Origin of the sequence: Flavobacterium sp. AJR (assembly GCF_002156885.1) — a bacterium.
Taxonomy (GTDB): Bacteria; Bacteroidota; Bacteroidia; order Flavobacteriales; family Flavobacteriaceae; genus Flavobacterium.
Genome location: NZ_NCWQ01000013.1, coordinates 1 through 54,172 on the forward strand (window position 1 = coordinate 1; position 54,172 = coordinate 54,172).

At 32.4% G+C, this 54,172-nt stretch carries 51 protein-coding genes; 20 read left to right on the plus strand and 31 right to left on the minus strand.

Translation table 11 applies throughout. From position 1 onward, the window contains the following. From B8T70_RS04835 to B8T70_RS04845, 3 genes are all read right to left on the minus strand, one after another. Positions 1-448, minus strand: a 448-nt coding sequence (locus tag B8T70_RS04835; protein ID WP_133059413.1) for a hypothetical protein, incomplete at its 3' end; no start/stop codon positions are given. Beyond that, on the minus strand, positions 435-1,817 hold the full coding sequence (locus tag B8T70_RS04840; RefSeq protein WP_039114976.1) for a hypothetical protein: 1,383 nt from the start codon (positions 1,815-1,817) through the stop codon (positions 435-437). The genes B8T70_RS04840 and B8T70_RS04835, both read right to left, overlap by 14 nt. A 9-nt stretch (positions 1,818-1,826) precedes the next feature. After that, positions 1,827-2,246, minus strand: a complete 420-nt coding sequence (locus B8T70_RS04845; protein WP_039114978.1) for a hypothetical protein — start codon at positions 2,244-2,246, stop codon at positions 1,827-1,829. Between the two features lie 533 nt (positions 2,247-2,779). On the opposite strand from B8T70_RS04845, the gene B8T70_RS04850 reads away from it, so the two are divergent. Then, on the plus strand, positions 2,780-2,938 hold the full coding sequence (locus B8T70_RS04850) for a hypothetical protein (RefSeq protein WP_039114980.1): 159 nt from the start codon (positions 2,780-2,782) through the stop codon (positions 2,936-2,938). A gap of 120 nt (positions 2,939-3,058) precedes the next feature. Here the strand turns inward: B8T70_RS04850 and B8T70_RS04855 are convergent, their stop codons facing one another. Both B8T70_RS04855 and B8T70_RS04860 read right to left on the minus strand, forming a co-directional pair. Continuing rightward, positions 3,059-3,346 carry a DUF3781 domain-containing protein gene (locus tag B8T70_RS04855; RefSeq protein ID WP_052259509.1) on the minus strand — a complete coding sequence of 96 codons (288 nt, stop codon included), beginning with the start codon at positions 3,344-3,346 and terminating at the stop codon, positions 3,059-3,061. Positions 3,347-3,485: 139 nt separating this feature from the next. After that, on the minus strand, positions 3,486-3,743 hold the full coding sequence (locus B8T70_RS04860) for a helix-turn-helix transcriptional regulator (protein ID WP_039115166.1): 258 nt from the start codon (positions 3,741-3,743) through the stop codon (positions 3,486-3,488). Between the two features lie 551 nt (positions 3,744-4,294). On the opposite strand from B8T70_RS04860, the gene B8T70_RS04865 reads away from it, so the two are divergent. The 3 genes from B8T70_RS04865 to B8T70_RS04875 all read left to right on the plus strand — a co-directional run bounded on the left by B8T70_RS04865 (position 4,295) and on the right by B8T70_RS04875 (position 11,409). Then, on the plus strand, positions 4,295-7,318 hold the full coding sequence (locus tag B8T70_RS04865) for a SusC/RagA family TonB-linked outer membrane protein (protein WP_086894117.1): 3,024 nt from the start codon (positions 4,295-4,297) through the stop codon (positions 7,316-7,318). A 68-nt stretch (positions 7,319-7,386) separates the two neighbouring features. Next, on the plus strand, positions 7,387-8,730 hold the full coding sequence (locus B8T70_RS04870; protein WP_242667427.1) for a RagB/SusD family nutrient uptake outer membrane protein: 1,344 nt from the start codon (positions 7,387-7,389) through the stop codon (positions 8,728-8,730). A 21-nt stretch (positions 8,731-8,751) separates the two neighbouring features. Then, positions 8,752-11,409 carry a prolyl oligopeptidase family serine peptidase gene (locus B8T70_RS04875; RefSeq protein ID WP_086894119.1) on the plus strand — a complete coding sequence of 886 codons (2,658 nt, stop codon included), beginning with the start codon at positions 8,752-8,754 and terminating at the stop codon, positions 11,407-11,409. Positions 11,410-11,478: 69 nt separating this feature from the next. Here the strand turns inward: B8T70_RS04875 and B8T70_RS04880 are convergent, their stop codons facing one another. The 3 genes from B8T70_RS04880 to B8T70_RS04890 form a co-directional block, all read right to left on the minus strand. Next, on the minus strand, positions 11,479-11,763 hold the full coding sequence (locus tag B8T70_RS04880) for a DUF6520 family protein (RefSeq protein ID WP_086894120.1): 285 nt from the start codon (positions 11,761-11,763) through the stop codon (positions 11,479-11,481). 93 nt (positions 11,764-11,856) lie between these two features. Next, on the minus strand, positions 11,857-13,386 hold the full coding sequence (locus B8T70_RS04885; RefSeq protein WP_086894121.1) for a MauE/DoxX family redox-associated membrane protein: 1,530 nt from the start codon (positions 13,384-13,386) through the stop codon (positions 11,857-11,859). 186 nt (positions 13,387-13,572) lie between these two features. Then, positions 13,573-13,866 carry a hypothetical protein gene (locus B8T70_RS04890; RefSeq protein WP_369827368.1) on the minus strand — a complete coding sequence of 98 codons (294 nt, stop codon included), beginning with the start codon at positions 13,864-13,866 and terminating at the stop codon, positions 13,573-13,575. A gap of 721 nt (positions 13,867-14,587) precedes the next feature. Between B8T70_RS04890 and B8T70_RS04895 the strand changes: the two genes are divergently transcribed. Together B8T70_RS04895 and B8T70_RS04900 are read left to right on the plus strand one after the other, a co-directional pair. After that, a complete protein-coding gene (locus tag B8T70_RS04895) occupies positions 14,588-14,983 on the plus strand; it encodes a mobilization protein (protein WP_082001833.1) in 396 nt (131 codons plus the stop codon). Next, positions 14,968-16,302, plus strand: coding sequence for a relaxase/mobilization nuclease domain-containing protein (locus tag B8T70_RS04900; RefSeq protein WP_039114992.1), 1,335 nt, complete (start codon positions 14,968-14,970; stop codon positions 16,300-16,302). The genes B8T70_RS04895 and B8T70_RS04900 overlap by 16 nt, the downstream gene beginning before the upstream one ends. 106 nt (positions 16,303-16,408) lie before the next feature. Here the strand turns inward: B8T70_RS04900 and B8T70_RS04905 are convergent, their stop codons facing one another. From B8T70_RS04905 to B8T70_RS04940, 7 genes are all read right to left on the minus strand, one after another. Next, on the minus strand, positions 16,409-17,089 hold the full coding sequence (locus B8T70_RS04905; protein ID WP_123912071.1) for a hypothetical protein: 681 nt from the start codon (positions 17,087-17,089) through the stop codon (positions 16,409-16,411). Between the two features lie 509 nt (positions 17,090-17,598). After that, positions 17,599-17,970, minus strand: coding sequence for a hypothetical protein (locus B8T70_RS04915; protein ID WP_086894122.1), 372 nt, complete (start codon positions 17,968-17,970; stop codon positions 17,599-17,601). Positions 17,971-17,983: 13 nt separating this feature from the next. Then, positions 17,984-18,367: a hypothetical protein gene (locus B8T70_RS04920; protein WP_039114995.1), complete on the minus strand. Its 384-nt coding sequence runs from the start codon at positions 18,365-18,367 to the stop codon at positions 17,984-17,986. A 289-nt stretch (positions 18,368-18,656) separates the two neighbouring features. Further along, complete coding sequence (locus B8T70_RS04925; RefSeq protein ID WP_039114996.1) at positions 18,657-19,415, minus strand: hypothetical protein; 759 nt, start codon at positions 19,413-19,415, stop codon at positions 18,657-18,659. Then, a complete protein-coding gene (locus B8T70_RS04930) occupies positions 19,415-19,657 on the minus strand; it encodes a hypothetical protein (RefSeq protein WP_039114997.1) in 243 nt (80 codons plus the stop codon). Before B8T70_RS04930 ends, B8T70_RS04925 begins: the two co-directional genes overlap by 1 nt. Positions 19,658-19,875: 218 nt before the next feature. Continuing rightward, positions 19,876-20,940: a hypothetical protein gene (locus tag B8T70_RS04935; RefSeq protein WP_039114998.1), complete on the minus strand. Its 1,065-nt coding sequence runs from the start codon at positions 20,938-20,940 to the stop codon at positions 19,876-19,878. Between the two features lie 169 nt (positions 20,941-21,109). After that, positions 21,110-21,304, minus strand: coding sequence for a hypothetical protein (locus B8T70_RS04940; protein ID WP_123912072.1), 195 nt, complete (start codon positions 21,302-21,304; stop codon positions 21,110-21,112). A 921-nt stretch (positions 21,305-22,225) separates the two neighbouring features. Between B8T70_RS04940 and B8T70_RS04945 the strand changes: the two genes are divergently transcribed. The 4 genes from B8T70_RS04945 to B8T70_RS04960 all read left to right on the plus strand — a co-directional run bounded on the left by B8T70_RS04945 (position 22,226) and on the right by B8T70_RS04960 (position 28,353). Further along, positions 22,226-23,974, plus strand: coding sequence for a tellurite resistance TerB C-terminal domain-containing protein (locus B8T70_RS04945; protein WP_039115003.1), 1,749 nt, complete (start codon positions 22,226-22,228; stop codon positions 23,972-23,974). Continuing rightward, entirely contained in the window at positions 23,971-25,284 is a 1,314-nt protein-coding gene (locus B8T70_RS04950) for an ATP-binding protein (RefSeq protein ID WP_039115004.1), read from the plus strand. Before B8T70_RS04945 ends, B8T70_RS04950 begins: the two co-directional genes overlap by 4 nt. Continuing rightward, positions 25,284-27,413 carry a DEAD/DEAH box helicase gene (locus tag B8T70_RS04955; RefSeq protein WP_039115005.1) on the plus strand — a complete coding sequence of 710 codons (2,130 nt, stop codon included), beginning with the start codon at positions 25,284-25,286 and terminating at the stop codon, positions 27,411-27,413. The genes B8T70_RS04950 and B8T70_RS04955 overlap by 1 nt, the downstream gene beginning before the upstream one ends. A 475-nt stretch (positions 27,414-27,888) precedes the next feature. After that, positions 27,889-28,353 (plus strand): JAB domain-containing protein, encoded by a 465-nt coding sequence (locus tag B8T70_RS04960; protein ID WP_039115006.1) that lies wholly within the window; start codon positions 27,889-27,891, stop codon positions 28,351-28,353. Positions 28,354-28,439: 86 nt separating this feature from the next. On the opposite strand, the gene B8T70_RS04965 is transcribed toward B8T70_RS04960, so the two are convergent. The 4 genes from B8T70_RS04965 to B8T70_RS04980 form a co-directional block, all read right to left on the minus strand. Continuing rightward, positions 28,440-28,718: a hypothetical protein gene (locus B8T70_RS04965; protein ID WP_039115007.1), complete on the minus strand. Its 279-nt coding sequence runs from the start codon at positions 28,716-28,718 to the stop codon at positions 28,440-28,442. 137 nt (positions 28,719-28,855) lie between these two features. After that, entirely contained in the window at positions 28,856-29,224 is a 369-nt protein-coding gene (locus tag B8T70_RS04970) for a hypothetical protein (RefSeq protein ID WP_123912073.1), read from the minus strand. A gap of 435 nt (positions 29,225-29,659) precedes the next feature. After that, positions 29,660-30,175 carry a GNAT family N-acetyltransferase gene (locus B8T70_RS04975; RefSeq protein ID WP_039115009.1) on the minus strand — a complete coding sequence of 172 codons (516 nt, stop codon included), beginning with the start codon at positions 30,173-30,175 and terminating at the stop codon, positions 29,660-29,662. Then, positions 30,159-30,452, minus strand: coding sequence for a DUF1778 domain-containing protein (locus tag B8T70_RS04980; RefSeq protein ID WP_039115011.1), 294 nt, complete (start codon positions 30,450-30,452; stop codon positions 30,159-30,161). Before B8T70_RS04980 ends, B8T70_RS04975 begins: the two co-directional genes overlap by 17 nt. Positions 30,453-31,384: 932 nt before the next feature. Here B8T70_RS04980 and B8T70_RS04985 point away from each other — a divergent pair. Next, the gene (locus B8T70_RS04985) at positions 31,385-32,482 is read left to right on the plus strand and encodes a hypothetical protein (RefSeq protein WP_039115012.1); all 1,098 of its coding nucleotides are present in this window, start codon (positions 31,385-31,387) and stop codon (positions 32,480-32,482) included. Positions 32,483-32,926: 444 nt separating this feature from the next. On the opposite strand, the gene B8T70_RS04990 is transcribed toward B8T70_RS04985, so the two are convergent. The 9 genes from B8T70_RS04990 to B8T70_RS05030 form a co-directional block, all read right to left on the minus strand. Further along, a complete protein-coding gene (locus B8T70_RS04990; protein ID WP_086894123.1) occupies positions 32,927-33,235 on the minus strand; it encodes an STAS-like domain-containing protein in 309 nt (102 codons plus the stop codon). Next, a complete protein-coding gene (locus tag B8T70_RS04995) occupies positions 33,229-34,170 on the minus strand; it encodes a hypothetical protein (RefSeq protein ID WP_086894124.1) in 942 nt (313 codons plus the stop codon). Before B8T70_RS04995 ends, B8T70_RS04990 begins: the two co-directional genes overlap by 7 nt. 230 nt (positions 34,171-34,400) lie before the next feature. After that, positions 34,401-35,081: a M48 family metallopeptidase gene (locus B8T70_RS05000; RefSeq protein ID WP_242667428.1), complete on the minus strand. Its 681-nt coding sequence runs from the start codon at positions 35,079-35,081 to the stop codon at positions 34,401-34,403. A 16-nt stretch (positions 35,082-35,097) separates the two neighbouring features. After that, positions 35,098-38,151: a type I restriction endonuclease subunit R gene (locus B8T70_RS05005; RefSeq protein ID WP_086894126.1), complete on the minus strand. Its 3,054-nt coding sequence runs from the start codon at positions 38,149-38,151 to the stop codon at positions 35,098-35,100. Between the two features lie 285 nt (positions 38,152-38,436). Further along, positions 38,437-39,660 carry a restriction endonuclease subunit S gene (locus B8T70_RS05010; protein WP_086894127.1) on the minus strand — a complete coding sequence of 408 codons (1,224 nt, stop codon included), beginning with the start codon at positions 39,658-39,660 and terminating at the stop codon, positions 38,437-38,439. Further along, the gene (locus tag B8T70_RS05015) at positions 39,654-42,092 is read right to left on the minus strand and encodes a type I restriction-modification system subunit M (RefSeq protein ID WP_086894128.1); all 2,439 of its coding nucleotides are present in this window, start codon (positions 42,090-42,092) and stop codon (positions 39,654-39,656) included. The genes B8T70_RS05010 and B8T70_RS05015 overlap by 7 nt, the downstream gene beginning before the upstream one ends. A gap of 304 nt (positions 42,093-42,396) precedes the next feature. Then, entirely contained in the window at positions 42,397-43,056 is a 660-nt protein-coding gene (locus B8T70_RS05020) for a hypothetical protein (RefSeq protein WP_086894129.1), read from the minus strand. A gap of 108 nt (positions 43,057-43,164) precedes the next feature. Continuing rightward, positions 43,165-43,422, minus strand: a complete 258-nt coding sequence (locus B8T70_RS05025) for a hypothetical protein (protein ID WP_086894130.1) — start codon at positions 43,420-43,422, stop codon at positions 43,165-43,167. Between the two features lie 91 nt (positions 43,423-43,513). After that, the gene (locus tag B8T70_RS05030; RefSeq protein ID WP_086894131.1) at positions 43,514-43,939 is read right to left on the minus strand and encodes a helix-turn-helix domain-containing protein; all 426 of its coding nucleotides are present in this window, start codon (positions 43,937-43,939) and stop codon (positions 43,514-43,516) included. A 172-nt stretch (positions 43,940-44,111) separates the two neighbouring features. On the opposite strand from B8T70_RS05030, the gene B8T70_RS05035 reads away from it, so the two are divergent. From B8T70_RS05035 to B8T70_RS05055, 5 genes are all read left to right on the plus strand, one after another. Then, positions 44,112-44,978: a hypothetical protein gene (locus B8T70_RS05035; RefSeq protein ID WP_086894132.1), complete on the plus strand. Its 867-nt coding sequence runs from the start codon at positions 44,112-44,114 to the stop codon at positions 44,976-44,978. Positions 44,979-44,983: 5 nt separating this feature from the next. Next, on the plus strand, positions 44,984-45,364 hold the full coding sequence (locus B8T70_RS05040) for a hypothetical protein (protein WP_086894133.1): 381 nt from the start codon (positions 44,984-44,986) through the stop codon (positions 45,362-45,364). A 4-nt stretch (positions 45,365-45,368) separates the two neighbouring features. After that, positions 45,369-45,920 carry a hypothetical protein gene (locus B8T70_RS05045; protein ID WP_086894143.1) on the plus strand — a complete coding sequence of 184 codons (552 nt, stop codon included), beginning with the start codon at positions 45,369-45,371 and terminating at the stop codon, positions 45,918-45,920. Positions 45,921-45,982: 62 nt separating this feature from the next. Then, positions 45,983-46,609 carry a hypothetical protein gene (locus B8T70_RS05050; protein ID WP_086894134.1) on the plus strand — a complete coding sequence of 209 codons (627 nt, stop codon included), beginning with the start codon at positions 45,983-45,985 and terminating at the stop codon, positions 46,607-46,609. A 55-nt stretch (positions 46,610-46,664) separates the two neighbouring features. Beyond that, the gene (locus B8T70_RS05055; protein ID WP_086894135.1) at positions 46,665-47,006 is read left to right on the plus strand and encodes a hypothetical protein; all 342 of its coding nucleotides are present in this window, start codon (positions 46,665-46,667) and stop codon (positions 47,004-47,006) included. A gap of 246 nt (positions 47,007-47,252) precedes the next feature. Here B8T70_RS05055 and B8T70_RS05060 read toward each other — a convergent pair whose 3' ends face one another. Both B8T70_RS05060 and B8T70_RS05065 read right to left on the minus strand, forming a co-directional pair. Continuing rightward, positions 47,253-48,410, minus strand: a complete 1,158-nt coding sequence (locus tag B8T70_RS05060; RefSeq protein WP_086894136.1) for an IS3 family transposase — start codon at positions 48,408-48,410, stop codon at positions 47,253-47,255. A 35-nt stretch (positions 48,411-48,445) separates the two neighbouring features. Beyond that, positions 48,446-49,537, minus strand: a complete 1,092-nt coding sequence (locus tag B8T70_RS05065) for an IS3 family transposase (RefSeq protein ID WP_086894137.1) — start codon at positions 49,535-49,537, stop codon at positions 48,446-48,448. Between the two features lie 257 nt (positions 49,538-49,794). Here B8T70_RS05065 and B8T70_RS05070 point away from each other — a divergent pair, with 257 nt between their 5' ends. From B8T70_RS05070 to B8T70_RS05085, 4 genes are all read left to right on the plus strand, one after another. Then, positions 49,795-50,109 (plus strand): hypothetical protein, encoded by a 315-nt coding sequence (locus B8T70_RS05070; RefSeq protein ID WP_086894138.1) that lies wholly within the window; start codon positions 49,795-49,797, stop codon positions 50,107-50,109. A gap of 151 nt (positions 50,110-50,260) precedes the next feature. Continuing rightward, the gene (gene mobA / locus B8T70_RS05075) at positions 50,261-50,695 is read left to right on the plus strand and encodes a conjugal transfer protein MobA (protein ID WP_086894139.1); all 435 of its coding nucleotides are present in this window, start codon (positions 50,261-50,263) and stop codon (positions 50,693-50,695) included. 370 nt (positions 50,696-51,065) lie between these two features. After that, the gene (locus B8T70_RS05080) at positions 51,066-51,326 is read left to right on the plus strand and encodes a hypothetical protein (RefSeq protein ID WP_086894140.1); all 261 of its coding nucleotides are present in this window, start codon (positions 51,066-51,068) and stop codon (positions 51,324-51,326) included. A 10-nt stretch (positions 51,327-51,336) separates the two neighbouring features. Next, positions 51,337-52,968 (plus strand): recombinase family protein, encoded by a 1,632-nt coding sequence (locus B8T70_RS05085; RefSeq protein ID WP_086894141.1) that lies wholly within the window; start codon positions 51,337-51,339, stop codon positions 52,966-52,968. A 1-nt stretch (position 52,969) separates the two neighbouring features. On the opposite strand, the gene B8T70_RS05090 is transcribed toward B8T70_RS05085, so the two are convergent. Further along, positions 52,970-54,172: HlyD family secretion protein (locus B8T70_RS05090; protein WP_086894144.1), on the minus strand; the 1,203-nt coding region annotated here is incomplete at its 5' end.

Below are 54,172 nucleotides of genomic sequence, written 5' to 3' on the forward strand. Positions count from 1 at the left end.
CTATAATTATATTTTTATATTTATCCTTAAATAAAAACCAATTAACACTTATTGAAACAATTAAACAAGGAATAACAACAAATAAAATATTGTATCCATCATCAAATAAAACTTTAGTTTGTTTATGATTATAAAAAAGATAGAGATAATCAATAAAGTATGAAATAAATAAAGATAATGAATAAGATAAAAACCATCTTTTCTTGAACTTAGTAAAAATTAAAGCTAACATTATAGAAATAGGAAGTAATATAAAGAATGGTATATCTTCTAAAAAACCCATAATCCCAAAAAATGGAGAAATTAATACTAATTGAATTATTTCTAACATTTTTTTAGAACTCAAAGGGTTGTCTAATAAATTCCCTTTTACTATAACACTAGCAGTTAAATAATAGACAAATAAATGAACTAGCCATATTTTTACAAAAAAATTATTTCTTTTCATATTCATTATCTCTAATTATTTTTTTATATTTTTCTTTTAAATACCCATTTGCATCTACTTTATCTCTAAATGATTTTGAGGTAGGTTTATGTCGATCCAGCCATAGCATCAGCAAAGGTAAATCGGTTCTGAAGCCAGAATCAGTTACATCTCCATTCCAAGGGTTGTCAAACTCTGGGGCTACATTTTTAAAAATAGAAATAACTAATGAGCCTAATCCGTGCCAGCTATCCTTAATATGCATTGTATCCCCTTGAGGGTCTTTGTCAGCCATAGCCTGGAATACATTTATAGTTTCTCGAGTCGTTTTAGCATAAATAGGAGGAGCTACCACACCTTGTTCGTGTTTTACGAATTGTAAATCAAAATCATAAGCATCTGCATCGTTTGTTAGGGGAGCATCTTTATATTTCCCGTAAAACAATTCATAAAATTGAGTAATGGCATAATCGCAAATGCCCACATTCAATTCACTTAATATTGCCTCTACACTATTTTCAATATATGATGCGCCTCCTTCTAGAGCCTGTAACGCACTAACTAAAGGAATAGCTCCTTTAGTCCATCTTATATGATGCCCAAATTGAGGTAATTTATCATCTACATGTTTGTAGAAATCTGCAATTTGAGAAAAAGGTGCCAAAATCCCTGTTTGCTTAAATTCTAGGATATACTCACAACTTTTTTTCCATACTTCATTGTTATCTTCTCTATCACTCGTTAGCCAGCAACCAGGTGGAAGCGCATCTGTATAGAGGGTGCAATTTCTGGCTAATTCGCACGTTTCTTTATCCGGAAATTCACCATGGGTAGCCACTCTTTGCATTTCAGAGCCATTTGTTAAAAAATCGAATAAATATGTGGCATAATTTATTCCCATTTCCTCTTTTGGCAAAAATATTTTAATTTTATCGTTATCTATACTAATGTAGTTTATACTGTACCTCGAGTAATCAGGCTCTCCAAAAAGTAGTCTAAGTTCCGTAAAATTACAGCTTCTTATCTCTATTCTTTTTGGATTTGCATTTTCTCCTTTATAAACAGCATTTAAAACTGGAAATATTTTTCCTGCAATAAAAACTCTTTCTCTTATGTGAAACCCATTTGGTCCTGTAAAATAAGTGTATGATATTTCAGTATTGTTTTTGTACGCGTTTCTTATTTTGTACAAATATTTTACATATCCAATCTCTACATTATTAAGTCCTACTTTTTTCTTGACATCATTGACAAAATAAAAGTTTTGATTCATAAATCCCATAAAGGCAATGCCTGGATTTATATATATCCCAGATTCTATTATATTTAAACGTACGTGCTGAAAGCGTGTATCACCATCTATTTCTGCAATATAAAATGTTCTTCCCATCGAGCTATTTTAGTTTTCAATTTCTAACCGTTCTTTTAGCTCAGCAAAGCCATCTTCATTTACAATTCCTGTAAATATAAGTTCTTTTACTCCTCCTTTTATTTCCTTGTCGTCAATCTCTTTAATTTTCAAACTAACAGTTTCTCCTTTTTCATAGTGACGAGTTCTTACCAAAAGACTTACTTTATTTCCAATATTCGCAGCACTTATTTGGTTTTTCATCTCAGCACACATCCATTTAATATCAAATATTTTTTTAAATTTACTTATTTTAGGTGCGTTTTTAGGCTCTCCATAACTAATTCCTACATCACTTGTTTCTGTAATAGCTTTAGCTGAATTATATACAATATTGCCGTCAGAGTAGATATTATGGTCTCCACCAGTAGTTGTTGTTATTGTGCCTCCAACAATTCTTATTCTACTCATAATTTGATTTAGATTTTTACCACTATTATTTTAGCATATTTGTCTATAATGTCCCCAATATTCATTCTTTTTTTAGACTCAAGACTTATTCTTATTTATGGGTATGTGATTTAAAATCTCTTTCGATATATTCTACAATAGTTCCTAGAGTTATGTGTACATGCTCTGCAAAATAAACTGTAGTGATATGTGTTTTTATATTTAATTAAAAGAGAATTATCATTTTAAAAAATATCTTCCAAAACTAACCCTTCCCATTGCTCTAAGCAATACCCACTTTTAATGATTTTATAAAAAATTTACTACATGGTATTTTATCTAAATAATCTTTTTATAGTAAGATAAGTGATAATAAATAAGCTAAGTGAAGCGTTCATAACTTAATTTTGGAAAAAAGTAATCATAAATTGGGCACTTATGAGTGTAAGAAATGAACAATCTGGAATCTAAATTACTTTCTTGGAAAAGATTTATGGATTGCATAAGAATAATTTATTACTTGAATTAAGTAACATAATCGTATCAGAAAGATTATGGTTTGTTATGGAGTAAGAAAGATTAAAACAGAATCTAAGCCACTAATCAAGAAAGGTGTAAAAGCTGCTGAACCAAGATCACGTAAAGCAACTTTAGAAATTGAGAAACTTTTAAAAGAGTTTAGAAAAGTTTCTGTAGAAGCGGCTAAAAAGTAATTTGGTAAAATAAATAAACCCTACTTAGATTATTTAAGTGGGGTTGTTTACCAGTTTCACTTTTTTTAATTTAAAAGAGTTTAACAATCACTATAATAATTGTGATAGTGTTTGTTTCAATTATTTTAAATCCGATAGTTTTTTTTTGATTTTAGTAATTCGGTCAACAGTGATAATTCTGTATGTATATGAGTTTACCGTAATTCTGATGTCATTTTCAGTATTTGAAACATAATAATTTTTACCGATTTTATGAAAGAATTTTTCTTCCGTTTTTTTTATGATATCAAAAAGCTTTGTTTCAATTTCAGATTTTGTTAAGTTACTACTTAGTTTTTTATTTATTCTGTCATAAACTAGTTCTGTGTAACAAATCTTATTCAGAATTTCAATTTTGTTTATAATCATTTTGTTATTTGATTTTCAGTTGAAACTTTGATACCCTTGTCTGTAATATCTGTATAAGTTTGTTTAGTTATTTATGACGGAGTAGAATATTTAGAAAACTACTATTCCTCACAGTTTAGTATAGTATTAAAGATGATGCCTAAGCATCATCTTTAAATCTTTCATCATCAAAAAAATCTTTCAACGTTATATCTAACATTTTACAAAATTTTTGAATAGAATATATAGTTACTCCCCTTTTATCGTTTGTACTTTCCCAACGATTAATAGTTTGGCGGTCTATATCATGTTTTTTAGCAAAGTCTGTTTGAGAAGGACTTGTTTTTAATCTTAAAAACTTTATTCTCTCTGCAATTTTCTTTTGCAATACAATATCTTCTTTTGTTAATTCTGCCATACTGCAATTTTGATCTTTTTTCATAATATTCTGTAAGCCACTTGGATTACAAATATTATTTACTATCTTTGAATAAGATTTGATACAATTATTATAGTAATAGTCAGTATCCTTTATTAATTTTGCGATTCTTCATTAAAAATATTTGAAGCATTCGCTTTGAATCTCGTATCAAAAAACTGGCGTTTTAAATACCACGAGAGGATAAGTAAGATGCTCACGTCTATTTTGGCGTGGGCTCACTTATTTGTGGTAGGGCGCCGCCAGTGCCTTTGATACGATAAGCTGAGTACCTGCGCCATTTTTTATTTCTTTAGCAAATCCTTCAGTTTTCATTCATAGCACCAAATCTTCATTGTTTTTTAGGCTTGCAATTGCATTAATAGTTTCCAACTAATTAAAATCTCTTGCCTATGATTCAACAAAACTGGTAGTCGATACCATACTCCACCTAACTTAACGCATAAAAAATGGCCCTCTACTTCGTCACCAAACTAGTATAGAGGACCGTAGCAAACAAAACAAACGTTTTACTTAACTAACCCAATATTATGAATAATTATTCATTTTACAAGGGTAGTAAGGCTCTTTATTGCCTGATTTTTTTCGGGTGTTTCTTGTCTTTTACCCCTGTTTTAGCAAAAAGTGTACTGCGGCAACTGCAGTCCAACACTCAACAAAATTTGGTACATGGTACCATTACCGATGGTACTAATCCTTTACCCGGTGTTACTATTGCCTTAAAAGGCAAAACGAATTCAGGAACTATTTCCGATTACAACGGGCAGTATAGTATCGCCGCGGCTGTATCTGATACTTTAATCGTTTCTTTTATAGGTTTCAAAACCGCCCTAATCCCAATAAAAGGACGGCAAGCCATAAACATAGAATTAGAGTACGATACCATGGCGCTGCAAGAAGTCCGAGTCAATGCAGGATATTATACCGTAAAGGAAAGCGAGCGTACGGGCAGCATTTCCAGAATCACAGGCAAGGATATCGAAACCCAACCTGTCACTAATGTCTTGGCAACACTGCAAGGACGGATGGCTGGAGTGAACGTAACCCAAACCACAGGAGTTCCCGGTGGAGGATTCGAAATCCAAATACGAGGACAAAACAGCATACGCCGTGATGCAAACGCTCCACTATATATAATTGATGGTGTTCCTTATGCCTCAGACCCCATCGGCTACGCACAGACCTCAACCATTTTTCCCACTACTACTAGCCCACTTAATAGCATCAATCCAGATGCGATAGAGAGTATAGAAATACTCAAAGATGCCGATGCAACCGCTATTTATGGTTCACGTGGTGCCAACGGTGTGGTACTCATTACTACAAAAAAGGGAAAAGAAGGAAAAACAAAGTTTACCCTCACGGCCTCTTCAGGCGCTGGAACGGTTACCAAGTTCATGAAACTCATGGATACTGGGCAATATCTCAGCATGCGCAGACAAGCTTTTGTTAATGATGGAATTACTACCTACCCAGCGAGTGATTACGACATCAATGGAACATGGGATCAAAATCGGTATACCGATTGGCAAAAAGAACTCATAGGTGGCACTGCTCTAATTACAGATTTGCAAGGAACCATCTCAGGTGGTTCTAAGTATACTCAATTTCTTCTTAGTGGAAACTATCACACAGAATCAACTGTATTCCCAGGTGATTTTTTATATAAAAAAGGAGGGGCTCAGTTCAGCCTTAATCATCAATCTGAAGATGGAAAATTTCGTTTAGTCTTTTCCTCTGGATATACTGCCCAAAATAACGACCTCCCTGCCAATGACCTTACGTATGATTCTCGTTCTCTTGCTCCTAATGCTCCTGCCTTGTATGATGCAGCAGGAAATCTGAACTGGGAGAAAGGAACATGGGAAAACCCATTACGAAACTTACCTGCCCAACAAGAATCCATAACCAAAGACCTACTAGCAAATACTATTTTATCCTATGAAATTATACCTGATTTGGTCCTAAAAAGTAGCTTTGGTTATAGTGATTTACAACATGTAGAAAGTCGCATTACTCCTTCCACAATCTATAATCCATCCCTTGGTTACACTAGCGTCGATTCTAATATATTCCTCAACAATACCAAGCGTAGTTCCTGGATTATAGAACCACAAGTTAATTGGGAAAAGAAATTTGGTGGTGGTAAACTTGGTATTCTACTAGGAGGAACCTTTCAACAACAAACCACTTCACGCTTGTTTCAATCTGGAAGTGGGTTCAGCTCGAATAGTCTGATTCATGACCTCGCATCCGCCACCACTCGCCAAGTGATTCTTAGTGATGAGACTATTTATAAATACCAAGCGTTTTTTGGCCGGATTAATTACAATTGGCACGATCGTTATATTGTGAATTTAACAGCAAGACGGGATGGATCGAGTCGTTTTGGTCCGGGAAATCAATATGCAAATTTTGGTGCTATTGGCGTGGCTTGGTTATTTACTAATGAAAGCTTTCTTAAAGGCAGTTCTTGGTTCAGTTTTGGAAAATTGCGCAGCAGTTATGGAACTACAGGGAGCGATCAAATTGGAGATTACCAATTTTTAAATACCTACAACTCCTCAGGAATCAATTATCAAAATAGTATAGGGCTACAACCTACACGTTTATTTAATCCTGATTTTGGATGGGAAATCAATAAAAAATGGGAAGCCGCCATAGAATTGGGATTCTTCGCCGATCGCATTTTCCTTACAGGAGCTTGGTATCAAAACCGCTCCTCGAATCAACTCGTCGGAATTCCGCTGCCTGGAACAACTGGTTTTACCCAAATCCAAGCCAATCTGGATGCAACAGTACAAAATACAGGACTAGAATTTACCCTGCGCACCGTTAATTTCTTTAATAAACACTTTAATTGGGTTAGTAGCTTCAACGTGAGTATTGCTCGTAATGAGCTTATAGCTTTTCCTAATTTAAATAGTTCCACTTACAAAAATACGTATCGCATCGGAGAACCTCTTAATATCCTCTTGAGATACAAGTACATTGGGATTGACCCTACAACAGGAACCTATCAGTTTGAAGACCAGAACAACGATGGAAAATTATCTTCTCCCGATGACAGGCAAACAGTAGTAAATCTTAATCCTGATTATTTTGGAGGATTGCAAAATCAATTGAGCTACAAACAATGGAAACTAGATTTTCTTTTTCAATTTGTAAAACAACGCAACCAAAGTTATGCCAGTGGTCTTGCAGGGTTGATGATTAATCAACCGGAAAGATTGATAAACAGCTGGCAACAAGCAGGTGATTTAGGTCCCTATCAAATCTACAGTGCGGGAAACAATACTAATGCTGTTACGGCACAATCCCGTTATGGTTCCAGTGACGCTACTATTGTAGACGCCTCTTATGTGCGGCTTAAAACAGTTGCTTTGAGCTATGCTGTTCCGATAAATTCCAAAGCAATACAATGTACCATAATGTTACAAGGACAAAATCTTTTGACTTTTACGCCCTATAAAGATGGCGATCCTGAATTTACAACCAGAGGGTATCTCCCTCCTCTTAAAATCGTTACTGCTGGAATCCAATTAACTTTTTAATCAATTATAGTATGAAAACGATATATATAAAAAAGCACTGCTGGCGTATAGTTAAAAAAATATTCTTTTTGAGTTTTACATTCTCCATGCCTGCCTGCGATTCATTTCTGGAGGTAGATCTTCCAAAATCGCAACTTACAGACAAGACTGTATTTCAAGATTATACTACCGCCAATGCAGCCATGACGGATATCTATTCCAAGATTAGGGACAAAGGGCTCCTTACTGGCACTCTGGTAGGACTCTCGGGTCAATTGGGGAATTATACAGATGAACTTACTTTTTATGGTTCTGCTACAAGTGCTACTTTTGGATTTTACACCAATCAGGTTTTACCCTCCAACACAACTGTAGCCCTTTTTTGGAACAACTCCTACAATCAAATTTATGCTACCAATGCAGTATTGGAAGGCGTTCATGCATCTACTTTTAGTCCCCAAGAAAAGGCACAATTAGAGGGAGAAGCACTTTTTATACGGGGCTTACTTCATTTTTATTTGTTACAGCTTTTTGGAGATATTCCTTATATAGAAACTACCGATTATAGGGTTAATAGTACAGTAACAAGGATGCCTAAAAGCGAAGTTTACAACCATATTATAACTGATTTAAAAACTGCAGAAAACTTCCTTTTACCTGTGTACTCCAGTACGGAAAGAGTACGTGCTAATTCTTTTGTAGTAAAGGCACTCCTGGCAAGGGTTTATCTCTATACGGGCAAATGGGATGATGCTAATAAATCAGCCACAACAGTGATAGAAAACAATTCGGTATATGTTTTTGAAAACAATTTAAATAAGGTGTTCCTAAAAAACTCCACTGAAGCAATCTGGCAATTTATGCCTTCTCTTACAGGTAAGAACACAGACGAAGGAGCTTTTTTTATTTTTACCTCAGGACCACCACCACTGGTAGCACTTAGTGAGTCTCTGTTGAATTCTTTTGCAGTAAATGATCTGCGTAAAACTGCTTGGACAACTTCCGTAAGTAATGGAACCCGAACATGGTATTATGCGTATAAATACAAAGAACCCAGAAATACCTCAACTTCTAAGGAATATTCCATGGTTTTACGTTTGACGGAACAGTACTTAATCCGTGCAGAAGCCCGAGCAGAACTAGGAGATCTTGCAGGAGCAAAAGAAGATTTGAATAAAATCAGAAAACGAGCAGGACTCTCTGATATAATGACAAATTCGAAAGAAGAACTCTTGGGGGCTGTTCAACAGGAAAAAAGAAAAGAATTTTTTTCGGAATATGGACATCGCTTTTTCGACCTAAAGCGCACGGGCAAACTTGATGCTGTTTTATCTGGAAAACCAGGCTGGAATACAACCGATAGCCTTTTGCCAATCCCAGAGAGTGAACTCACGCTCAATCCAAATCTTAAACCTCAAAATCCAGGTTATTAAATTTTAATATCTAACACTAAAATGAAAGTACAAACCAAAACAACAGTTTTGTTGCCACGGCAAAAGCCAACCTTTTTTTTAGTTTTTATTTTGCAATTAGTTGCCTGCTCCCTTTGGGGGCAGGTATTGCAAAAGAGAACAGTGGCAATATCTGATTATCCTAAATGGGGAGAACTACGTCTTGATAAAATGAGTGCAGATGGACAATGGGTAAGTTATAACATGTCATACCAAAGCGGTCTTGATACCCTATTTATAAAAAATACCAAATCATTAAAAACACATGCTTTTCCTTTAGGACTCGCCGGGGATTTTATAACTCCTGATTGGTTTGCTTGCCAAACTACCAAAGAATTGCACTTAATAAATTTAAAAACGGGTAAACAAGAAACGGTATCCAGTGTAAGCCATTATGTTTATGCTGCAAAAGCAAACCGATTGTTGATTTTATTGAACGAAAAAGCAAAAGGAAATGCATTGATGATTCGTAATCCCAATGGAATGATAGAAGAACGCATTGAAGGAGTACATAAATTTTTAATGGATCCTACAAGCCAAATGCTACTCTACACAACGTCAATAGATAATAAGCATACCGTAGCTCTTTTAGAACTTTCTAAAAAAAACAGAAAAACGATTCTTCAAAGTGGATCGACTTCTTTTACTAATCTGGTGTGGCAAAAAAAAGCAGAAGCATTGGCTTTTATCCAAAAGTCAACGGATGTAATGGGCACCGGAAATACTATTTTTTATTATACATTATCCAATAAAAAATTATACATCCCTAGTACTGAAATCCAACACCGATTTCTAGGAGATTCCCTTTTTATCTCAACAGGAGGTTATGAGTTAAAAATCTCAGATGACATGGACAGCGTTTTTTTTACTGTAGAGCAAAATAACAGATCAAAAGATACTTTAAAAGATTCTGATGTGCAATTATGGAATGGAAATGCCAAATGGATTTATCCGATGGAAGAAAAACAAAAAGCATCTAAAGAAATCCATCTTGCACTGTGGCGTCCTAAAAAGGATTCTTACCAACTAATTTCCAATGACACTCTGCCGCAATTTATGCTTACAGGTGATCAGAAATATGCTATAATATCCAATACAAAACAATACGAACCACAATATGATTATGATGGATCTCGGGATTTTTATCTTGTTGATTTATCCACAGGTAAAAAGGAATTGTTCTTAAAAAAACATCTGGGGTATGTACTATATACCACTCCTTCTCCTGATGGGAAATACATTGCCTATTTTCAGAAAAAAAACTGGTGGGTATATGATATTACAAAAAAGACCCATACCAATATTACCCAAAACAGAAAGCAGTCCTTTCTACATAACGAAAAAGAATACCCACAAAACGGGAGTGCTTTCTCCAATCTAGGCTGGACACCACAAGACAAAGAAATTATCCTGTGTGATGCATACGATATGTGGGCAATTAGCCCTAATGGAATTTCTTCCCGCAGGTTAACGCACGGTAGAGAAACCCAAACCCGATTTCGATTAGCCGGATACTCCAATAGAACTGTAGAGAAACCAAATTATACTGGGATGATTCATGATCCCATAGATCTCAATCAAGGATTATTACTGGAAACTACAGACAAAAAAGGTGCTTTTGGTTATTATAAATGGTCTCCTCACTCCAATGAAAAATTAATTCTTTCCAGCAATACACGTCTAGATCAATTGATACCAGCTACCAGCGCAGAGACTTTTGTATATAGAGAGCAACGTTACGATCTTTCCCCTCGATTGATGTTACAAACTCATACCAATAAAGTACCTAAAGTAATCGTAGAAAGCAATCCACAGCAACAGGAGTTTTATTGGGGAAAGTCTGAACGAATCCAATATAAAAATACAAAAGGAGAATCCTTGCAAGGTATATTGTACTATCCCGCAGCATATAGTAGCCGAAAGAAATACCCTATGATTGTTTATATTTATGAGAAATTATCTCAAAGTCTTCATAATAAATACATCAACCCTTCTCAATTTACAGGAGATGGAGTATTTAATATATCCACCTTTACAACGCAAGGTTATTTTGTACTTGCACCTGATATTTCATATGAAATTGGTAATGTTGGAATATCTGCAGCAGATTGCGTTGTTTCGGCAACAAACGAAGTGATTTCAAAAGGGCTCGTTCTACCTGATAAAATTGGACTCATTGGACATTCTTTCGGTGGTTACGAAACAGATTTTATCATCACACAGACCAATCTTTTTACTGCTGCGGTAGCAGGCTCAGCTGCAACAAATTTGACAAGTTTCTATCTTACAGTTGGAGCTACTGGGCGGCCTGATATGTGGCGTTTTGAGAGCCAACAATGGCGCATGGGAAAATCCCTCTTTGAAGATCAAACAGGCTACGATAGAAACTCCCCAATTGTACATGTAAAGAATATAACAACCCCATTACTCTCTTGGACTGGAGGTGACGATAAACAAGTAAACTGGAATCAAAGTATAGAATTTTATCTGGCATTACGTCGTCTGCAAAAGCAACATATCATGCTACTTTATCCCAAAGAAGGACATAACCTTAGTAATGATCAAAATAGGAAAGATCTTTTTATTCGATTGCATCAGTGGTTTGATTATCATTTAAAAGATATGCCACCAGCGTCATGGATAGAAAAAGGACTTAAATAGTAACTTATACTAAATAGCAATGCAGTTCCAGAAGAACTGCATTGCACTTTTTAAGGGGTATTTTAAAGATTATTCGGGACGGTAAACTTCTACTGGGCAAATTGTTGGGCTAGCCCCACGTCCAAACGCCTGAGGTCCAGTTTCATCAAAACGGCGACAAACGTCGTCTCCTTCGTCACTACATACTACTTGAATACTACAGGCCTGAGGAGCTAATGGGTCAGTAACATACCCGAAAATAAAGTCATCATCTACTTTAGCGTCACTCTGCATTGATGTGGTTAAAAATGCACCTGAAATGGCCAATACAAAAACTGCAGCTGGCATCATTTTTTTTAAAAATATTGCTTTCATAATATTATAATTTAAGATTAATAGCGATCTACTTTTTTCTACAGGTGTTCGATCTAGTTCCTGATACTTAGCGCTAGTATTTCATTACGTGTATTAAAAACTTTTCCCTGCTACACGTTTCATTTCATTTTTTAGTTTCTCGTTCAATTGATAAACTACCAATTTAGTATCGATAAGAGCATACACATAGGCTGGAGTAACAAGAAAATTGCGAAGCTTTTTGCCATCGATTCCATATATATGGAAACTAAATACATAAGCATTCTTGTTTAAATCATAAACATCAATTACCGAGGCTTGTTTCCAAACTTCTTTTTGTTCGTAACGCCCCGGAACATTAGAATTAACAAAAAGTAGATGTCCACAAACACTGCTGCTTGCATTGACCGTTAACGTTGGTTTTGCCATTGTTTGTTCCGTTTTTTCTTTGAGGTAGGCAATTTTTATCTGTGCCTGCGATACAGTATCAATCGTATTGCCCCGGTAGTCAAGTTCTCCATCTGCATCAGCTACTATATACTCATTGCGATAACTATAGAGATAGATGATTCTTTTCATTTCTTGACTATAATGCAACATCCCATCTGTATCAAAAACACCATCGATTTGCATTTCTAATAATTGTGGTGCCATCTTTATTTTTGATTGAGTCCCAGCCTTGAAAACCCCCAGTATATTGTTGTTATTCGTTTTACTAATTCCTCTAAAGGCAATTGTACTACTATCCATTGGTATTGCAGTACTAAAATAAGGAGGTCTTGGATTTTGTAATTGAGCATTCCAATTACTGATTCGACCACTAAAAATAGCGGGGGATTTTCCATCTATGATATAGAAAAAAGGAGGACGAACTGCCATTCGAATTGACTTAAAAGAAAAACTGTCGCGATTAAATGTCGCTCGAATCTTTTGTTGCCGTAGTTTACTGTCAATAGATAATAAATACATTGGAACGGTATAATTTCCGAGATATAATTTGCCTTCCCCTGCTCCAGCAAAATAATAGGAATTGTACTTTAAATCTAAGGTATGAGTGAGCGTAACAGGATGATGTGGATAACGACGGATAAAAGGATTCTGATGGTGCATGATTTCTTCTGAAGAAAGAAATAAAATTATGACAGCAACACAGCTACATAAAAAAGTCAAAACTAAGTTAGCGGGATACGAAAGAAATTTTTTCGCTTTTCTTCCTGGGCTACTTTGAGAATGATTGAGCCATAGTCCAAGTCCTGCCAATACAACAAATATGATATTAAAGACTAAATGTTCCTGCCAGCTCATTTTTTCTAATATCCCCCCACAAGAACAAGGCAAAAAGGAACTGTAATTGAGCATGATAAAAATATAGGCTGTAAACATGGTCATTAAACAAAATCCAGCATAAAGTGCCTTAATGCGGGTACTAGGAAAAAGAAGTAATATCGCAATCAAAAATTCAACAATAAGTACAGCCCAAGAAATCCAACCCGCAAAAGCACTAAGTAAAGGAGATTGTCCTAGTTCTACCTTGAAGTTTTCAAAATCAAGTCCTTTATTCATAGCAGCGTAAACCAGTAAAAAAACATATAGTAGGCATACTATTTCTAAAAAAACTTTTCTTGCGTTTTTATATAATCTCATGGTGGCACAATTTAGATTGATAAGAGAAATCGATGAAACAGTTACAAATGTAGGTTCACCAAAATCAAAACTGCATATCAAAATCGAGCCAATAGTTTACAAAAACACGCCATTTTTCATCAGATAAAAATGGCGTGTTGAAATTGAATTACGAACAAAAAAAGGATTAGGTTATCTACAATCCTCCTATTGTTTTGATTCACTAGTTAAAATAGAAAGCTTTTCTCTGAGTTCTATAAGCCCCGCTTTTTGCAAACATTCCTCTCCAAAAAATTTTAATTCCTGAAGGTTTTCTTGCGGGATACTAGTCATTAAAATTGATGGCTTTGAATCCACTTTAAGGGATATTCCACGCTCAATTATATGATTTAATAACAGTGCATTTTTTCGTGAAATTTTCAAATCAATCTTCACTACCTCATTCATGCCAGGGATACTAAGTACTGTATCTACAACCTTGGCTACATCATTTGTTGTCATAATCTTCACGTCTTAAGTTAATAATTTATCTCGTAAAGGTATAAAGCTCCCCTTAAAGTATCATGGTCATAATATGTCCACGATAGGCAGAATCCAACTCACTTACATAATTTTGTGCTGTGATAAAAGATCCTAAAAGATTACAGGTACACTAGATTCAAATAATAGATTTTATATTTACCAATTAAAATTATTCTACGGAAATTAAGTAGTTCTAAAACCGATGATGTAATAGCACTTCCTACCTTCAAAAGTAACAACCAAAAACCTTCCTTAAACAGTCAGGATTTTGTTGTTTTAAAATTGATGTATTGCTTTGAAAGAGCACGGTTGTTTATAAAAAATTGGCAAAAAAATTCAGCTTTGTAATTGTCTAGTTGTACTAGTTTTAATTATAAACAATGCGCACTTTCCTTGATTACTGAAAATAAAAGATTCATTAATATTCCATGAAGATTTTATCATATCGTAATAACTCATTTTATAACTATCCACTATATCACAGTTATAAAAGAAGTTACAAAAATAGAATAGTGCTTAGGAATTCTAAAAGATTAGAATCTCTAAAAGACATTAAGAAAAGCTAAAAAGATGTCAACGTTCCTGTCATCAGCAAGATGTATGGTTGTCGGACAACCAGATCTTGCTGCACTGTCCTCGGAACTCGGGTGCAGTGAAACTGAAAGGATAAAAAAGAGTTTGATAACAATGATGATGAAAGATGATGGAAAGAGAAAATTCAAACAGAACACGCAAGATTACTTTGCGACTGACGGTGGACGAATATGTAAAAATTGAGCAGAAATGGAAAGCTAGTACTTGCCGTAAGCTTAGCGATTATTTGCGTAAGCACCTATTCGACAAGGGTATTACAACCAGCTACAGGAATCAATCTTTGGATGATTTTATAGAAGAAACAATAGTACTTCGTAAGGAGTTAAACGCTATTGGAATAAATTTAAATCAGACAGTAAAAAAACTGCACACGCTGCAACAAATTCATGAATTTAAAGCCTGGATTATACGTTATGAAATTGAGAAACAAATCTTTAAAAGTAAGATAGATTTGATTGAAAGACATACCTCTAAAATTACGGACAAATGGTTGCAATCATAAAATCAACTCATTCAATCCGTGGTGTTTTTTATTACAATGAGAACAAAGTAAAAAAGGGTGCTGCCGAATGCATTACAGCTGGAAACTTCCCTACTGACATCGATAAAATGACAGATACGATGAAGCTTAATCGCTTTATAAAACGAGTAGAATTAAATGAAAATGTAAAATGCAATACGCTACATATATCATTGAATTTTGATCCATCTGAAAATCATTCCAAAGAAAAACTAATAGCTATTGCAGAAAGGTATATGGAGAAAATAGGCTTTGGGGAACAGCCTTATTTGGTATACCAACATAGCGATACGAAGCACCAGCACCTCCATGTAGTTTCCATAAATATTGAGAAAGATGGAAAACGAATCGATCTGCACAATATAGGAATGAGAAAATCTGAACCGGCAAGAAAAGAAATTGAAGAGCACTTTGGGCTAGTAAAAGCAGAAGGACGAAAAAAGAATGAGGAATTTAGTTTAGAACCTATTTCAATGGGAAGCATTCAATATGGAAAGATTGAATCGAAGAAAGCTATATTTAATGTTCTCAATACGGTTGTGAACCATTATAAATATGAGAGTCTTGCAGAACTCAATGCAGTCCTTAAACTATACAATGTAATGGCTGACCGTGGTAGCGAGAATTCAAAAATGTTTTTAGCTGGAGGATTAGTCTATCATATATTAAACGCAAAAGGCAAACCAATAGGTGTTCCAATTAAAGCGAGTAGTTTTTATACCAGACCAACTCTAAAATTCTTAGAAGAGAAATTTAAGAACAATGAAGTTAGAAATATGTCCGATAAATCAAGGGTAAAAAGTGCAATTGATATGGCATTATTAAGAGAACCTACATTGCCATTAACCGAACTATCAAAACGATTGGAAAAAGAAGGTATCAGTACCCTTTTTAGAAAAAACTCAGAAGGTTTGCTCTATGGCATAACCTATGTTGATCATGTAACAAAAAATGTCTTTAATGGCAGTAGCTTGGGGAAACAATACAGCGCAAAAGCAATCCAAGAACGATGCGGATTAAAGGTTGCTGGTGAAGAAAAAAGAAATCAGATTTATGAAAGGCTTCGTTCTAAAAAAACATTAATTAATGTTTTGGAACAACAAAAGAACATATTGACTATTCCTGATATGGTGAAAGTTTTGGATGTGCTTATCTTGGAAGAGAAACAATACTTTGCAATGGTCCCACAGTTAGATAAGATTATTGATAATTTAATGCAGTCTGAACAAATCAATAATTATCTATCATATCAATTAAAAAACAAAAAAAAGATGCAAAGGAGAAAGAGATTATCAAGGTGATTAAAATATGCATAAGACCATTAGTCGGATTTGGCAAAATCTCACAAATAGAAAACAAACTTTCCATTATTCAATTGCCCGAATCCTTTGTAGCTGTTGGCAGTAGTTATCTTTTAATCATATTTATAATAAATTCTTTTTCAGAACCATTTGGTAAATGTATGATTATCATTTTATTTTTTTTTAAATTTAATTTTTCAATTGAATGATTTATTTTATGATTTATTGAGTTGACATAAAAAATAAATTGTAAACTGTCGATTAAGAATAAATAACCATTTAGTCCACTTTTTGTCTTTATTCTTTTTGGCTGGCTTATTAGGTTTCTTAAGTCATTTTCAGTTCTCATAAAAGACAAAATATTTATTGGATATTCCAATTCATCAATATCAATTCCTTCATAAATTATTTTTCGTATTCTTTCTTCGTGTTTTTTCCCTAATGAAATTTCTTTGAATAAAGGTCTGTTTGTGATGCTTGCTCTCCATAAAATTGATAACAAAAATAATTTCATTTTTTTGTAATCTATATTTTTACAAATCGAATATTCTGCACCATCGTCTGGATTAATATAATTTTCACATTTTGGGCTAATATCTTCAGTTAAATCAGTCCCATATAATGATTTCACTGCATAAGATTCATAAAAAGCGCCTAAAATTCCATTATCACAATCTGAACATAAAATATTTTTATCAAAATCTTCTTTTTGTGTTTTCTTTGTTGCAGTTTTATTTTCGTCAAGATTATATACAACTTCGTAAAATGAATTGTTTTCATCTTTCATTCCTTTAAACATAAACTTAGGAATAATATGAGCATCAATTAATTTTTTATCTTTTTTACAAAGTTTGCAAATAGCCATAGTAAATATTTTTTGAAATTATGAAGTTTATAAAACCCAAAACGGCTCCCGAAGGAGCCATAACTAAAAAAATAGCGGGGAGATCGGGATTCGAACCCGAGAGACAATTACTCGTCTACTTGTTTATGAGACAAGCGCAATAAACCACTCTGCCAGCTCAGAATAAACTCTCATTCAAATTTACTCGGAAATGGAAATTCAAATGTAATATTTTTCTATATTAATTTCAAATTTAAATATTGAAAATTACGTAAGATTCTTCCATTAACCGGAATAATTACTGCCAATATTCTGGTATTAGAGCGGGTTTGGAACTAAATTAAGCCCATTATTCGGATTTGCCAAATATTCTAAATTCAAGACCATTTTTCAATTAAGCCAAATACACAAATCCGCTGTAGTGGCGGTTAGCTGTAGTTTTTTTTATTCGTTTAGTAGCAATAATTATTTACACAAATTTTCCATTCATCTTCATCTTGGTCTTTTCCTTTTATGTCGCCATAGGTGTTGGTTATACAACTTTTGTCAACTTCTGTTGCACAGGATAGATAGTTTGAAACTTTAATGATAGTAGCTTTTCCTTCACCCCAAAATATTATTGCATAAACAGAATAAGAAGAATATTTGTAAGTATTTGTCGCTGTATTTAATTCCGATCCAGATAGGAATGTAACGTCAACAGTATATTTTTTTGACCAACCGTCTTGCGTCATATATTTCACTTCACAAGTTTGAACATATTTAGCTTCTACATTTGTTGTCAAAAGTAAAAACAATGTTGAGAGTAAAATTATTTGTTTCATTAGGTTGTATTGTTTAATTGCTGTCTCTTAATTTCCTTTGGCAGTCTTCAAGTTCACTTTCCAAACTTCTAACTTTCCTTTCCAAATACTCTTTTTGGCTTTTTAAATCGTCATTGTCGTTTTCTAAGTTGCTGTTGTCACTTTCTAAATATGAATTGTCGGAAGATTGATGACTGCTCTGACTTTCATAGTCGTCGTTTTGAGATTTACATTCTTCAAGTTCGTTTTCTAAATCTGTTACTGTATTTTCTAAATCGCTTTTTTTACTTTCGCAATAATCAAGGTCTGAACGAAGTTCTTTTATCTGTTTTTGCTGGTAAATATTGAAACCAAGTGATGTTAAAAAAACAAATGAAATTAAAATTAGAATTAGTAGTTTTTTATTTTTTTCGTTCATAATTATTTATTTTTTGTCAAACATTAAAAAATAGCATATTCCCTTTTTAAATTATTTATTTTAATTGTGTTTACTTGTTTGGCTTTTCAACTCTCTCCCCAAAGTTTTTTCCGAGTTTCTGATCTTCCTCCGGTCGTCCGTAAAATTACAGGTAACGTTCTGGTACTACAGCGGGTTTGGGACTAAATTAGGCCCATTCTTCGGATTTGCCAAATCTTCCCAAATACAAAACCAACTTTCCATTAAGCCTCTTGCCCAAATCCGTTGTAGTAGCTGTTGTAGGCAGTCTTTAATGGACGTCACCTGGATTTGCTGGATTCAGAAAATAGATTAATAAAAATACCGCAACCCATCCAATTGCTCTAATCGTCAATCCTTTTTGTATTGTCCAGTTTGTTTTTACAGAGCCTTCTATTAATGAAGAACCCACAATTGATATTGTTAAAGCAATTAAAGCTTTCAGCATAATTAATTGGATTCCATTGAAAGGTTTACCTAAAAAATATTCGCCACTAAAAATTAAAGCAACACTTGCAAGAAGCATTGGAATTCCAATATATAACTGCAATCTTAATTCCTTATTTTTCACTCTTTTAAATTTTTGATTAAAACCATTAATATTTATATTTCGACTATTAAATTCGTTTAAAAATTTTTCTCTATTTTCTTTAGATGAAAATGAATTTACTAGCTTTTGTATAGTGATGTATTTGTTCTCAGTTTGTTGGACTTCTAAAAGATTATGTTTCTTTATGATTGCATTTATAAGTTCGGAAATTTTAAAAGATATGGGTAAAAAGCTTTCAATGGTTGCTACATAGTCATTTTTTATATCCGCATTATAATAAAAATCATATTCTTGATGAGTTTGTCCAATTGAATTATTTATAATGTTTATTACATTAGTATGTTCACTTAATAACTCATTTATTAAAAGTTGGATGTTTTTAGAATCCACTTCTGTATTATAGTTAATTAAAAATTCTTTTAAATTATTATCTAATTTATCTTTAGCTTCAATAATTTTCAGTGTTAAATTACTTTCCACTATTTTTTATTAACTATGTCAACAATTTGATCAATTAAATAATTAGTATCCGTAAAGTCTACGGATTCTTTTACATAAATACTTACTGAATCAATTATACTTTTGACTCCAAATCTGTCAGTTTCTTGTAAATTTGAAATCCTCTCTGCAAGGCTTTCAATTACTGAATCTGTAAGTGTAAAACCTATTCCTTTCTTTAGAGCAATTTGATTTAATAGAATTTTAATTTCTTGTTTTTTCATTGTATATAATTTAAGTTAGAATATTATAAATTTAATTTTTGAATCTAAATATTATTCGCGATTTTGGGCAGATTGCCTACAAAACGTTCTGGCACTACAGCGGGTTTGGGATTAAAAATGCGTAATCTTTCGGTTATGCCAAAACTTCCTAATACAAAACCATCTTTCCATTAAGGCTAATGCCCAAATCCGTTGTAGTGGCTGTTACCAGCAGGCATTTATTCTTTAAGGATTAACCAGTTACTTACGCTTCTTCTACAAAGTTGCATTGCTTCTGCATGTTTTGTGCTTAATGCTTCTGTTTTATCTGTGAAATCCCAATCTAAAAAATTATCTCCAGACAATAAAAAACCTGTATGAGTAATTTGAGACCTTATAGTATAGATTTTATTGTATAATTTTTTTGCATCAATGCTACTTGCAACATATTTAAATAAAAATTCTCTAAACTTCGCCGAAATACCCCATATTGGCTTTCCACATTTGTTACATGTATGACTTGATGATTTAATAGATTTACAATCGTTACATTGAAATTCTACTTTATCATTTCTGAACTCATAATTAACTAATGTTTCAATACATGAAACAAAAGAAAAAAAAGATAGGCTTTTCATTGTTTTGAAAAGATCCAATCCATTTGAAAATTGATGAAGCGATGAATTGCAAATTTTCTTTTCATCAGCTGAAAGAGCAAAATATTTTTCCATTACTCTATCAATATTGTTTGGAAAATCAACTTCTTTTTTATTTCCATACATAGGCTCGTACCAATAATAATCTATTCTAGGAATGAGCTCTATTTGTTTAAATTCAGGAGTACTAAAAGCAGTTATTTGAAGGTCTTTAACTATATTCTTATAATAATATAATTGTGCCGACCAGTTACTTGAATAATTATTTATTTCTTCTCTATTTTCTGCATTATTTTCTTCTGGAATTGGAATTGTCCATGACATAACTACATTGCGATAGAAGAAGAATCTAAAATTTGAAATTGTAGAAAGCAAGTTTGTGATTTCTATTAATCTATTGGTTTGATGACTGGTTTTTGAAATCATTTCATTTACACTTTCGTCCTCTTTCCCATCAAAGGCTTTTATTTCTTTAACATTTTCTTCGTTATATTGATATTCAATAATTAATGGAAAATGGTTTGCGTTTTTTGATTTTGGTGCATTTTCAATATTAATTGGATATATCTGAAATTCATCTTTATAGCGATAAATTCCAGTAACTTCTACTTGAGAAAAAATGATGTTTTTAATGTATTTTATTGCCATAGATTATTGATTCTGCTGTCTGCTTGCTGATAACGCTCTCGCGCTACAAGCAGTTTGGGACTAAATTAGCCTAAACTTTCGGTTTTGCCAAATATTTCTGACACACAACCAACTTTCCAGTAAGCCAATTGCCCAAATCCGTTGTAGTAGCTGTTATGGTGCGTTTTTTTTATTCTATCCTATTCCCTTTTCTATCAATATTAAACCATTCATCACTTTCTACATGCTCATGTTCTTCTATACCTAAATATTTTTTGGCTTTAAAAGTAACTTCTGCCTGTCCATTTTCGAACCAACTGGCATAAACACTATCATTCGGATGTTCGATAACTGAGGCAAAATGAATTAATAGTATCAGTTCCAAAAAAAGCATATCGTTCGAATGGTATTATTGTATCTCCTTTAAAGTCAAGATATGCTACTCTTGAACCATCTTGCATGTAATCTTCTTTGTTACGGCTATAAAAGAATCACTCTTTACAGTATCCGATTCCTGCACATCATAGTATTTAAAATCGGTAATCTCTCGATTTATAGATTGCCTACATGATGTCAAAGTCAAAAGCTAGATTCCTATAAATATTAAATGTCGGATTGTCATATTTTCTAATCAATGCTTAATTGTGCAGAACATATTATGTTGGTTTCCTCAAAATGCACCATAACTCATATATATGTCTAATCATGTCCGACTTATCTACCCTAAATTGGGTCGCTATGTCTGACAAATGTCAGTGTTTTTATTTTCAAAAATAAGATATTTATTTCATAAACGATCAAATGGAGTTTTACTTATTGAAGGCTTTTCGGACTAACATGAGTGCAAATTTCGGTGGTCTTGCTACTTTGATGTACGGGAATGAGACTTTAAATAGTGATATTAAATTTAAATAGCAAAATTACACATCATTTAAAATCTTTAAATCTTCTAAAAAAAGGTTCGAATTTTGTACCATCAAGGTCACATCAAAAGGCACTCATATCGAGTGGTTTTAGTATTTTTTGATACCTTTCAATTTTATGTTATGGTTGTTTTTAAAACAATATTCCATATTTTTCACATATTAATATTAAAAAAATCATTTTCGTCAATTTGAAATTAGCAATTTAAAAATATCTATCATATTTTAACAAAATTAAATTTGATATTAAGTTAATAAAAACAGGTATATTTAGTTCATTATAATTTAGGAATGGTATTTTTATACTATTCTAGATTATGGTTTTCCGTAATAAAATGAAAGTTAAAGTACTAATATTTGACAATATTTAAAATTCAGAATATATGGATAATTCTATTATCGATGTTACAGGTGAATCCTATAGCCTTTCAAATAATTTATCAAGAAACTCTAGTGTTCCGTATTGGGGACATCAATATGTATATTCATATTCTGAAATTAACTCTGCGACGAGCCAGCAGCGTGTTTTTTATAAAACTTATAAATTTAATTTTCTAAATAATATTTATACAAATCTTGAAGGCAATAATAACTACGCATTTATTTTGCTTTTTGATCTTTTAAATGAATATGATAATCACAAAAATATAATTCGGCTTGAAAAACAATTAAAAGAATTACGAGCTTATCATCCTAAAACTAAATCGTATTGTGTATCCAATCTGGTTAAAAAATTACTAGAACATGGTCTTCATAATGATGTTGAAAGAATCAGGAAAGAGGAAAATTATTATGATGATTATGCTGGATACGATTATTTAAAATTAGGCGCACAATTTAGAGCAAAATTGAATTTAAGCGATCAGGATGTAGAATTGCTAAACAAATTATGGAATCCTGAAAACAACTTTTTCAGGATCGAATTTTGCAGTTTAGAGGTTGTTAAGTTCTATTTGTACGTAATTAAAAAGATAGAAGAAAAGTATGAAAAAGAATCTTCATCTTTAAGTGCTGAACTTGATAAATTGGCGGACAGCATTGCTTATAAACATTATAATTACAGAAAAGGAAGCAGTAATTACAAATATTCGGTAGAAACTATTGTGAATGAACTTCACTCTAATATTTTTAAATACTGTGAAAATGTTGTTCGGGAGAATTTCGGACATAAAAGGAAATTGAATGTTGATTTACAATACACTTCAAATGAAATTATTGAAGAATATAATAATAGGGTTATTTTAAAATTAAAAAAGATAATGCAAATTTATCTTCCCACGATAAATGAGCCGGATGAAAAAACTGATTTTGAACTGAATACTCAAAATACAACACGATGGAAAATCAAGTTTGATCAATTGTCGATTCAATATAAAACTGATTCAAAAACATTTATTCAGGAGATTATTACTTTAGGAAATCAAAACAAAAATAATCCTTCGGTTGAAAATATTTTTTACGAAGGTTCAAAGTTTATTGCAAGTCACGATAAAGAAGCTGCGCTTACTTTGTATATCTACTATATTTATTATGACCTCAATTCGGTAAAATTTGATAATAAACCATTGAATACAACAGTGCAAAAAAATCTGTTTAAAACTAGCGATCAGTTAAATGATTTTCAGCTTATTATTAATGAGTTTGTACAAGATAAAAATTTAGAAAAAGCATTAAAATCGATTCCAGGTGTATATGCTGCCAAAAGAAAAAAAATACAATTAGACAGAAATGCAATTCGGGAAGTTCATAATAAACATTCCGGAACCATTGAACTGCTTAATGAATATTTGCGAGATGAAGTTGAAATACCAGAAGTTGAAACACCCGTAGTAAATGAAATGGTATTGCAAATAATCCCTCAATCACAAGAATCCCAAACAAGCTCTTTTGAAGAATCAATAAATTTCACAAAAATTCAGGAAGAAATTCTGGACCTTTTTTCAAAAGCAAATCTTTCTATTCTTCAGGCAGATTTTGAAATAGTAGCAAGATCAAAAGGAATGTTTAAAAACCAACTGATCGAAAGCATTAATGAAATTTGTTATGAAACATTAGACGATGTTTTAATTGAAGAAGACGAAGAATTTTACATTATAAACGAAATTTATTTTAACCGAATACTAGCAAAATGATAGAGAATATTAAACCCAAAGAAGCCACAGCAATTATCAATTCATTAATTGGAGGCGTAGTACCCAAAATTGGCGTTCAGCATATTACCGTAGGAAGGTCTGAAGAAATAAGCGCATTTGTAAACGCGTTAGAAGATGTGAAAAACGGACATAGTATGGTGAAGTTTTGGATTGGTGATTTTGGATCCGGAAAATCATTTATGCTTCATTTGCTAAATACTGTTGCTTTGAAACAAAAATTTGTAGTCACAAATGCTGATTTTACTCCAGATAACAGGCTTTATTCTAATGACGGGAAAGGCGTTGCATTGTATTCCGCTATTATGGATAATATTGCAATCCAGACAAAACCTGAAGGTGGAGCATTGCCTACTTTAATGGAAAAATGGATAGAACAAGTGGTTTCAAAAACGGCTCAGGACAATAATATTGCACTAGAAAATATTAGAGATGAAAAATATTTAAGCCTCATTCAGAATAACATCATGAAAACCATCAACGAAATTACCGAAGTTGGAGGTTTTGATTTTGGAACCGTTATAATGAAATATTACGAAGGTTACATTAAAGATGATGAACAATTAAGACGAAATGCCTTAAAGTGGCTTAAAGGTGAATACCGTACAAAAACCGAAGCGAAACAAGATCTGGGAGTAAGAGAAATTATAAATGACCTGAACTATTATGATATGCTCAAAAACTTTTGTAAACTGTTTGTAAGCATGGGATATAGTGGTTTTATGATCAATCTGGATGAAGCAATAAATCTTTATAAAATTTCAACATCAGTAATGAGAGAGAAAAATTACGAAAAGATTTTAAGTATCTATAATGATTGTTTTCAGGGAAAAGTCAGTAATTTATTTTTCAATTTTGCAGGAACAAAAGAAGTTCTCGAAAATGAACGCAGAGGATTATTCAGCTATCATGCTTTAAAATCAAGATTAGAAAGTAATAAGTTTGAAACCGCTGAAATTAGAGATTTTGCACAACCCGTAATTAAATTATTACCTCTGGATCATAATGAAGTTTTTGTATTACTTATAAAGCTAAAATCAATTTTTGATTACAATTATAAAGTCACAACAAATATTTCTGAAGATGATATACAAAGTTTTATGGAAGAAATGTTCAATAAACCAGGCGCGTCTGAGTTTTTAACTCCGCGCGAGGTTATTAGAGATTTCTTAAATATTCTAAACATTCTAAGACAAAATCCAAATTTAGATAAATCCAAATTATTCGGAGATATCGAAATTTCAGATGAAAGACCTGACGATGTTTTAATCGATAGCATTGAAGAAATATAATGGCGTATGAATTATTATCAGAACCCATCCGAAAATACATTCGTGATAAACGATGGGAAGAATTGCGTCCCATTCAAAATGCTGCAATTACAAGAATTTTAACCACAGATAAGCATTATATTCTGGTATCAAGAACAGCTTCAGGAAAAACCGAAGCAGCTTTTTTGCCTGTTTTATCTCAGGTAAATTTCAACGAAAGAGGCGTTCAGGTTTTATATATTTCGCCACTCATCGCTTTGATAAACGATCAGTTTTTTCGTGTTGAGGAATTGTGTAAAAACTTAGAAGTTAATGTTGTCAAATGGCATGGAGAAGCCAATAAAACTTCAAAAGAAAAATTAGTAAAAGATCCAACAGGAATCGTTTTAATGACACCGGAATCACTGGAAGCCATGTTTGTCAATAAACCTTATAATGTAAAACATATTTTTTCCAATCTTAAATTTGTAATTATAGACGAGATTCATTCTTTTATCGGATCAGGAAGAGGCGTACAATTAAAATCTCTTTTGTCCAGATTACAAGATGTAAATGAAAATAACTTCAGGATAATTGGTCTTTCGGCAACTTTAGGAGATTATGCCGAAGCAAAGAAATTTGCGGGTAATACTATAGAAACCACAGTTTTAAGAGATAGTGCATCAAAAGAAATTGAAGCAAATTTCAGGTATTTCCAAAAAGACGCTAATGATTTGCCCTCAGCTCTTATAGATGATTTATACCAGGAAACTAAAGATCGCAAAGTCCTTGTTTTTCCTAATAGCCGCGGACTTGCCGAAGTTGTTGCAGTTCAATTAAAGAAAATTTCAGTTAGGGTAAAAGGACATGTTAATTATTTTTCACATCATTCATCTGTAGATAAAGAAGTTAGAGAGCACATAGAATCTTTTGCTAAAAGTAATAACCATCAAAATTTTTGCATTTCCTGTACTTCAACTTTAGAACTTGGTATTGATATAGGTGCTGTAGATGAGGTTGTACAAATCGATGCCACATACAGTATTGCATCTTTAATTCAGCGTATCGGAAGAAGCGGACGAAGAGATGGTGCTAAAAGTTTTCTGTTATTATATGCCACAAATAAATGGAGTTTACTCCAATCACTTGCCTGTTGGCATTTGTATAAAGATGGTTTTATAGAACCCAAAGAATCAATGAGTCTTGCCTATGATCTTTTATTGCATCAGGCTTTGTCGATTACAAAAGGACATTCCGGTATTAAGTATACTGATTTGGTGAGACTTTTAAAGAAAAACTTTGCATTCAATGACATTGAAATTTCTGATATAGAAAAAATCTTAAATCATTTGATCGAGATCGATTTGATGGAAAAATTAAGAGACGAAGTAATAATAGGAATTGAAGGCGAAAAAATTGTAAATGACAGAGATTTCTACAGCGCATTTACACTTGAGGACAATTTTAAAGTAGTAAATGCAGGTATTAAAATAGGTGAAATTCCGTTAAGTTCACAAATTATAGAAAATGAAAATATTCTACTGGCGGCAAAAATATGGAAGATTGTGTTTGTTGATCTCAAGTCAAAAAAAATAGAAGTTATACGAACAAACGATGGTAAAAAGCCCATATTTTCTGGTGATGGCGGAATTGTTCATGCTGTAATTAGACAAAAAATGTTTGAGATACTTTATCAGGATAAAGTTTATGCTGAACTCAATGAAGAATCTGCTGATGAATTAGACGAAATGAGAAGTGATTTTTCAACTTTTACAATAAAAAGTATCGAATCAGAAAGACTATTATTGGTTTCAGAAAAAAAACTTGTATTCTCTACTTTTACAGGAACAAAGACAAACAGAACATTACAATTTCTTTTTAATATTTTAGACATAAAAAACTCATTAGAAGATATGGAAAGCTCATTTGATATTTACCTTTCTAAAGATGACTTTTTATCTAAGCTAAATTTTTTAAGTACTAACGTTCAGGTTATTGATAAAATGATAACAGAAGAATTAGAAAAAGATCCCGAATTATTAAAAGTTTCTAAATGGGGAATATATCTTCCAGTTCAATTTCAAATTGAATGGATGAAACAAAATTATTTTGATGTAAAACAAACGCAGGAATTTTTACTTAAAATGGAAAATATTATTACAAATTTATAGCTTCTCATACTTTTATGATAATTTTCAGATGATATTTTGTATAAAAATTCGATATAAATTAAAGAAGTAAGTATCTATTAAAATTCAATTCAAACTATCAGATTAAGTTTAAAAAGTTAAAGATTGCGAATTATTTTTAGTAGTAATGATTCGAATCTTTCTGCCTTCACATTCAAAAACAAAGCAAGCCGGTGTAATACTTTGTAATCTTTTCTGTTTTTAGTGACCGCGTGGGTTCAAACCTTATTAATTCAAATAATTTTTGAGACGTATTTTTTGAGACGCATTTATCAAATGATTGTTTATTCTTCTAATATCTTATTTAATTTTGTCACAAAGTTAGAGAACCGCTTGCGGGCGCTAGCAAAAAATTCCCCCATAAATACAGCAAAAAATTCCTGCTTTATTGCGTTGCTTTTTGCGCTTGCTAAGCGATTCCCGATGAATGTTCCATAATTAATAAAATATAGAAATTATGGAAACTTTAAATCAAAACTGGCAGACTGTATCTGAAATTGAACTGATTTACAAAACAAAAGTAAGAGCCTCTGAAAGACCACAAATCAAATCTTCCAGAGATGCATACCACCTTGCTCTCTCAGCTTGGGATAGTAATAAGATAGAATTTTTTGAACAGTTCAAAGTATTGCTTATGAATAACGCTCATAAAGCACTTGGAATTTATGAAATCTCTTCTGGTGGAGTTACAGGCACTGTTGTAGACCTTAGATTAATATTCTCCGCAGCTCTTAAAGCAAATGCTACATCACTTATGATGATTCACAATCATCCTTCAGGAAACCTTACAGCCTCTGAAGCAGATAAACAGGTAACTAGAAGAGTAAAAGAAGTCGGAAGACTTCTTGATATAACATTAATAGATTCATTAATTATAACTACCGAATCCTATTATTCCTTTGCAGATGAAGGCGCTTTGTAAGCGCCTTTTTTCCCCTTTTCATTTAAGGCTAGCTATCTATTTAGGGCGCAAATTAGGCAACACTTTAGGTACTCTAGCGGTTCGACTCATTTTATATTATCTATGAACTCAATTCCTTTTTCTGTTAGTTTATGATAACGTACGTCATTTATTCGTTTATCAAATTCAATATATTCAAATTTAACTAGAAAATTTACTAATACACCAGCTTCTACGTGATCTTTATATTTAAAATTACTACTTTTTCGAACATAATTATAAGCATCCGTTTCAATATCGAAGGAATATTTGGCACTTAAATATTTTCCGTGTTTACTGAAGAACACTATCGCTTCTCTAGCGAATTCATCATCAGTCCAAATCATATGTTTATTTATTATATTACTATTTATAATATAGCCCTTTTTTATTCAGACTTGCCAAATCTCGCTAAGTACCATACCACTTTCTAATGAGCCAAATATCCAATTCCGTTGGAGTAGCTTTTGGCCGTAGTCATTTACTATTGATTTGTTTTAAAATAGACTTCTTTGTGGTTTTCTAACGGAATTAATTTATTGAAAAGAATAATTCCTTTACTAGCGTTAAGCATTTGAATAATATATTTTGCTAATGTGTCATATACTAAAGATTCCATTTTTTCTTCTCGATTATTACGATTACCAATTCCACTATTTAAATCAGATTTAAGACCATCTTTTTCTTGAGTCAGGGAACCATTTTCACCTAAGACATCATTTACTTCTAATATTTCCTTTAATTGGTTAAAATGTAAGAATTCAGCTCTACTGCCCTTTTCTTTAGCTTCGCCTCTTGTGAACTGTAATAATGGATCAGGCGAGTTAATATCGATACTAGTATTAATTGTCATTCCATTTTTTTTAACGCAAGATTCGAGTAAAGAAATACATATTTGCATAATTATAATTATTAGTTAGTATTTTAGTTTAAACATATTTTGATTAAGCTTAGTGACAACATTCTGCTACAAAAGACAGTTTCGTTCTAAATTAAGCCCTTTATTTGGATTTACCAAACATCCCAAATAACAAACCAACTGTTCATCAATCTTTAATGATATCTCTATCTGAAAATTTATAATTTTATTTGAAACCATGATAGAAGAATTGAACTGGAAAAAGCGATTATTGGTCTGGGTGTAAAATTTGACCGAGCCTTTTTTTCTAAACTTTTTTCAACTGAAGATTTAAACTAATTTTTTTTGCTCATTAAAATTAAAAAAGACAGCTAAAAGCTGTCTTTTTTAAACTGTTTAATTCTTCTAAAGTTAAAATGCTTCTTCCAATCATTGTTTGGGGAATAATCCTTCAATCGTTTTAATTGGCAGAAACATTTTTCCTGTACTTGGTATCATAATAAATCCATAACTCTCGTAAAATTCAATCGCTTTTTGGTCTAATGGATCAACTATAACAGCATAAAGTGCCATAGTGTTTTTTGATACTTCTAAGCATTTTTTTAATGCATCAAACAATAAAATCTCTCCAAGTCCTTTTCCTTGATCACTTTCATTTACAGCTAACCTTCCTAATAAGGCTAACGGAACACTATATGACTTCGGCATTTTTTTTGTTAGCTCAGGTGGAAAATCTTCCCACGCAATTGAGCTTGTTGTCAATGTAAAAAAACCTAATACTCTGTTTTTATCTGAATCAATGTCTGTTAAAACATGACAAACTGACAAATCTCTTTTGGCGTCCTGCCCCGCTTGTTTGTGGAAATAATTATCTAATAATTCTTTACCACATTTAAATTTTTTTCTTTCGTGATCCTCCGTAAGGACATTAATCTTTAGATTCATTTTGTTCAATAAATTTAAAATGGTTCGCTTGAGCCCTCTTAAGTTTATCATTAGCCTTTGGTGGATTTAAAATAGCATCCATGAATATTTTCTTATCCTCGTAGGTTTTTAAAACAGTCTCATTTTCTTTAATGATTTTGTTTGCCTCGGTATTAATACAATAAACAACAAATTCTGTTACATTTTTAAACCCTTTCAGGACTGATGCGTACTTAATCAACTCCTTATGTTCTTTACTGATACGAACATCAATTCGGTCGTTAATGATTGTTGACATATTATAGCTATTATTCGATTATATTTAATTTGATTTGATTTGATTTAATTTGATTTAATTTGATTTGATTTAATTTTTTATAACTTTTTGATTTAGCAAGATTTAAGTGAATAGTTTATTTTTAGTATTGTCCTCTATTTGTCTTTCTTGTCGTCTTTTCTTCTCTTCTAATTTTTCTTACCAGTTATTTAAGGTTTTTCTTTATTTTATGAGTTGTATTTATGACATTTCTCTAGACTTGTTTCCGAATCTCTTTAGTCTTTTAAAGATTTAGATCTCGTATCAGTTTTGCAAATGTACGTATTTATCACGTACGTTGTGTGTTTTTTTGTGTTTTATTTTTACTTTGTAGATTATGTTTGTTGTGTCTGTTGTTTTTTCCTTTCTTTTATGATTGGCGTTCCCTACGGCATTAGAGCTGTCCGCACTTAAACTTAGCTATTCTAATAATTCGCTTTTTTTTGTAATAATTAGAGCTTGTATTTCGGAAAAGCTTCTCGATGATATATACAGCTTAACCATTAATTTTTTTTTTAAAATGAAAAAAATTAAGCAAAAGAAGTTTTTTGAACTTAAGTTAAGTGTCGATTTAATATTGACCAGAGGAGACATTAAGCGTCTTATCAAGATTTTTAAGAACTTATTTTAAAGTACTAAACCCATCTGTTCAGATGGGTTTTTATGTAAATGGACTTTTGTTTGTGTAATTATGAACTTACTCAATTTGTCATAGATTTTTAAAGCACGTAACTTTAAACAAATTAAAAATAGGAAATCAACATTATCAATATTCTTTATACTTTCAATTCTAAATTAGTCAAGTATCAAACTTTGATTTTTTAATAATAGCACTTATATAAAATAATATATTGATTTAAACATCTGAAAATGATATTTTAAAATATTGTATTATTGTATTAAACAGAATTTTTATGAAGAAATATCTACTAATTACATTGGCATGTTCAACAATTTGTTGTGCTCAACAAAAAGATGTTACTAAGCAAAATACTACAATTACAAAATTTGTCACTGTTCCTATCAAAAAAGATACAATCAAAGCAACTGTAAAAACTAAACCAACTGTTGTTCCGGTTGATTCCAAAAAGGATACCAATATTATACTTGTTAAGCAAGAAGTTACTGGTACAGATTGGGCAAAATATGCTCTACCTATACTTACTTTGTTTCTCGGTATAGGTATAAATCGATTAATTGACTTGATCAGTAAAAGAAATGCAACTATCAGAAATGGTGAAAGATGGGTTGTTGAACTAAGAAGTACAGAAGTCCCATTAAGTCAACAAATGACTGATTTAATTGCATTTAGAGATAGCCTGAGTTGTATTGAATTTGTTATTCCTGAAATAAAAGCAATGACTAATTTAAATGGCGATGTATTCAAATCATTAGACAAAAATGAATTTATAAAATTTATTGAAATTAAAAATGCTAAGCCATTACACAAACGAATTTTCGATAGTCAAGAAGAAAAAGAAAAAGCATATAAAAAAGTAGTGAGCATATCTAATTATACTCACGGTCACATTGCAATAATGGAGCATCAACACAATCTTATTAGCGAAAAATTCAAGTCATATACGACTGGTACATCAGGACACGTTCAGTCCTTCAATAATCATCTACAAGAGTTTCTCAGAGAATACGGAATGTATAATTTGAATTATGAAAAAGAGGGTGTAAATATTTTCGAAGATGAAAGAACAGCACTATTAAGTTTTTTATATACTGCTCAAATTGCACCTCATATAGAAGATGGTGGATACAATCCATTTAAGTTGAGAGATGAATTTTTCATACCTAGCATCAGACACTTAGCACATTATCGATTTGAAGAAAAAACTCTTCTACTCGCCAAAAGTATTACTACTTGTTTAAATGATATTGCAGGTATCAAAATGGAAGTTGTTTATATGACTAAAAACGTAAATATTATTCTAGAACGTTATACAGAATTAATAAATTCCCTACCTGATGTAATTAATGATATAATAGGAGAAAAAGAATAATATGAAATAGTTCTCCCGCTACTGCGAGCGGAATACTCGTGTCAAAAATTTTAATTTTTTATAACTAACTAATCACTTCCTAATATTATTTCTCTCATTTTTAAAAATTTAAATTTTAAAGCATTATAAGATGTGGTCTTAACAAACTTAATTAAAGAGTAATAAAATGACATCATTTTTATATCATAGTTTAACATTTTAGAAGCGAAAATAGGGAATGTTTTTATTACTATTTATGCAGATAAAATTTCATTAAAATCATACACAAATCGGTTAGATATTTGAATGCTTCCCGCTACTAATTGGAATCTTGTTGAACTTATATCTTCCTAGCGGGAAGCATTCAATTATCTAACCAGTTTTTTGAAGATTATTATGACGTTATTGCATATGCATCTTGATGATTATAAATTCTTAGAAAAACTTAACATTGTAAGTTAATAATTATTGTAAAAAAAGTTTTTTATTATTATTCATAGCAAACATCAATACTTTTTCATTAAATGGTGAGTAATTAGAAAAAGATGTTCTATTCCTAATTTTATCATTTCCTATTTGTTCAAATAAGATTCTAAATAATTCATCAGCAAAAGAATGAGTTACTGTATCAACTCCTTTAAAATCAAAAATAAAAATTAACTCATCATTAAATATGTAGTTTTTTATTTCTTTTTCAAAAATTTCTGTAGCTAATTTTCTAGAGAAAAGAATATTGCTAAAGTCCTTTAAAACGATGTTTTTCTTGGTTACCATAATTTTTCGTTATTAGTATTATTATATTCTTCCATTAACTCCTGCAAATCGATTTTGGGTTGATAAAAATCATTATTTGCTGAAAAAACTTGTGAATAATCAACATTACAATTTGTTTTAAATTTGAGAGAAATTATTGATCCTTGCCAATAATTTGAATTTATAACCGATAAATAGTCTTTATTTGATAATAAAGTTTTACCACAGGTATTAATGCTAAGTATTCCTTCAGATAAATTTATAAACTCCTTGGTATGAAATAGTCCATATCCTTGTCCTCCTCCATTTTTACTTTTAAATTTCTCCTCGAGCGATTTTTTTAACAGATCTTCCTCCGATAAATGGTTAAATTCATCATTTTCAGCGAAAGATTCATAAAATCCAATCCCATTATCCACAATAAATATTTTTAAAATATTATTTCTGAAATATTGCGCATAAATTAACCCATTTGAATTACTTTTTGAATGCATTTCTACATTGGCAACTAACTCTCCCAAACAATAATTAACACAATTTATAGTATCTTTATCAATGTCTGAAACTGTAGATAAAATATAAGATATTCTTGTAACGACATCATACATGTTTTTAGAATTAAATTCTGAAATTTCCACTAATGACCCTTCGCTATTATGCCTGTTAAAATCTTCTACGAATGGATAATTAATATTTTTAAAAAAATTAATTCTAGCGATATAATTAATTGAGTAACAAGGATTCTGCAGCAATTCAAATCTACAAATTACTTTTTTACTTTCTAAATGTTTTATATAAGCATTAATAACTGTGAAAATTTCTCCTTTTAAAAAATGTCCCGGTTCGTAAGATAATTTTATAGTAATATCATCTATATCGTCATCATAAATCAATTTATTTACTATCGCATTAATAGTTGTACTTTGATTAATGTTCAATATTATTTCTTTAGCCATTGATTTAAAAAGGGAATATGTTGATCATGATAAAATTGTTTTTATAATACAAATAATAAAAATTTTATACCTAAATATACAATATTTATTTAAATACAAGACTTTTTTGCTTCATTTCAAGCATCTGTAATTCACAGGTCAATATCTCAATAACAATAATAATACCAATCCCCCCTCAAGCTCGGGCGCCTCATTCGGGAATAAAAGTACTTCGAAGTATTTAGATCAAATTAAATTGGTAATTCATTCAAAATTTTCTTCTGTGTGCGCCAGTTAGGCAAATATTTGTCCATCATTAAAATGAAATTTTTGTTGTGATTTCTTTCAAGAAGATGAACCATTTCATGTACAACAATGTATTCAATACAATCTATCGGTTTCTTAGCTAGCTCAATATTAAACCACAATTTTTTATTTTCAGTAATACAGCTTCCCCATTTAGTTTTCATAATACGTATTCCGAATTCAGGAGTATTTAAATTCATTATTGATGCATATAGATGAATAAGAGTCGAGAGTTGAAGTCTTAACTCTTTTCGGTACCAGTTGTATAGGATTTTCTTTTTAATATCAGTAGTTGCACCTTGTTTTGTATATAAATCAATTGCACTATGTTTTAAAACAATTTTATTTTTTTCAGACTCCTTTATTTTCAGCAAATAACGTTTACCTAAAAACTGATGGCTTTCCCTTGTAATGAATAATTTTTCAGCTTCTCTTTCTTGGCTTGAAATTTTCCTTTGTTCTTGTTTTATCCAACCTATTTTTGTTGTAAGATAGACTCTGACTTTTTCCAATTCAAAAAAATCAGGAGAAGACACAGTTACTTTTCCATACGGCGGATGAACACTTAAATGTAAATTTTTGATTGGTTTGAATTTCACCTCAATCTCTAAAGTTCCTATTTTCAAAATCTGTGTACTCAACTTAATAATCCTCTTTATGTTGTTCTATGATTTTGTATACTTTTTCAGCTAAGGTGTCATCTTCAACAACACGCTTTATTGCATTTTTGACCTTACGCTGTTTCATTACATTATCTCGAAACCCTTCCTGTTTAGCATTTTGTACAGCGTCTTCACAAGCTAAGGCTAATCGTTCATTCCCATCTAAAGTATGGTACAATGCAACTTTTCCTTTAGTGTTAAGGGACTTTGGAGCATCATCTTTCTTGCCTCTATTAACCATTCGAACCAAATTGGCCATTTTTCCTAAATATTCTTGATACATAATAGATGCACGTTTTCTAGCTTCAATTAACTCAGTTAAAAGTATGGACATTTCGTCAAAATATTTAGGATCCAATAAATGTTCTTCAACAATTTTGCTTCGAACATTATTTTCAATCACTTCGGCAACAGCTTCTTGATTGCTTTTTATGGATGCAGGCAAATTATCAATAGCCTTATTCATGTCAGTTTCCATCAAATCCAACAAGGAAATGTCCTCAAACGGAGAAATTAGTATAGATTCTTCTGCGCGGATATAAGTATCCAACAAAAAACGCATATCGGCTTCATAAACTTTTAAATCGATAGTTTCGTTACTTGCTATACGAATAACTTCACGCACATTTAAATAAAAATCCAAACGTTCTTTAAAGTGTTTGATTGATTTTTCATTGTATCCTGCCAGCTCAAAATCGGTGGTCATATTAGTATAAGCCCTAATGTACTCTACAATGGCTTTGTACAAAGCCATCCTTTTATATTCGTTGGCTTTTAAATCTTGCTCTTTTTCGGTATTACCGCAGAAATATTGAATAAAGTTTAAATCTCCTTTAGGGGATGGAACATTTTCGCACAATGCTTCAAGTGTTTCCAGAGCAATTTCTAAGCGGTCAGATGCTACTTTTAATCGGTCTTTTAATTGTATAGAAACATCTTCTTTTGTAAATCCTTCGCTTTCTAACTCAGATGTATAAACATCAATAGCATCTGTAACATTACCAAATAATTCCATATAATCTACAATGTAGCCGTAATCTTTGTCATCGGTATCTAAGCGATTAACCCTACAAATAGCTTGGAACAAAGTATGATCCTGCATTTTTTTGTCAATGTAAATATAACTGCAAGGTGGGGCATCAAAACCAGTCAACAATTTTGAGACTACAATAAGCAGTTTCATTCTTGCAGGTTGCTTGCGAAATAATTCTTTAACATCGCTTTCGTATGTTTCTGTTTTAGATTTATTGCCTTTGGGGCTTACATCTTTTAGCAGTTCCATATAAACTTTGTAGATGAATTCTTTATCAGTATCTGTTTGTGCACCTGTATCTTCCAGCGACATTTCACTTATATTCGGATTGTATGAAGTGACAATGGCGCATTTTCCTTTAAATTCATTATTCTGAAAAAGAGAATAATATTTCGTGGCTTCGTAAATGCTTCCTGCTACTAAAATAGCATTCCCTGACTGACTTGCTAAACGAGGTTTGGTACTAAAATCAACCACAATATCGGCGACTATTTTTTCCATTCGTCCTTTAGAACTTAACACATTTTGCATTGTGCCCCATTTTTTTTTCAGCTCATTACGCTGAAAATCATTTAGACCTCTTGTTTTAGCATCAAACCATTGATCTACTTTTGTTTGTGAGGTCAAATTTTGCTCAATGCTCCTTCCTTCATACATTAAATCTTTTACCACGCCGTCATCTACAGCCTCATTAAATTTATAGGTGTGGATATAGCGTCCAAAAACATCCATCGTCGTTTTTTTATCTACTTTCAACAATGGCGTTCCAGTAAAACCAATGAATACTGCAGTGTTTAAAATAGCTTTCATTGCATCATTTAGCTTACCGCTTTGTGTTCGGTGACATTCATCTACAAATACAAATATTTCCCCTTGTGTTTGTATAGGATTTTCTTTTAATTCTTTTATAAATGAATCAAAATCTCCATCACCCTTGTTGCCAAATTTGTGTATTAAAGAGCAAATTAAACGCGGTTTGGGAGCCTGTAAATATTGCATCATTTCTTTGCCTGATTTAGTTTTGGCGATATCGCTTTCACCTACATCATTAAAGACCCGTTCAATCTGATCATCTAGTTCTGTGCGGTCGGTTAAAATGACAATACGCGAATTTGGTATATTTTCCAAAATCCATTTACCCAGCATTACCATCATGAGCGATTTGCCTGAACCTTGTGTATGCCATATAATACCACCTTCTCTGCGTTTTACAAAATTCTGTGCTTCTTTCAAAGCGAAATATTGATGAGGCCGAGGTAATTTTTTTACACCTGCATCGTAAATGACTCCATTGTAAAGTAAATCTATAACACGGGATTTTTCACAAAGCTTTAATATATATTTGTCCAGTTTATATCCCTCATTATCATGCTCATCCTCTTTCCAACTTAAATAGTATTTTTCGGGTGTTTCAATTGTTCCGTATCGCAGACCTTGTGTGTTGTTTCCAGCCAAAATAACTTGGATAGTAGTGAAGAATCCCTGCGAAAAAATTTCCTTCTGATTGGATATATTCTGGCGAATACTTTCAGCTAAATCTACTGTTCCTCGCTTTAGTTCTAAAATACCGATAGCAATACCGTTGATGTACAAAACAATGTCAGGTCGGCGGTTGTGCTGTTTGTTATTCAACGTAACTTCTTCGGCAATTGCAAATTCATTTTGTTGCCAGTTCTTCCAATCGATTACGAAAAGGGTTTCAAATTGCTCGCCTAATTCAGGCCTTGCTTTCACGCCATATCGTAATAGATTATACATTTTTTGATTACGGTCGTACAAATTGCCTCCATTTGAATTTGCCAAATGACACACCTCGTTAATTGCTTTTTCAACCAGTATTTCTGTGTAACCTTGCTTCCGTAAAAAGCGATGTAAGTATTCAGTTTCGACATTGCTGTTATTGGTTCTGTCTTCCCAATTGCCATAATATTCATAACTCAATTGATTTTGAAACAATTGGACTATACGATTCTGTGTTATTCGTTCAATAGGGTTAATCATACCAGTTCTTCTTTAGCAATTAATTACACTTTATTTGTTTCTTATCTCTTACTATATCATTTCTTCTCCTTCATTACCTTTATTAATTTTATATTATTATTTGAATTAAGATAATGTTTTTTTTTGGCGTCAGGCAAGTAGTCACTTAGATAGATTTATCACTATATGAGATAAATATAAATTGCAAAGTAATTTTAAAATTTTCATAAGCAATTCTACCTTGTTATAATAAGATTTGACTATAGTTCATGTGCTTAAGAGAATTCTATCTTTGGTCTTTGCCTTCTATAATAGTCTTACTCTTCCAGTAAGTAATTCTTGCATCATTCCTTGTTTAATTTGACGTGCTTTGTTTAATTTTTTTTCTAAGGCATCAATTTCTGCATCCATATCCGATAAAATTGTGGCTATGCGGGTTTGTTCGGTGAGTGTTGGAAATTCAAAATTTAAATTTGACAGTTCACTTCCGTATAAATGATAAACCGTAGAGCCACTAACAAATTTTAAAACCTCTTCTTTATTATTACTGATGAAATATGAAAAATATAATCCATCGATTTCCATAAAGAATCTTATAATTAAAATGTCACCCCCTAAAATAACTCCATCTTTTTTAATACAGCTTGCTGTAGCAAGTCCTCTTGGTGTCACATCAGAAGTAGGCATTAAAACATCATTATGTTTTGACATAATAGCATTAATATTCGAATTAGTTCGACTAAAAACATCCCCGATCAATTCTTTGTATCTTGTAAACAACTCTCCATAATGAATACATTCATATTCAAAACTGTTATCTAACTCTGATTTAGGCAAACCTTTTCCTTTGAGAAATTGCGCAACCTCACCTAGCTTCTTTACTTCCCAATTTTCTTTAGGCGTTAGTAATTCCTGCATTGCGCCCTGTTTAATAAGACGTTTTTTTGCAATTATTTTTTCTAAACTTTCTACCCATGCATCACAATCACTTAATACTTCAGCTATTGCTTCTTGCTCGGGGAGTGGTGGACATACAAAATTAAAATTGACAAAATCTTTCTGATAAAGATGTATTATCGTAGAACCAGCTGTAATTTTTAATAGAAAATCATCAAAATAAAATGACATTAATATATAATAGAAAAATCTATTATTGATATTATTAGATTTAGGTCTGACTACAAAGACCCCACTATTTAAAGTTGTTGGTTTAGGCAGAAAATCTATGAAAGCTATTTTTCCGATAGTACCATCTTTTGTAACAAGTACATCATTTTTTTTTAATTGAATATTTCTATCTTGGTCAAATCGCATTTTTTCTACAAAAACACAATTGTCCCAATCTATATATCCGTTCTTAAAATCAGTTCCTGTTACTAATCCATAATCTCCATCATTAAGATACTCAGCTGTTGTAAGTCCTTGCCAGCCTATTCTCGCTTTTAAAGTGAAGTTTGCCTCTAAGTTTAACAACTCCCAATCTTCTGGAAGTAATCCCATTGTTTGCCTTTTTAAATCTTCCTTTACCATACTAATCCCATTTTTTGTAGGTGCTCTAGTACCTTGGCTTCAGATTGTGTCAATTCAATTTGTGAGGTCGCTAATGTGGTTTCATACCGTTCTGCTAGACTATTGATACGTTGGGTTAATCCTTGGCTAATCTTATTTTGTTCCTGTTGCATGGTACCCAATAAATAAGTTTTCCATTTGTGATGAATCACAGTGTTTTTAATTTCGTTTTCAGTAAGGGCTGGATATTTTTTGATGACTTTATCTTCCAGATTGTCTTTTGCAATTTTAATCAGTTTTCCAATTCCGGCTAAAGCTTCCTGCGATTCTATATAATTCTTAATGTAGTTTAGTTCTTCTTTTGGTGCATGGATAGCTTTTCGTTCTTTGTAAAGATTTTTTACATTTTTTAAGTTAATTTTATCCAGTTCTCCAAAGATGCTATCTTCTTCCATGTTCTCTTCTTCAATTTCATTCAAAGCTTCCTGCGTCAGGGTATATTGGTTTTCTAAATCAGCAAGTGAGTTATTTAGTTCTTTAAAATAAACTTCAATTATTAATTCTGGTGAAATCAACCTACCTTCTATGCCAGCCAATCCAATTATTTCTTTATCTTTTCCCGGTTTTCCGTCTTTATCTTTTTTACCTTTTATTACACGACGTGTCCATTCATTTCCGGCTTTCCAACCGTCCATAGATACAGAATAGACATCATCCTGCATAGTTTCTTGCCAATACATCATCAGGTATTGGTACAAATCGTAAGCTTGTACCAAAGCATTGCTTTCAAAAGCCTGCAACAAACTTTCGCTCATTTTGCCAATCAGCTCTTTACCATTACAATGTTTATCTAATTGTTCCCAAGCTTTAATTTGGTGATTTAGCCACTTATTATAAGTGATATCTAAAGTAGTATTAAATGCCTTAAATTCTTCGTGGCCAAAAATGGTTGTTTTAATATTTGCTGATGCCACGTTGAGCATTACATAGCCATCACGTAAGTGGGAAAATAATATGTTTTTCAAATTCGGATAAGCTTTCCAATAGGTTTGCATCGCTTCCAAATCCCGCACTGGAATTCCACCTTTTAAATGTGCCAATAAATCCTGAATGTCTTCATTTTCCTGCGTGTCAATATATCGCGGAATGTTGAGGTTGTAATCGTTTTTTTTATCTGCAATTTCGCTCATAGGTACCATACGGCTGTACTTTGGTACTTCTATCATTTGAGTAAATACATCTGTAATTTTCCGCAAATCCTGCTCACGCAGTCTGTTCTTGTTGCCGTCTTTGATAAATCCTTTGCTCGCATCCATCATAAAAATACCTTTACGATGTGCGGAGTTTTCTTTATCCAACACAATGATACAAGCTGGAATACCGGTGCCGTAAAATAAGTTGGCAGGAAGACCAATGATACCTTTAATAAAACCTTTCTTTAAGATATTCTTACGGATTTCACCTTCGGCATTTCCCCGAAACAAAACACCGTGCGGTAAAACCACAGCTGCTTTTCCATTAGCTTTCAAAGATTGTACTATGTGTAATAAAAAAGCATAATCACCATTCTTTTCGGGAGGTACACCGAGCTCGAAACGATTGTATTCATCACTTTCAATATTTACACCATTGCTCCAACTTTTTAAGGAAAACGGAGGATTAGCTACGACGTAGTCGAAACGCTTTAGACTGCCATCCGCTTCTTTGTAGGCAGGTCTGCTTAGTGTATTGTCAGCAACTATTTCGGCGGTTTCAGCGCCGTGAAGTATCATATTCATTGTCGCCAGATTGGCAGTAGTCGTTTCCTTTTCTTGTCCATATAAAGTAATCGATTTCCCCGCTTCATTTGCAACTTTCAATAACAATGAACCCGATCCGCACGTTGGATCATATGCAGTAGTTTGAGTAGTAGCATTTTTAAAGTTAATACCAATGACTTTCGCTAAAATACGGGAAACTTCGGCAGGGGTGTAAAATTGTCCTTTACTTTTACCGCTTTCCGTAGCAAAATGGCGCATCAAATATTCATAAGCATCTCCTAGAATATCGTCTCCTTCGGCAGAATTTTTGGAAAAATCTAAACTATTGTCATTAAAAATACGAACTAAGTTGGAAACAGTTTCTACCAAATCTTTTCCTTTGCCAAGTTTGGTTTCATCGTTAAAATCGGGAAAATCATTTAAGCCATTAGATTCTTTTATTTTATTTAGGACTTCTTTGTTGATGCGGTCTCCAATTTCAGGATTCCCAATTAAATTAACCATATCATCAAAAGATGCACCTTGTGGTATTTCAATTGCAAAATCATGATCTTTCTTTGATTTATCAGAAATATATTTTACAAATAACATTGTGAGTACATAATCTTTATATTGGGATGCATCCATCCCGCCACGTAATTCATCACAACTCGCCCATAATGAACGATATAATTCGGTTTTTTTGATTGCCATTAAGTCTCTTATAATTTGCTGAAAAGTATTGAATTTATTTGATTTTTCAATAAAAAGCTAGCTAAAAACAATGTTCTTTTTAAAAATCTCTTCTTATTTTTTCTTTTCTTCCTTCGTTTAAACTGTTTAAGTCATAATCAATGAATTTTCAGGGCGCAATAAGATTATGGTTGAATTTGTATTTTACTTTTCTGCCAAAGGGAATTTTAATTATTCCGAGAAGAAATCAAATAACATTTTTTTGGAAAGTTTTGCATAATAAAATTAGTATGTTAGTATTGTTATAAATTCTTTTATGATTTATTTATTTAATATGTTCAGCCGTAAAACTTTCTGCAATAACGTACGGCTGTTTCAGATAAAAATCGTTTGGACTCACATCTTCGTTTCCGAATATCAAAATTTTACTTTTTTGCTTGTGTGCGAAGCGTTTGTCTTCTCCAGTTACTTCATAAGTAACTTTAAATGTAAGGTTGTGTTTTGCACAAACTTCTTTGATAGGCTTGCCTATCAACTTGGGTATATTTATATTTTTTTTGTTGAAAAGCTTATAATGCTCTTCACTATTCCATAAAATGTCTGTGACAGTGATCCAATTTCCGGTCTCTCTTTCAAGTATCATAGAAATATCAGCAATAAATTGATTAATATCTTTAGGTACTCCAATTATTTCGCATTCAAGTTCATTATGATTGTAGAGAAGTAATGCTGGATGTTTATCTAAAATTTTTAATTTAGTATATGGCACGAGGACATTCCAAAAGAAACCATGATATTTTTCAGTGTTTCTGCAAGTTATTTTCCACTCTTCGTATTCAATTGGAATATCATAACTGTTTTGATTAATTGAAAAAATCATCTCCACGGTATTATCTGATGTTTTAAAATTGAATAATTCAAGTTTCAAATCATAATTTTGATAAAAATCATCGGTTTGTGTTCTTTTAATTAAATCTTCTATCATGGAGCCTTTAGTTATAATTATTATATCAAGATCGGTATATGTAAATTATTTAGTAACCTGTTAAAAATAATTTCGTTTCTATCCATCTCAAATGAACTTTAAAAAAAACTATTTAACTGTGCTGAGTAATGTAATAATATCATTTACGTTATGAGAAGAAATATAATCTAATATATAATTTTCTACTTCTTTTTTGAGCTCTGTAGAAGTTGAAAAAGTGTTGAGATAGAAATCTTCATTTTCATCTTCAATATGAATAATTTCAGTATAGCCTTTACTAATTAATGTCCCTTTTAGTTTTAATACTTTAAGCTCACTTTCTCGATCAATTTCTTTCTTTACTCTCAGCTTTATAGTTTTATTCATGGTAATTTATTTTATAATTTATGCAAATATTTGACAACAAAAAAGAGACTCGAAAGTCTCTTTTTGGAATTAATATATCTTTTATAAAAGCTTAATTTGCTTTTAGCAATTTTTCCAAATATTCGACTTTGTCTTTTTCGGCTTGAACCAAACGTTCGTAAAGTTTGATCTGTTGTTCGTGAGATTCAATTAATTTATCCAATGGGTTAAAAGTACATGTATTATTGTTTCCAAAATTAGCACCTTGACTATTACTGAAATCATTTTCGGTGAAAGTATTAAAGTAATTAAACACACCCTCCTCTGTAAAGTTCTTAATTGCTTCAACAGTTACTCCTAAAGCCTTTGCTACTTCGATTAGTTTTTCTTCCTCAATTGTCTCGCTGTTTTCCATTATAGAAATAGCCTGCTGGTTTGTTCCCATAGCCTGTGCTAATGCTTCCTGTTTCATGTCTTTTAGTTCACGAATACGACTGATTTTTCGTCCTATGTGATTTGGTTTTGTTACTGTACTCATAGCTCAAAGATAATAATTAAGAATAAAAAAGTAAGTCTCCTGTATGATATAGAAAAAGTCTTGTACGGTACAATACAAATTGATACCGTACAGTACGACTAATCACTTACTTGCCTGTGTGTTAAACAAAAATACAATTTTTCACACAAGTATTAACTAAAAATTTAAAATTATGAATGCAATTGAATTTTCACAGCAAAAAGAATTACTTGAAGTAATTACAGGGCACATTAAAACATCTGCTATTTATTGTTTTGGCAGGCATGCAAACAATTACAGTTCGAGCAGGATACTTAATCCTGACAAAGGAGTACAGAAAGAGCATATTCATTTATACCTCTTAGTCTTTGTTTATGAAACTATAGAAAACTCTGCCAGTGACATAAGTGATAAGATAAAAACAAAGACTGAAGGTTGTATGACCGCTACTGTTCTTATACACCGTGTACAAAGCCTTAAAAATCTCTGCCAAGACCAGCAGTTTTTCTTTTGGCAGATTATGCAGAAAGGGGAGCTGTTGTTTCAGGACATTAATAAACCTCCGTATTTAAATATTTCCGAAACCCCAAAAAGAAATTTAAAATCCGCATCAAATTATGCAGGACAAAGGAGCAATGTTATTGTTACAATCTGGAACTGGGTATACAATGATGATGATGTTTCGAGTTCGGATGAAGTAAAAATGTCCGCCCTTCATCAAATAGTGGAGCAGAGTTGCCTCGCGTTAATCCGTGTCTTTACGGGTTACACTCCCAACCATTTTGCATTAGAGTACCTGTTTATGCTCTGCGAATACTTTACCAGTATAACTGCAGATTTCTTTCCACGCCAGACCAAGGAAGAAAAGTCCGTATTCAATTTGCTTAAGCAACAGCCCAATACCCTGCGTTTCAGCAAATGTAACGACGTTGATTATATACTTTATCAGTTGCTCGAAGAAAGATGCGGGAAATTTAGAAGGAAGGCTGATATCATGATTCAAAATGAAATCGAAAGACTGAATGAAGCTGAAAATGAAACTGAGAAAACAAATAATTAGCAATTATGGAAACAAATAAAACCAAAAGGGCAGATGATTTTATAAAAGAACTCAAAGACAGTTTCTTTTTCAGAACCCTGACCCCTCAGAAAAGCAAAGAAAGTATTTATCATGCTGATCTAAAATTTAAACGCTACACGCATTTGATTTTCACTGTACAGGATCTCCTTAAAATAGCCCTTCATACGCTTGAGAATTCTGGTCTTGAGAACTCAAGCCAGATCGAGGATCCCACTTTCCATCTTACAAGTGTTTTAGAAATTGCTATACAGCTCCTGCCATGCAGTGAAGCGGAAGGACTTGATAAACTCCATACGTTGTATTTGGAGATTTTGAATGATCATGAAAGTAGAAATGAGCAAGCGGATAATGAACCTAAATTATGAAATTATGAAAAAGAATAATATATCCTTTGGAATTAATCCTTGGTCAGGGTATGAGACAGCAAACCCATTTTATGCTCTTGAAGCCTTTTTTGACTTTGCGCACCTTGATTACCATAAAAATATTTTAAGTGAAGCAGTAATTCATAGCCACAGAAGAAAAATCTATAAACAGGATAACCCCTGCGAGGTTTTTGTTTTCTATTCTACAATCTGCTCTTTTCTGAGGGTCTGTTACTGCCTTAAAATTAAAAGTAAGAAATGGAAAGTGAAAGAGTCAGCCCGTAGTGAGGACGTATTTCATCTCTCTTCGCTGACAAAGCAGGAATTTGACAATCCTTTTGTTGTATTTCAAAAAGCATTTTCTGAGAACACTCTGGAAGAATTTGAATTCTTCATATGGGAAGTCACTCAGCTTTCATTGTCTCCGCACGAAGAAGAATTTGATTATGACCTTATGACTCCCTATGTCTATTTAATCAAAATGCTTGATGCAGGAGAGCTTATGCGTGAGAGAGGCGTTGAAAAGATTAAAAAAGAAGCACTGCCAGAGAAATAGGATTGCGTTAACGCAATCCTGTATCAGCACGCTCTCAACTTTAATAACAATAATTTTTTAATATGAAAAAAAATAAAAACTTTAAGAAAGAAAAAACACTTGTAAAATCAGCAGAACAGGCAAAGACAGCACTGGACATACTTTTTCAGAATCCAAAAAAGAATCTGGAAAGCGGGATTTCAGAACTTCTCGAAAAGTTGAAAAATCCCAAGCTAGATTTGTTACTGGACAAATATCCCGACCTTTTGCAGGAATACGATTTGGAAGAATTGCTTTCAGGTGATCTTGCAATCGCTGATGCAGAAGTGCAGGACATCAAGACGGCAGGACTGCTGTCTTGCCTGCAACTGCTTATACATTTTTGTTATGAACTGAAAGAAAATCCAAGTCCAAAAGATAAGCGGTTTGACAGTCTCAGGTATATTTTAAAATCAATTAATTGCTCACAATTTGTGCATGACCTGCTCTTTGTTGTTATAACAGTAGTTGGAATTGACTATTATCAAAAGTTTCAACAGAGAATTCAAAACTTGGATTTTGATTTAAAAAATGCATTAGAACTGGAAAGCGACCCTGAACTCGAACAGCACATTGACCTTATGACATGGTTTGCACTGGTAAGGCTGTTTTTAGAATCTGTGTATATTTATTTTAACAGTCCTGATAAAAACTATAAAAACTCCACATGATGAAATTTAAAGAAGTCCGCTAGTTAAATGATTAATTGATTTAAAAATAAAGATTATGGAAAATGATATAATCAAATTAAGTGAGTTTATAGAAAACCCAAAGCAGTATTTTGTGCTTCTCAAGCCAGCTGTAGAAACCAGAAATGATTTGCACAATATTGAAATAAGTGTGGAAGGATATAGAGACCTGTTCTGTATGATATTGGATCTGCTTAAAACAGCAAAATTTGCTCTGGACGGTATTGAAGTGAGTATAGAGAGTAATATACATACTGAGAGATATGTAGGAAGCCTGCTTAGAATAATTGAGATGCTGATCCCATTGGAAGAAGCGGAACTGCTTGACAAGCTTTATCAAATACATTTAGATGAAAGCAAAAACAACGTTTCAAAATAACTTGTTTCCATTTATAATTTTAATAAAACGCCGACTTCGGAGGCGTTTTCTAGCCCCGCAGGGCAAGTTGTTTTGAGATGCTGAATTTATTTCAAGCATCTCAAAACACAACTTGCCGTGTTCTGATGAACACAATATTAGACATGTTTTAATGAAAGGGCTTGATGCCCTTTTTTTGTTGTAATCTTTATAAGTTATTATGGCTATGCAAACAATGGATTGCCAGATTATTAATATACAATGTGATTATATAAAATGTAATCTATCAAATTCTTCTATTGTTTTATAGTCTAAAAATGTATGCCTTCTTTCTTTATTATACCAATTTTCAATATATTCATATACATCGGCTCTCATCTGCTTCCTGGTTAGGAGTTTATTCCCGTTAATTAATTCTCTTTTAAAAGAGCTGAAAAAACTTTCACAAACGGCATTGTCATTATGATTTTGCCTACGACTCATACTACGTATTACACACTTATAAGAATCTAGTGTACTAGCGAAAATTTTATTAGCATATTGAACACCTCTATCGGAATGAAAGATTAAATCTTTAGCAATTTTCCTGTTCTTAACTGCCATTTTCCAAGCGGGTAAAATTGTTGCTTTGGTACTCATTTTGGTGCTTAAAATCCATCCTATTATTTTTCTATCAAATAAATCCATAACAACGGTAAGATATAAAAAGCCTTTTGTTGTTTGTATATATGTTATGTCTGAGACCCAAGCTTTAGCAGGCTCACTGACTGTGAATTCTCTATTTAAAACATTTGAAACTACATAGTGATTATGATGTGAATCAGTTGTTACCTTAAACTTTCTTTTAACTTTTCTGCGCAATCCCAACATTCTCATGTACTTTTTTACTGATGAGTTTTTTATTTTAAACCCTCTGCTTTGTAGCTCTTTTGTTATTTTGGTGCATCCATATTCTCGTTTAAATTCATAATATATGGATGTAATTTCTTGTTTTAATAGAATTATTCGAGCTTCTGAATTAGTAAGTTCTTGTTTTTTTGTTCTATAATATGTGGTTTCTGAGACGTTTAATACAGTTAACATTTTTGCAATTGAAAATTTATATTTATTTTCTTCGATAAAGTTTTTAGTCATTATTTTCCCTTGAGAAACATATTTGGTTCCTTTACTTAAAATCTCGAGTGTAATTTTTGAATTTTTAATTTTCTTTTCAAGGTCAGTGATTATGGCTTTTTCAGGAGTCAATTTAGGGTAACCCCGTCCACAAAAACTTCCTGTTCCAAATTTTTCAAAGTCTTGTCGCCATTTATACAAGGTATCTGGAGTTATCCCTAGCTCCCTTGCAAGGCTTGCAGTTTGCCTATTGCCTCGCTTAAAACTTAATTTAACTGCATTTTCTTTAAAATTACGTTCGTATTTTTTCATAGTCTGAAGTTTGGTAATTTATAGCGGAATATCTTTTAATGAAGATTTTCAATATATTCAGATATTTTTTCTTCCATTTGTTTTTTAGTCAGAAGAACCTTTAAATCAGTTAATTCAAATTTGAGGGAAATAAAAAAGTTTTTAGCCACAGCATTATCTAAATGATTCTGTGTCCTGCTCATACTTCGTGTAATATTTTTATATGTGTTTAATTTACGGGTAAATATCTTATTAGCGTATTGAGGGGATCTATCGGAATGAAATACTAATTCCTTTTTTGTTTTACGATTTTGAATAGCCATTTCCCAAGTAGGCAAAGAAGTTTCCTTTATTGTCAACCCTTCACTCAAATTCCATCCAACAATTTTTCTGTCAAATAAATCCATAATAATAGTTAGGAATAAGAGTCCCTCCACTGTTTCTAAGCTTGTTATGTCCGATATCCAAATTTGAGAAGGCTCGTCAGCTTTAAACTGTCGATTTAGAACATTAGGAAAGATACAAGGATTATGGGGAATAAATGATGAACCAGTTGTTTTATGTCTGCTACTAAGCTTACTTACAAGACCGAGTTTTTTCATATGAAGAGATACCGAACACTCTTTTAATTTAAAACCTCGACTTTGTAATTCTGCAGTAATTTTTCCACTGCCATACAGCCCTTTATATTCATAAAATATGGAAGTAATTTCTTTCTCTATTAAAGTTGTTTGAAGTTGTTTGGGAGAAAGTAATTTATCTCTCCATCTATAATATGTAAATTCTTTTATGCCTAAAACTTTACACATTTTCCAAAGCGGATATTTATTTAAATTGTTTTTAATAAAATGAAAAATCATTGGTTTCCCTTCAGGGATATATTTGCTTGCGCTCTTAAAAATTTCAATTTGAAGTTCTAATTCTTTAAGCTTTCTTTTAAGTTCAGAAGATCTTTTTTGTTCGGGGGTTCTAAAATATCCACGCCCGCAGAAACTTTCTGTTCCGTATTTTTGAAGTTCAGCTTGCCATCTGTAGATGTTTGTGGTAGCTATGCCCAGTTCTGTAGCCACCTTAATAGGATTTCTTTCAAGTGCCATTTGTACTGCATTTAGTATGAAATCGCGATCGTAAATTTTACGTTTTTCCATTTCTTAAATTTCAAATTCTATACTTATGTGAATTTAAGAAATATAATGGCATTGAGTTATAAATAATAAAAGATAATATTAGCTAAGTATTTCATTATATGTGTATTAAAAATTAACTCGATTAGAGTTCAAACTTAAAGTGGTAACCTGTGCATACAATTATTTATGCATGCAGGTAGAAAAGTCCTAAGATATTCAAGCAATCAAGCAATAAGGCAATCAGGTATTCAAGTGCTCAAGTAAGTAGGTAAGGATGTATGCAGGTTGGCATTCCTGCCTGCAAGCCTGCAAGCAGTCACGCAATCAAGCGTGCATGTATACATAAAGGTCAGCAGGTGCCAAGCCAGTCCAGCAGTGCCTTAAAAAAAATATTTTTCCAAAAGAAAACAGAAAAAATGAAAAAAGAAAAAGAAAGCAATCCCAAAGGACGGGATTCAGACAGGCCAAAAGGAATCGGAATAAGTCCCGAAGGGTGTCTTGAGAGGAACGAGCAAGGCATTATGCCGAAGTCTTTTTGCCAGACTGTTAAGCCCGTCATACCTTCGGTTTCTTTTTATTATTTCTTTGGATAATTATAAATAAAAAGAATTCCAATATTAAAGGTCTAAGACTGGGCTAAGAACAAATAAGCCAAATGCTTCCAACTGCTTCCAAACACTTCCAAATTGGATTGTAACTCTGAGTATATTTTATATTGGTTTAAAGAAATTGAAATAAGAAGTTATGGAAAATGAAGAAAAAAAGAATCGGAATAAAGGAGGAAGACATTCCAAAATAGATCCCGCCGTCCACCGCTATTCCATCAGTCTTACTGCAGAAGAAAATGCCCGCTTCCTGACTCTTTTTGAAACCTCAGGGATGCATGTAATGGCACACTTTATTACAGCGTGTGTTTTTCAAAAAGGAATAAAAACAGTTAAGATTGATAAAGCGACAATGGATTATTATATGCGGCTGACCTCATTTTACAGCCAGTTTAGGGCTGTCGGGGTAAATTACAATCAGGTTGTAAAGATTTTATATCAAAAATTTTCCGAAAGGAAAGCTTCGGCATATCTGTACAAACTCGAAAAGCAGACAATAGAACTCGTTGTTTTATCTAAAAAGATAATACAGCTTATAGAGGAATTTGAAGAAAAGCACATTAAAAAGCCTTGACATAACAGCGAAATTTCAAGAAATATAATTCTACAGACGTGTTTAATTCGCGTCTAATGTATGAAACATGATTTTCAGTGTGTCATATATAAAGAATTGATAAGATACATTGGTAAAATTTTATTAATTGCTGTTTATCGAAAAAACACCTTTCGGTTATGTTCTAGCCAAGCTTTAATTATTGAAATTGCTGTAAGCCTGCAATTTTCGTTTTCGATATTATGCCTTTAAAAGACAAAGAGTACCAGTGGCACTATAAACGTCATAGCTTCAAACATGCATAATTATATTTATTAAAATAAATATAATTAGGTGTAATTAGGAAGGATCGTGCAAGCGGTCTTTTACAGTTTAGAGCAGGAGGTGCACGATGAGAAATGAAAGAACGGATAAAAGAAAAACCACTATAGGCAGGGAGTTAGTAGAGCCACATGCTGAGAGCACAAATATAATGCTCGAACAAAGAGAGAGCGTTTCTGGTAATGAGAAAGGAAAAACCGTAAAGAATCAGCAAAAATTAACTATTGAAGAATTAAGAAGTTGTAAAGGTTTTGAAACAATATCCGAAGCGGAAGGACAGGAGATAATTGAAAGCCTGTTTCAATTGGCAGTAATAGTTTATAATTTTTAAGACTAAGAATATGAGTATTGAAAATTTCAAAAAATTTCAAAAAGAAAAACTAACTCAAAAAGATGAGGTAAAAGAAATTTGGGGTTACACTAGGGTAAGCTCAAAACTACAGTTAGTAAATAATAGTCTGGAGGAACAGCGCAGTGAAATAGTTCAGTTCGCATCTAGGAACGGCTATACACTTAAGAACATACTTGGAGGTACTTATGAAAGCGCCTCGGGAGATTTCACAAGAAAAGAGTTTACAAAACTATTGGAAGAAGTTAAAAGCTCAAAGCAGAAACCTTTCGCAATTGCCATTAAATTTATCAGCAGGTTCTCCAGAACAGGAGGCAACGCTATCACTATTGTGCACGAACTAGTTGATAAGCTGGGTGTTCATCTAATCGAGACATCATCAGGACTATGCACCAATGATGAATACAGTAAACTGGATATTTACAGCAAGCTCTTGGATGCCAGAAGGGAAAACATGGACAGATTAGAAAAAACAATTCCTGGCATGAAAGCACTGCTAAGGTCAGGGAACTGGCTTGGCAAAGCTCCCAGAGGCTATACAATGCGGGGGAGAAAAGTAGGTGACTATGCCTTAATGCAGGACACGCAGTCTATTACAATCAATCAGGAAGGAGAGATTTTAAAAAAGGCATGGAAATGGAAACTTGCAGGGGAAAGAGATTATGTGATCAGACAGAAACTTGAAAAACTGGATTTGATTATTTCAAAGCAGGGGATTAGCTCTATGTGGCGCAACCCTTTTTATTGCGGGATCTTAGTTAATGCATTAATTGAAGAACCAGTGAAAGGAAACTGGGCGGGATTAGTTAGTGAAGAAGATTTCCTGAAAGTTGATAATATGCTTTCGGAAAACAACGTAATCACTGTTAAAGAATATTGTAAAACTAAAGTCAATGAGTTTAGACCCCTTACAGGATTTTTAAGATGCGAGTGCGGATGCCTGCTGACAAGTTATGAGGTTAGAAAAAAGAAAGCACATTATTATAAATGTCAAAAGTGTAAAAATGCCAGTTTTAATGCTCTGACCACTCAAAAATCAAAAATGGAAGGTTTGAATGATTCTTTTGAAAGATTATTGTCAAGGTATACATTAAATTCAAAATTTGTAGAGCCTTTTAAAATACAGTTAAATAAATTCTTTGATGCTGTGAACGCAGAGGCTAAAGAGGAAACGAAAAGCTTACTTCTAAAGAAAAAAGAGATTGAAACTAAAATTGAGAATTTGGATAAACGCTATTTTGAGAATACAAATTTTGGAGATGATAAATACAATAGATATGCGCTTCAGTTTGAGACCGAATTAAAGATGATTGAAAGCCAGATATACTCCAATGCCAAAAAAATATCTAACCACAACAGACATATCGATAAGGTGATAGAAAAAGTCTCTAACATCAGTAAATACTGGAGAGAGGGAGATATAGAGAGTAAAATAAAAATTCAAAACTTGGTATTTCCTGAGGGATTGTCAATTAGGGCTGAAAACAGGCAATATCTAACCAATAAGGTTAACCTTGTTTTTAGGTTAGTGTCAACATTTACAGGGCTTGATGCAGGTAATAAAAAACAAAAAACCCATCAAAATTTTGATGGGTTATTCTCTGTAGCGGGAACAGGACTCTAACCTAGTTCTGTCTAAACAAGCTCTTAAACTGATACAAGATTCTTTCGAGTAATCGTAAATCTTCGGTAACAATTTCGGCACTACCTTTCATTTCTTGTTGAAAAGGGATTTTCTTATTATACGATGTTTCTAATCCCTGAGGAAGCGATACATCCAACAATAGATTCCCATCTTTATCTGGAATAAGTGAAATATTTTCGACCTTACCTCTGATTACACCAAACTCTCTGTCTGGAAAATTAAATAATCTGATATTAACTTTTTGTCCTAATTTAATTTTCCCTGAATTCTGAGCCTTTGCTTTGGCTTTGCCAATATATCCTTTTTCAGTATCCGGAATAATAGAAAAAACATTCTCTCCTGAAGTAATAGTCTGATTTTCTGTCCAAACTTGCAAAAAAGTAACAACACCAGGAATTGATGATCTTAATGTATAAGCTAATTCCCAATCTTTGATTCCTTTTTTTAACTGATAAAAAGATTGCATTAAGTTCCGTTCTAAATTCACTTCCTCTTTCGTTCCGCTTATTTTAGTACCCTGACTTGATCTGGAGTTTTCTATAAGAGACGATTTTAACTGCGATATTGAAGAAAGTAAGCCTTTATAATTTTTATCTGCCTGAAGGTAACTCAACTTTTTATTTTCCAAATCCTGAGTCGAAATAACGCCTTTTGCATACAAGGCCTCGAAACGATTAACATCATTTTTTTGGAGTTGTAATTCGCTTTCATTAATACTTTTTTGCTGCTGCAAAATAGCCAATCGCTCTTCAATCTGGGTATGCTCTGATTTTTGAGCATTATTTTCAACCTGAAAAGGCTGCAAACTTGCATTAAGTTTCCAAGCTGCATAATCTTTTTGAAATACTCCGTAAGCATTTTCCATCTCTCCAAACTGCATATTGTTTAGGGAAGCAAATGGAAATTCTTTATTCCTGTCGTTTATATTAAAATTGTCTACTGTATTTTTTAAAACAAAAACATCTTTATAATTAGCTGAATTTTCGATAATTGCAAGTGGCGTATTTTTGGACACTTTCGCTTTATCTTTTACTAAAATTGCTTCGATTCTACCAGTAGTTTTGGCTACTAATTTCTCAGGAGGAATAGAAGTTGTAATACTTATTTCTGTACCAACGACATCTGGATATTTAAGAAACCAGGAAACAAAAAACAGCATGCATATTATTGCAAAGATTAAAAC

Excerpts from the sequence above, each read along its gene's own strand:
- B8T70_RS04840 (WP_039114976.1), bottom strand. The coding sequence starts at position 1,817 with ATGGGAAGAACATTTTATATTGCAGAAATAGATGGTGATACACGCTTT.
- B8T70_RS04845 (WP_039114978.1), bottom strand. The coding sequence starts at position 2,246 with ATGAGTAGAATAAGAATTGTTGGAGGCACAATAACAACAACTACTGGT.
- B8T70_RS04850 (WP_039114980.1), top strand. The coding sequence starts at position 2,780 with ATGGTTTGTTATGGAGTAAGAAAGATTAAAACAGAATCTAAGCCACTA.
- B8T70_RS04855 (WP_052259509.1), bottom strand. The coding sequence starts at position 3,346 with ATGATTATAAACAAAATTGAAATTCTGAATAAGATTTGTTACACAGAA.
- B8T70_RS04860 (WP_039115166.1), bottom strand. The coding sequence starts at position 3,743 with ATGGCAGAATTAACAAAAGAAGATATTGTATTGCAAAAGAAAATTGCA.
- B8T70_RS04865 (WP_086894117.1), top strand. The coding sequence starts at position 4,295 with ATGAATAATTATTCATTTTACAAGGGTAGTAAGGCTCTTTATTGCCTG.
- B8T70_RS04875 (WP_086894119.1), top strand. The coding sequence starts at position 8,752 with ATGAAAGTACAAACCAAAACAACAGTTTTGTTGCCACGGCAAAAGCCA.
- B8T70_RS04880 (WP_086894120.1), bottom strand. The coding sequence starts at position 11,763 with ATGAAAGCAATATTTTTAAAAAAAATGATGCCAGCTGCAGTTTTTGTA.
- B8T70_RS04885 (WP_086894121.1), bottom strand. The coding sequence starts at position 13,386 with ATGAGATTATATAAAAACGCAAGAAAAGTTTTTTTAGAAATAGTATGC.
- B8T70_RS04890 (WP_369827368.1), bottom strand. The coding sequence starts at position 13,866 with ATGACAACAAATGATGTAGCCAAGGTTGTAGATACAGTACTTAGTATC.
- B8T70_RS04895 (WP_082001833.1), top strand. The coding sequence starts at position 14,588 with ATGATGGAAAGAGAAAATTCAAACAGAACACGCAAGATTACTTTGCGA.
- B8T70_RS04900 (WP_039114992.1), top strand. The coding sequence starts at position 14,968 with ATGGTTGCAATCATAAAATCAACTCATTCAATCCGTGGTGTTTTTTAT.
- B8T70_RS04905 (WP_123912071.1), bottom strand. The coding sequence starts at position 17,089 with ATGAAAGATGAAAACAATTCATTTTACGAAGTTGTATATAATCTTGAC.
- B8T70_RS04915 (WP_086894122.1), bottom strand. The coding sequence starts at position 17,970 with ATGAAACAAATAATTTTACTCTCAACATTGTTTTTACTTTTGACAACA.
- B8T70_RS04920 (WP_039114995.1), bottom strand. The coding sequence starts at position 18,367 with ATGAACGAAAAAAATAAAAAACTACTAATTCTAATTTTAATTTCATTT.
- B8T70_RS04930 (WP_039114997.1), bottom strand. The coding sequence starts at position 19,657 with ATGAAAAAACAAGAAATTAAAATTCTATTAAATCAAATTGCTCTAAAG.
- B8T70_RS04935 (WP_039114998.1), bottom strand. The coding sequence starts at position 20,940 with ATGGCAATAAAATACATTAAAAACATCATTTTTTCTCAAGTAGAAGTT.
- B8T70_RS04945 (WP_039115003.1), top strand. The coding sequence starts at position 22,226 with ATGGATAATTCTATTATCGATGTTACAGGTGAATCCTATAGCCTTTCA.
- B8T70_RS04950 (WP_039115004.1), top strand. The coding sequence starts at position 23,971 with ATGATAGAGAATATTAAACCCAAAGAAGCCACAGCAATTATCAATTCA.
- B8T70_RS04955 (WP_039115005.1), top strand. The coding sequence starts at position 25,284 with ATGGCGTATGAATTATTATCAGAACCCATCCGAAAATACATTCGTGAT.
- B8T70_RS04960 (WP_039115006.1), top strand. The coding sequence starts at position 27,889 with ATGGAAACTTTAAATCAAAACTGGCAGACTGTATCTGAAATTGAACTG.
- B8T70_RS04965 (WP_039115007.1), bottom strand. The coding sequence starts at position 28,718 with ATGATTTGGACTGATGATGAATTCGCTAGAGAAGCGATAGTGTTCTTC.
- B8T70_RS04970 (WP_123912073.1), bottom strand. The coding sequence starts at position 29,224 with ATGACAATTAATACTAGTATCGATATTAACTCGCCTGATCCATTATTA.
- B8T70_RS04975 (WP_039115009.1), bottom strand. The coding sequence starts at position 30,175 with ATGAATCTAAAGATTAATGTCCTTACGGAGGATCACGAAAGAAAAAAA.
- B8T70_RS04980 (WP_039115011.1), bottom strand. The coding sequence starts at position 30,452 with ATGTCAACAATCATTAACGACCGAATTGATGTTCGTATCAGTAAAGAA.
- B8T70_RS04985 (WP_039115012.1), top strand. The coding sequence starts at position 31,385 with ATGAAGAAATATCTACTAATTACATTGGCATGTTCAACAATTTGTTGT.
- B8T70_RS04990 (WP_086894123.1), bottom strand. The coding sequence starts at position 33,235 with ATGGTAACCAAGAAAAACATCGTTTTAAAGGACTTTAGCAATATTCTT.
- B8T70_RS04995 (WP_086894124.1), bottom strand. The coding sequence starts at position 34,170 with ATGGCTAAAGAAATAATATTGAACATTAATCAAAGTACAACTATTAAT.
- B8T70_RS05005 (WP_086894126.1), bottom strand. The coding sequence starts at position 38,151 with ATGATTAACCCTATTGAACGAATAACACAGAATCGTATAGTCCAATTG.
- B8T70_RS05010 (WP_086894127.1), bottom strand. The coding sequence starts at position 39,660 with ATGGTAAAGGAAGATTTAAAAAGGCAAACAATGGGATTACTTCCAGAA.
- B8T70_RS05015 (WP_086894128.1), bottom strand. The coding sequence starts at position 42,092 with ATGGCAATCAAAAAAACCGAATTATATCGTTCATTATGGGCGAGTTGT.
- B8T70_RS05020 (WP_086894129.1), bottom strand. The coding sequence starts at position 43,056 with ATGATAGAAGATTTAATTAAAAGAACACAAACCGATGATTTTTATCAA.
- B8T70_RS05025 (WP_086894130.1), bottom strand. The coding sequence starts at position 43,422 with ATGAATAAAACTATAAAGCTGAGAGTAAAGAAAGAAATTGATCGAGAA.
- B8T70_RS05030 (WP_086894131.1), bottom strand. The coding sequence starts at position 43,939 with ATGAGTACAGTAACAAAACCAAATCACATAGGACGAAAAATCAGTCGT.
- B8T70_RS05035 (WP_086894132.1), top strand. The coding sequence starts at position 44,112 with ATGAATGCAATTGAATTTTCACAGCAAAAAGAATTACTTGAAGTAATT.
- B8T70_RS05040 (WP_086894133.1), top strand. The coding sequence starts at position 44,984 with ATGGAAACAAATAAAACCAAAAGGGCAGATGATTTTATAAAAGAACTC.
- B8T70_RS05045 (WP_086894143.1), top strand. The coding sequence starts at position 45,369 with ATGAAAAAGAATAATATATCCTTTGGAATTAATCCTTGGTCAGGGTAT.
- B8T70_RS05050 (WP_086894134.1), top strand. The coding sequence starts at position 45,983 with ATGAAAAAAAATAAAAACTTTAAGAAAGAAAAAACACTTGTAAAATCA.
- B8T70_RS05055 (WP_086894135.1), top strand. The coding sequence starts at position 46,665 with ATGGAAAATGATATAATCAAATTAAGTGAGTTTATAGAAAACCCAAAG.
- B8T70_RS05060 (WP_086894136.1), bottom strand. The coding sequence starts at position 48,410 with ATGAAAAAATACGAACGTAATTTTAAAGAAAATGCAGTTAAATTAAGT.
- B8T70_RS05065 (WP_086894137.1), bottom strand. The coding sequence starts at position 49,537 with ATGGAAAAACGTAAAATTTACGATCGCGATTTCATACTAAATGCAGTA.
- B8T70_RS05070 (WP_086894138.1), top strand. The coding sequence starts at position 49,795 with ATGCAGGTTGGCATTCCTGCCTGCAAGCCTGCAAGCAGTCACGCAATC.
- mobA (WP_086894139.1), top strand. The coding sequence starts at position 50,261 with ATGGAAAATGAAGAAAAAAAGAATCGGAATAAAGGAGGAAGACATTCC.
- B8T70_RS05080 (WP_086894140.1), top strand. The coding sequence starts at position 51,066 with ATGAGAAATGAAAGAACGGATAAAAGAAAAACCACTATAGGCAGGGAG.
- B8T70_RS05085 (WP_086894141.1), top strand. The coding sequence starts at position 51,337 with ATGAGTATTGAAAATTTCAAAAAATTTCAAAAAGAAAAACTAACTCAA.